Annotated in this window: 49 protein-coding genes and 2 pseudogenes (1 of these 51 running past the window's edge); 31 read left to right on the forward strand and 20 right to left on the reverse strand. The window is 60.3% G+C overall.

Going from position 1 to position 57671, the window contains the following annotated elements; translation table 11 throughout:
- Nucleotides 1-380: pseudogene (locus IU397_RS16885) on the forward strand (transposase); the annotation flags it as partial.
- 521 nt (nucleotides 381-901) lie between these two features.
- Here the strand turns inward: IU397_RS16885 and IU397_RS16890 are convergent.
- Both IU397_RS16890 and hisF read right to left on the reverse strand, forming a co-directional pair.
- Nucleotides 902-1219, reverse strand: a complete 318-nt coding sequence (locus IU397_RS16890; RefSeq protein ID WP_204415997.1) for a phosphoribosyl-ATP diphosphatase — start codon at nucleotides 1217-1219, stop codon at nucleotides 902-904.
- Nucleotides 1216-1974 (reverse strand): imidazole glycerol phosphate synthase subunit HisF, encoded by a 759-nt coding sequence (gene hisF / locus IU397_RS16895; protein ID WP_204415999.1) that lies wholly within the window; start codon nucleotides 1972-1974, stop codon nucleotides 1216-1218. Before hisF ends, IU397_RS16890 begins: the two co-directional genes overlap by 4 nt.
- Before the next feature lie 112 nt (nucleotides 1975-2086).
- Between hisF and IU397_RS16900 the strand changes: the two genes are divergently transcribed.
- Nucleotides 2087-2530, forward strand: coding sequence for a DUF302 domain-containing protein (locus IU397_RS16900; RefSeq protein ID WP_370541715.1), 444 nt, complete (start codon nucleotides 2087-2089; stop codon nucleotides 2528-2530).
- Here IU397_RS16900 and hisA read toward each other — a convergent pair.
- Complete coding sequence (hisA, locus tag IU397_RS16905) at nucleotides 2527-3243, reverse strand: 1-(5-phosphoribosyl)-5-[(5-phosphoribosylamino)methylideneamino]imidazole-4-carboxamide isomerase (RefSeq protein ID WP_204416001.1); 717 nt, start codon at nucleotides 3241-3243, stop codon at nucleotides 2527-2529. The two genes, IU397_RS16900 and hisA, sit on opposite strands and share 4 nt — an antisense overlap.
- 127 nt (nucleotides 3244-3370) lie before the next feature.
- Between hisA and IU397_RS16910 the strand changes: the two genes are divergently transcribed.
- Nucleotides 3371-3760 (forward strand): DUF2147 domain-containing protein, encoded by a 390-nt coding sequence (locus IU397_RS16910; RefSeq protein WP_204416003.1) that lies wholly within the window; start codon nucleotides 3371-3373, stop codon nucleotides 3758-3760.
- On the opposite strand, the gene hisH is transcribed toward IU397_RS16910, so the two are convergent.
- The 4 genes from hisH to IU397_RS16930 form a co-directional block, all read right to left on the reverse strand.
- On the reverse strand, nucleotides 3761-4399 hold the full coding sequence (gene hisH, locus IU397_RS16915) for an imidazole glycerol phosphate synthase subunit HisH (protein WP_204416005.1): 639 nt from the start codon (nucleotides 4397-4399) through the stop codon (nucleotides 3761-3763).
- A 3-nt stretch (nucleotides 4400-4402) separates the two neighbouring features.
- The gene (hisB, locus tag IU397_RS16920) at nucleotides 4403-4990 is read right to left on the reverse strand and encodes an imidazoleglycerol-phosphate dehydratase HisB (protein WP_204416006.1); all 588 of its coding nucleotides are present in this window, start codon (nucleotides 4988-4990) and stop codon (nucleotides 4403-4405) included.
- A 272-nt stretch (nucleotides 4991-5262) separates the two neighbouring features.
- On the reverse strand, nucleotides 5263-5481 hold the full coding sequence (locus IU397_RS16925) for a hypothetical protein (protein WP_204416008.1): 219 nt from the start codon (nucleotides 5479-5481) through the stop codon (nucleotides 5263-5265).
- Nucleotides 5478-6176: a helix-turn-helix transcriptional regulator gene (locus IU397_RS16930; RefSeq protein ID WP_204416010.1), complete on the reverse strand. Its 699-nt coding sequence runs from the start codon at nucleotides 6174-6176 to the stop codon at nucleotides 5478-5480. The genes IU397_RS16925 and IU397_RS16930 overlap by 4 nt, the downstream gene beginning before the upstream one ends.
- Before the next feature lie 70 nt (nucleotides 6177-6246).
- Between IU397_RS16930 and IU397_RS16935 the strand changes: the two genes are divergently transcribed.
- The 3 genes from IU397_RS16935 to IU397_RS16945 all read left to right on the forward strand — a co-directional run bounded on the left by IU397_RS16935 (nucleotide 6247) and on the right by IU397_RS16945 (nucleotide 9325).
- Nucleotides 6247-6585 (forward strand): NIPSNAP family protein, encoded by a 339-nt coding sequence (locus IU397_RS16935; protein WP_204416012.1) that lies wholly within the window; start codon nucleotides 6247-6249, stop codon nucleotides 6583-6585.
- Nucleotides 6586-7689: 1104 nt separating this feature from the next.
- On the forward strand, nucleotides 7690-8616 hold the full coding sequence (locus IU397_RS16940) for a hypothetical protein (protein WP_204416014.1): 927 nt from the start codon (nucleotides 7690-7692) through the stop codon (nucleotides 8614-8616).
- A gap of 76 nt (nucleotides 8617-8692) precedes the next feature.
- Nucleotides 8693-9325 (forward strand): glutathione S-transferase family protein, encoded by a 633-nt coding sequence (locus tag IU397_RS16945; protein WP_204416016.1) that lies wholly within the window; start codon nucleotides 8693-8695, stop codon nucleotides 9323-9325.
- A gap of 9 nt (nucleotides 9326-9334) precedes the next feature.
- On the opposite strand, the gene IU397_RS16950 is transcribed toward IU397_RS16945, so the two are convergent.
- Nucleotides 9335-9922 (reverse strand): YceI family protein, encoded by a 588-nt coding sequence (locus IU397_RS16950; protein WP_204416018.1) that lies wholly within the window; start codon nucleotides 9920-9922, stop codon nucleotides 9335-9337.
- Between the two features lie 119 nt (nucleotides 9923-10041).
- Here IU397_RS16950 and IU397_RS16955 point away from each other — a divergent pair, with 119 nt between their 5' ends.
- The 12 genes and pseudogenes from IU397_RS16955 to IU397_RS17015 all read left to right on the forward strand — a co-directional run bounded on the left by IU397_RS16955 (nucleotide 10042) and on the right by IU397_RS17015 (nucleotide 20782).
- Nucleotides 10042-10800 (forward strand): endonuclease/exonuclease/phosphatase family protein, encoded by a 759-nt coding sequence (locus IU397_RS16955; RefSeq protein WP_204416025.1) that lies wholly within the window; start codon nucleotides 10042-10044, stop codon nucleotides 10798-10800.
- A gap of 199 nt (nucleotides 10801-10999) precedes the next feature.
- Nucleotides 11000-11749, forward strand: a complete 750-nt coding sequence (locus tag IU397_RS16960) for a CDP-alcohol phosphatidyltransferase family protein (RefSeq protein WP_204416028.1) — start codon at nucleotides 11000-11002, stop codon at nucleotides 11747-11749.
- Nucleotides 11746-13359, forward strand: coding sequence for a sulfatase-like hydrolase/transferase (locus IU397_RS16965; RefSeq protein ID WP_370541716.1), 1614 nt, complete (start codon nucleotides 11746-11748; stop codon nucleotides 13357-13359). The genes IU397_RS16960 and IU397_RS16965 overlap by 4 nt, the downstream gene beginning before the upstream one ends.
- On the forward strand, nucleotides 13356-14345 hold the full coding sequence (locus IU397_RS16970) for a lysylphosphatidylglycerol synthase transmembrane domain-containing protein (RefSeq protein WP_204416030.1): 990 nt from the start codon (nucleotides 13356-13358) through the stop codon (nucleotides 14343-14345). Before IU397_RS16965 ends, IU397_RS16970 begins: the two co-directional genes overlap by 4 nt.
- 50 nt (nucleotides 14346-14395) lie before the next feature.
- Nucleotides 14396-15356 (forward strand): annotated as a pseudogene (locus IU397_RS16980) (ABC transporter substrate-binding protein).
- A 27-nt stretch (nucleotides 15357-15383) separates the two neighbouring features.
- Nucleotides 15384-16151 (forward strand): ATP-binding cassette domain-containing protein, encoded by a 768-nt coding sequence (locus IU397_RS16985; protein WP_204416039.1) that lies wholly within the window; start codon nucleotides 15384-15386, stop codon nucleotides 16149-16151.
- A 170-nt stretch (nucleotides 16152-16321) separates the two neighbouring features.
- On the forward strand, nucleotides 16322-16648 hold the full coding sequence (locus tag IU397_RS16990; protein WP_204416041.1) for a hypothetical protein: 327 nt from the start codon (nucleotides 16322-16324) through the stop codon (nucleotides 16646-16648).
- Complete coding sequence (locus IU397_RS16995) at nucleotides 16645-17286, forward strand: ABC transporter permease (protein ID WP_370541717.1); 642 nt, start codon at nucleotides 16645-16647, stop codon at nucleotides 17284-17286. Before IU397_RS16990 ends, IU397_RS16995 begins: the two co-directional genes overlap by 4 nt.
- On the forward strand, nucleotides 17283-18377 hold the full coding sequence (locus IU397_RS17000) for a glycosyltransferase family 4 protein (protein ID WP_204416043.1): 1095 nt from the start codon (nucleotides 17283-17285) through the stop codon (nucleotides 18375-18377). The genes IU397_RS16995 and IU397_RS17000 overlap by 4 nt, the downstream gene beginning before the upstream one ends.
- Nucleotides 18378-18421: 44 nt before the next feature.
- Nucleotides 18422-19231, forward strand: a complete 810-nt coding sequence (locus tag IU397_RS17005) for an ABC transporter substrate-binding protein (protein ID WP_370541719.1) — start codon at nucleotides 18422-18424, stop codon at nucleotides 19229-19231.
- A 1-nt stretch (nucleotide 19232) separates the two neighbouring features.
- Nucleotides 19233-20054, forward strand: coding sequence for an amino acid ABC transporter permease (locus IU397_RS17010; RefSeq protein WP_204416047.1), 822 nt, complete (start codon nucleotides 19233-19235; stop codon nucleotides 20052-20054).
- Nucleotides 20054-20782: an amino acid ABC transporter ATP-binding protein gene (locus IU397_RS17015; protein WP_204416049.1), complete on the forward strand. Its 729-nt coding sequence runs from the start codon at nucleotides 20054-20056 to the stop codon at nucleotides 20780-20782. Before IU397_RS17010 ends, IU397_RS17015 begins: the two co-directional genes overlap by 1 nt.
- Here the strand turns inward: IU397_RS17015 and IU397_RS23990 are convergent.
- The 8 genes from IU397_RS23990 to IU397_RS17055 all read right to left on the reverse strand — a co-directional run bounded on the left by IU397_RS23990 (nucleotide 20777) and on the right by IU397_RS17055 (nucleotide 28178).
- Entirely contained in the window at nucleotides 20777-21526 is a 750-nt protein-coding gene (locus IU397_RS23990) for a hypothetical protein (protein WP_204416051.1), read from the reverse strand. The two genes, IU397_RS17015 and IU397_RS23990, sit on opposite strands and share 6 nt — an antisense overlap.
- Nucleotides 21527-21707: 181 nt before the next feature.
- Nucleotides 21708-22280 carry an SMI1/KNR4 family protein gene (locus IU397_RS17025; protein ID WP_204416053.1) on the reverse strand — a complete coding sequence of 191 codons (573 nt, stop codon included), beginning with the start codon at nucleotides 22278-22280 and terminating at the stop codon, nucleotides 21708-21710.
- A complete protein-coding gene (locus IU397_RS17030; RefSeq protein WP_204416054.1) occupies nucleotides 22270-23127 on the reverse strand; it encodes an HNH endonuclease in 858 nt (285 codons plus the stop codon). Before IU397_RS17030 ends, IU397_RS17025 begins: the two co-directional genes overlap by 11 nt.
- A gap of 73 nt (nucleotides 23128-23200) precedes the next feature.
- Nucleotides 23201-23611, reverse strand: coding sequence for a hypothetical protein (locus tag IU397_RS17035; RefSeq protein ID WP_204416056.1), 411 nt, complete (start codon nucleotides 23609-23611; stop codon nucleotides 23201-23203).
- 11 nt (nucleotides 23612-23622) lie between these two features.
- On the reverse strand, nucleotides 23623-24321 hold the full coding sequence (locus tag IU397_RS17040) for a DUF4123 domain-containing protein (RefSeq protein WP_204416058.1): 699 nt from the start codon (nucleotides 24319-24321) through the stop codon (nucleotides 23623-23625).
- 103 nt (nucleotides 24322-24424) lie between these two features.
- Nucleotides 24425-26743 (reverse strand): type VI secretion system Vgr family protein, encoded by a 2319-nt coding sequence (locus IU397_RS17045; RefSeq protein WP_204416066.1) that lies wholly within the window; start codon nucleotides 26741-26743, stop codon nucleotides 24425-24427.
- 146 nt (nucleotides 26744-26889) lie between these two features.
- The gene (locus IU397_RS17050; RefSeq protein ID WP_204416073.1) at nucleotides 26890-27669 is read right to left on the reverse strand and encodes an anti-sigma factor; all 780 of its coding nucleotides are present in this window, start codon (nucleotides 27667-27669) and stop codon (nucleotides 26890-26892) included.
- Nucleotides 27666-28178 carry an RNA polymerase sigma factor gene (locus tag IU397_RS17055; RefSeq protein ID WP_204416075.1) on the reverse strand — a complete coding sequence of 171 codons (513 nt, stop codon included), beginning with the start codon at nucleotides 28176-28178 and terminating at the stop codon, nucleotides 27666-27668. The genes IU397_RS17050 and IU397_RS17055 overlap by 4 nt, the downstream gene beginning before the upstream one ends.
- Nucleotides 28179-28657: 479 nt before the next feature.
- Here IU397_RS17055 and IU397_RS17060 point away from each other — a divergent pair, with 479 nt between their 5' ends.
- From IU397_RS17060 to IU397_RS17090, 7 genes are all read left to right on the forward strand, one after another.
- A complete protein-coding gene (locus IU397_RS17060; RefSeq protein ID WP_204416077.1) occupies nucleotides 28658-29191 on the forward strand; it encodes a hypothetical protein in 534 nt (177 codons plus the stop codon).
- A gap of 359 nt (nucleotides 29192-29550) precedes the next feature.
- Complete coding sequence (locus IU397_RS17065) at nucleotides 29551-38550, forward strand: putative Ig domain-containing protein (protein ID WP_204416079.1); 9000 nt, start codon at nucleotides 29551-29553, stop codon at nucleotides 38548-38550.
- A gap of 24 nt (nucleotides 38551-38574) precedes the next feature.
- On the forward strand, nucleotides 38575-40107 hold the full coding sequence (locus tag IU397_RS17070; RefSeq protein WP_204416081.1) for a TolC family protein: 1533 nt from the start codon (nucleotides 38575-38577) through the stop codon (nucleotides 40105-40107).
- Between the two features lie 9 nt (nucleotides 40108-40116).
- Nucleotides 40117-40905 carry an efflux RND transporter periplasmic adaptor subunit gene (locus IU397_RS17075; protein ID WP_204416083.1) on the forward strand — a complete coding sequence of 263 codons (789 nt, stop codon included), beginning with the start codon at nucleotides 40117-40119 and terminating at the stop codon, nucleotides 40903-40905.
- Nucleotides 40902-42272 carry an efflux RND transporter periplasmic adaptor subunit gene (locus IU397_RS17080; RefSeq protein WP_204416085.1) on the forward strand — a complete coding sequence of 457 codons (1371 nt, stop codon included), beginning with the start codon at nucleotides 40902-40904 and terminating at the stop codon, nucleotides 42270-42272. Before IU397_RS17075 ends, IU397_RS17080 begins: the two co-directional genes overlap by 4 nt.
- A gap of 195 nt (nucleotides 42273-42467) precedes the next feature.
- On the forward strand, nucleotides 42468-44588 hold the full coding sequence (locus IU397_RS17085) for a hypothetical protein (RefSeq protein WP_204416087.1): 2121 nt from the start codon (nucleotides 42468-42470) through the stop codon (nucleotides 44586-44588).
- 103 nt (nucleotides 44589-44691) lie between these two features.
- The gene (locus IU397_RS17090; RefSeq protein WP_204416088.1) at nucleotides 44692-45201 is read left to right on the forward strand and encodes a GNAT family N-acetyltransferase; all 510 of its coding nucleotides are present in this window, start codon (nucleotides 44692-44694) and stop codon (nucleotides 45199-45201) included.
- Nucleotides 45202-45405: 204 nt separating this feature from the next.
- Here IU397_RS17090 and IU397_RS17095 read toward each other — a convergent pair whose 3' ends face one another.
- The 4 genes from IU397_RS17095 to iolD are packed head-to-tail and all read right to left on the reverse strand — an operon-like array spanning nucleotide 45406 to nucleotide 49937.
- A complete protein-coding gene (locus IU397_RS17095) occupies nucleotides 45406-46233 on the reverse strand; it encodes a class II fructose-bisphosphate aldolase (protein WP_204416090.1) in 828 nt (275 codons plus the stop codon).
- Entirely contained in the window at nucleotides 46230-47072 is an 843-nt protein-coding gene (locus IU397_RS17100) for a 5-deoxy-glucuronate isomerase (RefSeq protein ID WP_204416091.1), read from the reverse strand. Before IU397_RS17100 ends, IU397_RS17095 begins: the two co-directional genes overlap by 4 nt.
- 12 nt (nucleotides 47073-47084) lie before the next feature.
- On the reverse strand, nucleotides 47085-48068 hold the full coding sequence (gene iolC / locus IU397_RS17105) for a 5-dehydro-2-deoxygluconokinase (protein WP_204416092.1): 984 nt from the start codon (nucleotides 48066-48068) through the stop codon (nucleotides 47085-47087).
- 3 nt (nucleotides 48069-48071) lie between these two features.
- The gene (gene iolD, locus IU397_RS17110; protein ID WP_204416093.1) at nucleotides 48072-49937 is read right to left on the reverse strand and encodes a 3D-(3,5/4)-trihydroxycyclohexane-1,2-dione acylhydrolase (decyclizing); all 1866 of its coding nucleotides are present in this window, start codon (nucleotides 49935-49937) and stop codon (nucleotides 48072-48074) included.
- A 111-nt stretch (nucleotides 49938-50048) separates the two neighbouring features.
- Between iolD and IU397_RS17115 the strand changes: the two genes are divergently transcribed.
- From IU397_RS17115 to IU397_RS17145, 6 genes are all read left to right on the forward strand, one after another.
- On the forward strand, nucleotides 50049-51152 hold the full coding sequence (locus IU397_RS17115; protein ID WP_204416094.1) for a Gfo/Idh/MocA family protein: 1104 nt from the start codon (nucleotides 50049-50051) through the stop codon (nucleotides 51150-51152).
- Nucleotides 51153-51191: 39 nt separating this feature from the next.
- A complete protein-coding gene (locus IU397_RS17120) occupies nucleotides 51192-52079 on the forward strand; it encodes a TIM barrel protein (protein WP_204416095.1) in 888 nt (295 codons plus the stop codon).
- 10 nt (nucleotides 52080-52089) lie between these two features.
- A complete protein-coding gene (locus IU397_RS17125) occupies nucleotides 52090-53247 on the forward strand; it encodes a Gfo/Idh/MocA family protein (protein WP_204416097.1) in 1158 nt (385 codons plus the stop codon).
- A 253-nt stretch (nucleotides 53248-53500) separates the two neighbouring features.
- Entirely contained in the window at nucleotides 53501-54136 is a 636-nt protein-coding gene (locus IU397_RS17130; protein ID WP_204416099.1) for an ImuA family protein, read from the forward strand.
- The gene (locus IU397_RS17135) at nucleotides 54039-55757 is read left to right on the forward strand and encodes a DNA polymerase Y family protein (RefSeq protein WP_370541718.1); all 1719 of its coding nucleotides are present in this window, start codon (nucleotides 54039-54041) and stop codon (nucleotides 55755-55757) included. Before IU397_RS17130 ends, IU397_RS17135 begins: the two co-directional genes overlap by 98 nt.
- Before the next feature lie 141 nt (nucleotides 55758-55898).
- On the forward strand, nucleotides 55899-57671 hold the 5' portion of the coding sequence (locus tag IU397_RS17145) for an error-prone DNA polymerase (protein ID WP_204416101.1). Its footprint extends 1530 nt past the window's final position; the window shows 1773 of its 3303 coding nt (coding positions 1-1773); it begins with the start codon at nucleotides 55899-55901; its stop codon lies off the right edge, out of view.

Consider the following 57671-nt stretch of genomic DNA (forward strand, 5'->3'; position numbering starts at 1 on the left):
CAACACTGGAAACCGGACCATGCATCGAGGCTTTGAACGACGCCATGCGCCGCCACGGTAAGCCTGAGATCATGAATACGGACCAGGGCAGCCAGTTCACATCCATCGACTTCATCAAGACCTAGAAGGATGCCGACATCAAAATCAGCATGGACGGAAAGGGTGCGTGGCGGGACAACGTCTTTGTCGAACGGCTCTGGCGGACGATCAAATACGAAGAGGTCTACCTGCGCGCATATGACAGCGTCTCGGCAGCTCGGGAAAGCCTGCGCCTGTATCTGGCATTCTACAACAGCAGGCGACCACACTCATCGCTGGACGGGCAACCCCCCGATCAGGCATATCTCAACCCGTCGAAACCAATCCCGGTGGCGGCATAAACGAGCGGGAAATCCACCTAAGAAACGGCTCCAAACTGTTCAAACGAACCGAACCACCTCTGCTCCGGGACTACGGTGCGCGGATCTAGATCGTGTATGTGGAAGTCCGCCCAGACCAGTTACGACGCCAGAATCGGGATCGGCCAGATGCAGTACCTGATGCGGTGATTGATCATCTTGCACTTAAACTGGAACCACCCGAAATTTGGGAGGCGCATCAAGTCGTTCTTGCCTAATCGTGATGGTGCGAGATCAACTGCATCTCGCATCAGATCGCACCATACATCGCCGGTTTTAGACACAAATTCAGAAGACTTAGACACAAAACTCGCCCTGGAACCTCCCAATGTGATCGTAAGCTGTTGTAAGTAATTGAATAATTTTACCGCCAGTTCTACCGTTACAGCGATTCTAGGGTCGTCCACCATTTATCTGGTGTTTTGATATTGACTTTGTGCTGTAGCGGTAATGGCCGGGATGCGACATCACCTTGCCTGTTTCGTTGAGGTTTCGGATCGTGGTCAGGGGGCGGCGCGCGTGGATTTTTCGATGATCCCGCTGATGCCTTCGCGGCGGGTCAATTCGGCCTCGATATCCGCCAGGGTCACGTCATGGGAGGCACACATGACCAGCAGGTGGTAGATCACATCGGCCGCTTCCGATGTCAGGCGGTCACGGTCGCCTTTGACAGCTTCGATGACGGCTTCTACCGCCTCTTCCCCGAACTTTTCTGCCGTTTTTTCGGGCCCTTGGGACAGTAACTTCGCGGTCCAGGAGGTTTCAGGTGCGGCATCCTTGCGGCCCGCAACCGTGGCGGCCAGACGGTCCAGCGCGCTCATAATCGCACCGGAATGCCAGAGGCGGCCATGTGATCCTTGGCCTGTCCGATGGTGAAATCGCCGAAATGAAAGATCGACGCGGCCAAAACCGCACTGGCATGGCCCAGTTTCACGCCTTCGACCAGATGATCCAGCGTACCCACACCGCCCGAGGCGATGACCGGCACCGATACCGCATCGGAAATCGCGCGCGTCATCAACAGGTTAAACCCGGATCGCGTCCCATCGCGATCCATGGAGGTCAACAGGATCTCGCCTGCGCCTTTCGCCACAACGGTCCGCGCGAATTCTACCGCATCGATGCCGGTCTCGCGCCGTCCGCCATGGGTGAAGATCTCCCACTTGTTGGGGGCTACGGCCTTGGCGTCTATGGCTACGACGATGCACTGGCTGCCGAAGCGGTCCGCCGCTTCGGCCACCACATCGGGGTTGGCCACGGCGGCAGAGTTGAAGCTGACCTTGTCTGCACCCGCCAGCAGAAGGTTGCGGACATCTTCCACCGTGCGAACGCCGCCGCCGATGGTCAGGGGCATGAAACATTCCTCTGCCGTGCGCGTGGCAAGGTCGTACATGGTGCCGCGGTTCTCATGGGTCGCGTTGATGTCTAGAAAACACAGCTCATCCGCGCCTGCGATATTGTAAGCCTTGGCCGCTTCCACCGGGTCGCCGGCATCGATCAGTTGCGTGAAATTCACGCCTTTCACGACGCGGCCTTCCTTGACGTCGAGACAGGGGATGATGCGGGTCTTTAACATGGCTTCGGCATAGGCGACTTTCCGGTCAAACGAAAGAGGCGCAATATTGTGATTTGCTGCTGCGCAGCAAAGCGGTAAACCCACGTTGTGCATGTAACGTACGGAGATTTCTGTGAAAACGCTTATTCTTGCCGGAGCATTTGCCATGGCGGCCTTGACCGCCCAAGCCGAGCTTGTGACCCGGGAGGCGCCGACCAGCGTCATCAATACCATGGACGCCCTGGAAACGGCGGTGACCGATGCCGGTGCCTCGGTCGTGGCCCGGGTGAACCATGGCATGGCCGCCAAAGGGGTCGGGCTTGAGATGAACGATGCCGAGTTGCTGATCTTTGGCAATCCCAAACTGGGCACACAGGCCATGCAGGCCGATCCCCGTGCCGGTCTGTTCTTGCCCATGAAGGTGCTCGTCTATGCCGATGCCGAGGGCAAGACCCACATCGTATACGAAGATCCCACATCCATGCTCAGCAAGACGGATGTGCCCGCAGATGCGGAATTCCTCAAGACCATGACCGGCGCGCTCGATAAGTTCAGCACTGCAGCGGCAGGCGGCTAAGCCAGCGCATCCAGGGCGGCGCGCAGGTTCAGCACGCCGTCATAAAGCGCCCGGCCCGAAATAGCGCCGGCGATTGGGCCCGCCGCCCGCAAAGCCAACAGATCATCCAGTTTCGACACGCCGCCAGAGGCAATCACGGGGATCGACGTCGCTTTTGAAAGGGCGGCGGTTGCCTGCACGTTGGGCCCAGCCATCGCGCCGTCCCGATCAATATCGGTATAGATGATCGCCGCGATCCCGGCATCTTCGAATTGTTTTGCCAAATCAGCGACTTGCATGTCGGTCTCTTCGGCCCAGCCACGGGTGGCAACCATCCCCTGGCGTGCATCCAGACCCACGGCGATCTTGCCGGGGAAGGCGCGCGCTGCCTCCCGCACTAGATCCGGCGCCTCGACCGCGGCGGTGCCAAGGATGACGCGGGCAATGCCCTTGTCCAGCCACATCTGGATCGTGGCCATGTCGCGGATACCGCCGCCCAGTTGGGTAGGCACATCCGTGGCGGCCAGGATGGCCTCGACCGCGGCGGCATTGACCGGGCGCCCTTCAAATGCACCGTTCAGATCCACCAGGTGCAGCCACTGACACCCGGCATCGACAAAGCTGCGCGCCTGTGCGGCCGGGTCATCGCCAAAGACGGTGGCCTTGCCCATATCGCCTTTTAGCAGGCGCACGCATTGGCCGTCCTTCAGGTCAATGGCGGGATATAAGATCATGGGATTACCCTCATTTCGGCGTATCCTATGGCAGGCGCGGCGATCCTTCGCAAGGCAGATCAGACCTAACGTCATGCTTGTCACGCCGCATATCTGGCGGTCATCCTTGCCAAAACGGGAGGATATCATGAAACGATTGGTACTGATCGCGGCAAGCGCTGCATTGGCCGCCGGAACAGCCTGGGCCGACCCGGTGGCAGGCGTCTGGAAAACCCAACCGGGCGACGATGGTGCCTATGGCCACGTCACGATCAAACCCTGCGGCGCCAAGATCTGTGGCACGCTGACCGCCGGATTTGATGCAGGCGGGAACAAGGTCAGCGGGCCCGATATTGGACGCCGGATGATCTGGGACATGGAGGCCAAGGGCGGCGGTAAATATTCAGGTGGCAAGATCTGGGCACCGGACCGTGATAAGACCTACCGCTCCAAAATGGCGTTGAGCGGCGCCACATTACAGGTCTCTGGTTGTGTCGGGCCCATCTGCCGTGGGCAAAAATGGACGCGGATCAAATAGTTACGGATGCCAAGTCAGGAAGTTGGCGATCATGCGCAGGCCGGTTTCCTGGCTTTTTTCCGGGTGAAACTGGGTGCCGATCATCGTGTCACGGCCGACAATGGCCGTGACCGCCTCGCCGTAATCCACATGGGCGAGCCGTGATGCCGAATCTGCCACAACCATATGATAAGAATGAACAAAATAGGCGTGATCTCCGGTTTTGACGCCTGCCATCACCGGGTGATCGCCAGAGACGACCAGATCATTCCATCCCATATGGGGCACCTTGAAAGTCGGATGGGCTGGTTGGATCTTCACGACTTCTCCGCCGATCCAGTCAAAGCCGGGCGTATCGGTATATTCGCGGCCCCAGCTGGCCATCATCTGCATGCCGATGCAGATCCCCATGAACGGTCGGGCCTTGGTCTCAACCTGGGTCAGGAGCGCTTCGTGAAGGCCGGTCTTGTCCTGCAGGGCCTGTTTGCACGCTGGAAATGCCCCATCGCCGGGTAAGACGATCCGGTCGGCGCGCAACACGTCTTCGGGTCTGTCGGTGACGATCACATCCCCGCCATCCACCTCCAGCGCCATGCGTTGAAACGCTTTTTCGGCAGAGTGCAGATTGCCACTGTCATAATCGATCAGAACGGTCAGCATCGGTTACAACGCACCCTTTGTGGAGGGGATCGCATCGCTGCGCCGTGGATCGGGCTCAATGGCAGCCCGCAGGGCGCGGGCCACGGATTTGAATGTGGCCTCGGCAATATGGTGGCTGTTGATCCCGTGCAGCTGATCAATGTGCAGGGTGATCCCGCCATGGGTGCTGAGCGCCTGGAAAAACTCCCGCACCAGTTCGGTATCGAATGTGCCGATTTTCGGTATCGGCAGGTCGACGTTCCAGATCAGAAAGGGCCGGGCCGATAGGTCAAGCGCGCAGCGGATCAACGCATCATCCATCGGCAGCAAGCAGGCACCATATCGGCGGATCCCGCGTTTGTCGCCCAATGCCTGGGTCAGGGCCTGGCCCAATGCGATCCCCGTATCCTCCACCGTGTGGTGGTCGTCGATATGCAGATCGCCCGTGGCGTGGATGGTCAGATCCAGCAGGGCATGGCGTGCCAACTGGTCCAGCATGTGATCGAAGAACCCGATGCCGGTCTGGTTGTCATACTGGCCTGTCCCGTCGAGGGTCAGGTCGACGGTGATCTGTGTTTCAGCCGTGTCGCGGGTGATCTGGGCGCGGCGCATCTTGCGGCTCCTTCGGTGGTGCCGGATGGGTTTAGGCCAGTGTTTGCGGGTTGGAAAGGCTTGGCGCGTGCCCAACTGCCGCGGTTTGGCCCCTTGACCCCTGTCGGAGCCTCCGGCGGGAGTATTTTTGCCAATAAGAAATTAGGGTGTTGGGAAAGGGTGTTTGAACGCGAAGGCCGGGGAGCTGGGGCCGTGATCTTGCAAATGTTCCAGCTGGGCGCAGCCAGCGGGGTGTTGTCCCCGCGGGGACATGCCAAAGCGCCAAATGTGGCCTATCCATCCCCATTATCGATGTGGAAGCGCGGATAGACCTGGTCGCCCCAACTGTCTTGATCCGGGTCATCGGGATACCCCGACCGCGCGACCATGCCCGGTGTGGCGTCGGCAAGCGCGAGCAACCCGTCATTGCGCGCATGAAAGCCACCATTGGCCGGGTCTTCGGGCGGTTTCAGAAACTCATCAAATGTGTAGCGGGCTAGGTGATCGGTCATCGCGGGCCCGGAAAATAGGTGTTGAAGGCGGCCCGCCCGGGGGGCGTGAAGGCGACTACACGCGATCCATATTGGCGGCGTGCCCAGCCACGGTTCAGGATTTGGGTCAAAAGCGCCCGGCCCAGACTGCCCGCCAGATGGGTGCGCCGCGCGCTCCAATCCAGGCAGGGGCGGCACAGCGGAGCACGTCTTGTGCGCAGCTCGGTCAGGTCGATCCCAAAATGTTCGGCAAAACGCGCACCTTGCTGCGTCAGGGCGATTGTGTCCTGATCACAGACGATATGGCCCTGGGCCTTCAGGCTTTCACACATCTGCACGCCCGAATCGCCCGCCAAGTGGTTGTAACAGATGCGCGCCTCGCGCAAGGCGGCATCCCTTGGGCCGGTCCGGGTGCGCAAGTGGCCTGTTCCGGCAGCCAGCCCCATCAGGTTTTCAAGGGTCTTTGCGACGTCATCATTGGCGAGGTTGAAATATTTATGCCGCCCCTGGGGCCTTTGGCGGATCAACCCGCCTTCGGTCAGTTTGGCCAGGTGGGCGCTTGCCGTGGTTTTGGTTACGCCCGCCTCTGCCGCCAATTCTGCCGCGGTCAAGGATTGTCCCGTCATCAACGCGGTCAGCATGTTGGCGCGGGCGGGATCGCCGATCAGGGCAGCAATCCGGGCAATGTCTGGGCCGTCTTTGAATGTGCTTTGCATGGTTCGTTTCTAACCGAACCATTGACGTAGGAAAAGAGCGTAAGCCGGGCGCAGCAAAACGGAGATCATCATGCTGACCTGTATCATTCGCTATGAGATTGACCCCACCCGCCGGGAGGCTTTCGTGGAATATGCCCGCAATTGGGGGCAGGCCATCCCCCGATGCGGTGCGGATTTGGTAGGCTATTACGCCCCCCATGAGGGGAGCAGCACGCTGGCCTATGGAATCTACAACATCCCCAGCCTGGCCGCGTATGAAGCCTACCGCGCCCGGCTGGCTGCTGATCCGTTGGGGCGTCAGAATTATGACTTTGCCCAGCGCGAAAGGTTCATCCGGCGGGAGGATCGGACATGGCTCACCATTGCCTCCGCCCCGCATGGCACTGCGCCTTTAAGTGGGGTTTCATAATACCGTGATCGGGTCTTGCTACCGAGGTTACGACAAAACGTCGTCCAATCATCACGAGGCGTTTGTGTAATCGAACCAAACCAGAGCGCACCGATCTGCAGGTCAATCTGTTCGAGCGATGTGATGCGCTTTTGGTGCAGTGTCATCGATGCCCGCCTTTGGGTCGATTTCACCAAGGCTGACCAATCGTATCAAGCAAGGCGCGATTGATAGCCGTTATGTACCATCCAGCGCCTTATGCCGAGACCACACCACTCACCTTGGGGCCAAGCAATTACAGCGACGGGTTCAAGCGGGATGCGGTGTATCAGCTCACGGTGCGCGGGTGTCCGGATGTGTGGGCGTCAGCACGCATTCACGGTACGGATCGGCGATGTTGTTTGGGCAGCCAGCGTCCAAAGTGACCGGCATTGATCACGAGGCTGAGAACCGACGATTGAAGCGTGAACTGACTCGGATGACCGAGGCGGGTGATGTTTCCAAAAAAACATTCGATGCTGCCACCTGCCTGCGCGCGATATCACCAGCATGGCGATGAACCTGCAACTGCATCATGTTGTCTACGACATCACTGGCGCAACGAGCATGCGGACTATGCGTCGCAAGAGGACGGGTCCTGTCGCAAAAGAAAGAACGATGTGTCGTTCCCACCCTAGCCCGCGGCATGGCGCAGCGGTTTAGGTCAGAATGGGTGACACACCCAATCTTACCGTTTGGCAACATTCGCGGCATGGCGATAACAAATCTGCTGCGATCACAAGTTTCATCACCTATACCCCACATTCTTGCCTTAATTCATTCGCAAGTTGACAGGTAAATTAACCAAATTTTATGGGGTTTTTATGATCATTACCCATGATTTTCTAAAGTATTTGCGTATGTGTCGGCGACAATTCGCTGTAACCGCATGAGCAAGGCTGGTGGGGCCGCCCCGTTCCTAGGGGCCGAGATATTTCAGGTGCGTGTGTCATGAACAGGGCGGGTATCAGGCTGCGGTGTCTCACATCGTTCTGGTCAGGGTTTGCGGCCTTGATCGGGCGGGGTGACCGTTTTTTTCTGGTCGTGTTGGCCTTGACGAGTTTGACTGTATCCGGTCACGTTGCGATGGCTGATATGGCGACTGCGGTCAAACCGATCACACAGTTTCAAAAGACCCGCATGACCAAACTGATCCGCCACCAGCCGGATCTGATGGGGCTGATGGCAGGCACTTGGGCCGGTGCATTCGATGCCGATGTGACCAGCCGTGAGGGGGCCATCACATTCTCCAGTCGCGTTGACCGCAATCTGTGGTCCCGGTTGCGCGGGTCCTGGGGCTCCAGCGGCACGCAAAAGAATGAATACGGGTTTGGCGCCATGGGATGGCACGCCTACGTCCGGCCCAACCTGATCATTGGCGGCATGGTGGAGCTTGATTACCTGTCTCAGGTGCGCGGCGGCACCAACAAAGAGGGTCAGGGGGTCATGGTGGGGCCCTATTTCTTGGCACGCAGGACGCAGCAACCCTTGCGGTTTGAAGGACGGCTGTTGTTTGGCCATGCCTCAAACCGGATGCGCCTTTCGGGTGGTACTGAAGAGACGTTGGACACGCGCCGCAGCCTGGCGCAATTGAAGGTGTCTGGAGAGTTGAAATATGGAGTCACCACGCTGACGCCGAATATCCAGGCCACCTACGCGACGGATTACCAGAAAGCCTATACCGACAGCAGTGGCGCGCGGATGCCGGAACAGGGCATCCGGCTGGGCGAGATCGAGATGGGCCTGTCCTTTCGGCACGAGATGGCAGAGACCCGGCGGGGTGACTTTACCTTGATTGGCGGCGGCTCCATGAGTGGCTCATCGACGGATCGCTTTGGGAATGCGGCGTTGGTGATTCCGAAACGCGATGTCGGGCAGGGCCGGGTCAACCTTGGCGTCAGCTATCAGACAGATACCGGTGCGGCGGTTGTCATAGATAGCTTTGTTGAGGGGATCGGGGCCGAGCGGACGGAAACCTATGGCCTTGAGGTCGGCTTTGACATGAGCTTTTGACGGCTTTCACGGCCATTGTGCCGGTGTCGCCGATCTGATCATCTGACCGCAAATGGGGATGTCAGGGACGGTGGGAATGCTACAGCTTTATACATGGACAACCCCGAACGGGCGCAAGATCTCGATCGCGTTGGAGGAGATGGGATTGCCCTATGCGGCCCACGCAGTTGACATCACCAAAGGCGATCAGCACACACCGAAGTTTCTAAAGATCAATGCAAACCACAAGATTCCATCCCTGGTGGACGAGGGGGGAACAATCATCAACGAATCCGGTGCGATCCTGCTGTACCTCGCGCAACGCAGCAGGCAATTCATGCCGGACTATGGAACCCCAGCCTATTGGCAGATGATGGAATGGCTGATGTGGCAGATGGCTGGCTTTGGCCCGATGCTGGGGCAGGCGCATCATTTTCTGCACTATAATGCGGGCAAGTCCGACTACGCCGAAACGCGGTATCATACCGAAACCCGGAGGCTTTACGGCGTGCTTGAGGGGCATCTGCGTAACAGCCCCTATATGATCGACATGCTGTCCATTGCGGATTTCGCGGTGTGGCCCTGGGTCTCACGGTTTGAGTACCACCGGATCGATCTGACGGAGTTCCCTGCCGTGCGCGCGTGGTATGAGGCATTGGCCGCACGCCCGGCATTTGCGCGCGGATATGCGCAACCGGTCGATGTGGGGCCAATCCCGATGCCGGGTTAGGTTAGGAAATTATTCAATCTGCATCGCTTCGGCTTCGATGATCAGGTCGACCGTGTCACCGACCAGACCATTCTCTACGCCGTAGCCCATGCCAAACTCACTGCGATTGAGGCTACCGCGCGCGGTCAGACCAAGGGTAAAGCGCTTATGGCCAAACGGGTAGGGCTCCGCTTTGTTCAACGTAACCTCCAGCGTGAGGGGGCGGGTTTCACCAAGCAGCGTCAACTCCCCCTCCACCGTGCCGGTTGTATCACTGCTGGGCGTCCCACCTGTCGCGGTGAAGGTCATCGTCGGATGCGCGTCGACCGACAGAAAATCCGTGTTGCGCACATGTCCATCGCGGGCTTCTTTAAAGCTGTTCACGCTGGCGGTCTGGACAGTGACGGTGACAGCGCTCAACTCTTGGGTCTCCATGTCATAGGTGAACCCGCCCTCTATGTCGGTGAACACACCCAACGTGCCCGCATATCCGATATGATCGATCAGAAAGGCGATTGTCGTGTGGGTCGGGTCAAGTTCATAGCGCTGGGGCTCAGCCATGGCAGTGACCGTCAGGGCGGCGAGCACAGCGAGGCTTGTTGTGGCTTGGGTGATCATGGCAACCTTTTGGGGCTTTGGACTATTCGCGCTTACCTTACGGCACCGACAGGCGGAGGCAAGGTGTTGGCCTATAGAGCCTCGCGGCCCCGGTGCCCTTTAAAAGTGAGTGTTCTGCGATGAAGACAGGTCCCGCGCTGAAGCTGGTCACATGGAACATCCACCGCGGGCGTGGCCGCGATGGCATCATTGATCCGGATCGTATCGCACAGATGATCGAAACCGACATCGCGCCCGAGGCGCCAGATATCCTGGCCCTGCAAGAAGCCGATACCGAATGCCCGCCCCATGCCGGATTTCTGGATCTGTCGCGGATCGAGGCCACAACGGGGCTGCGTTATGCCCACAGCGATGAACGGCTGCGTTGGGGGCCAGAGAGCCACGGGTTTTTGGGCGCGATCGTATTTTTGAACCCAGCTTGGCAGGTGGTCGCGGCGGATGTGATCGATCTGCCCGGGCATTGTCACCGCGGGGCGATCGTTCTGGATGCGGCGCGTGATGAGGCGGTGTTCCGGGTCATGGCCACGCATCTATCGCTGACACAGATCCTGCGGATCGCTCAGATGCGCACGGTTGCACAATTCCTCCGCAGGCGGGGACAGCAGCCCACGATCCTGATGGGAGATCTGAACGAATGGCGACCCTGGGGTGGGGCCGCCTTTTCCAAAGCGGTGATGGAACAGCGTTTTGCAGGGCCTGCCCTGGCGACATTTCCGTCTGGGCGGCCCATCCTGCCATTGGACCGCATCCTTGGGGGGCCGGGCATCCACGTTTCGCATCCGCGTGTGCTCAACACCCCTGCCATTCGTGCGGCCTCCGATCATTTGCCCCTGGTCGCAACCGTCACGTTGCCCGGGCGCCTCCCTGGATCCGGCTGATAAGCTTGTGCATTGCGTCCGGGACCATCTGCCTGCAAAAGAGCGTTTCTTGACAGTTTCGTGACAGTGCTAAACTTTTTACGACGCAAATTAGAATAAACGGGCAGCCGGGACGTAGTTCATGGGACCGCGCGGCCACGATCCCAACACCCGTGCGGACGCAAGTGAAACCGACGATAATGCAGTGAGCCCAGTAACCATGGAACGTCTGATTAGTCATCTGCCCGGTCGCCACGGCCACACTGACAGGATCATGCCGCCGGTCATGTTGCTTTGGGCGGCTGTGCCGCTGTCCATTGCCCTGTTTCTGGCGGCCCATCTTATTGATCCATCGGCCGATTGGCTGGCCGAGATTGCCGCCGTCTCGCTGTTTTGGGTGGCGTGTCTCATTACGGTCCGGTCGATGACCGAACGCTATGTGTATGACCGGCTTGGCCCTGCAAATACAGTCACGACCTTGCGCATGGCCATGGCGGCGCTGCTGATCGTTCCGGTGGTGGAACCTGCGGCGTTGAACTTGAACGCGCTGACCCTGTTTGCCGTCGCTTTGACCGCATTGGCGCTGGACGGGGTCGATGGCTGGCTGGCCCGCAGATTCAAGATGGCATCCGAGTTTGGAGCACGCTTCGACATGGAAGTTGACGCGCTGATCGCGGGGTTGCTGGCGCTGTCGGTGTTTCAATCGGGCAAAGTTGGCGCCTTGATCCTTGTCCTTGGCTTCATGAGATACGCATTTGTGGTGACCTGTCAGGTCTGGCCATGGTTGGGGGGCGATTTGCCGGAAAGCCTGCGGCGCAAGGCGGTCTGTGTGATCCAGATCGGCACGTTGGTTCTGCTGCTGCTGCCAGCGGTTGATGGCGAAGTGGCCATTTATTTGACCGCAACGGCGGTGCTGTCGCTGATCTATTCCTTCGCCGTCGACGTGACTTGGTTGGCCAGGCGGCGGTGATACGGACAATTGCCTTCCTTGCCGCCGGGCTGCTGATATTTTACGGTATTCTGGCCCTGCCCAATCATCCAAAGGCGATGAGTTGGGGGGCGCTGCGCCTTTTCCCGCTGGAACTGCCGATCATCCTTGGCGCATTGCTTGCCACGGGGCGTACCCGATGGGTTCAGGCCTGTGTCGTGGTGATCGGCGCGTTCGTCTTGGTGCTGAAGGGCGCTGATTACGCGATGTACGAAGCTTATGGCCGCCCCGTGAACCTGGCGACGGATTGGTTTTTGGCCGGGGCAGGGACCAGGCTGTTGTGGTCGAGCCTGGGACCATTTGTTGCCGTTCTGGCCTTTTTGGGTCTGGGCATCGGGCTGCTGTTGGTGCTTGGCCTTGTGATCTGGGCGGCTTGGTCCTGGGCACGCATCGATCTGCAGGGCTGGAGGCGAGGTTTATCGCTATCGGTCGCCTTTGGCTTTGCGCTTCTGTCCGTGGCCGAAATTGGTCACCTCAAGCGGTATTGGAGTGCTGACACCAATCCCCCCGGCGCCGCCTTCAGCAGCCGCTTGGCCTATGAACACGCCGTGCGATTGGCGGAAACCCGGCGGGAAATTGCCAGTTTTCAGCAGGCTGCCGCCCAAGATCCCTACTTGGACGTGGACACCCTCTTTGATCGGATCGGAAAGCGTGACGTCCTGTTCATTTTCATGGAAAGTTACGGTCGAAGTAGTTTCGACAACCCGCTTTATGCGGCGACCCACCTGCAAACCCTGCGCGATGCCGAACAGCGGTTGCGCGGGAAAGGGTTTGCGATGCGCAGTGGCTGGCTGACATCGCCGATCACGGGAGGGCAAAGCTGGCTGGCCCACGGAACTTTGTTTTCGGGACTGAAAACCGCGGATCAAGGACGATACCTGGCGATGCTTCTTTCGGACCGTCAAAGCCTTTTCCATCTGGCCACGCATGCCGGGTTTCGGACAGGTGCCGTGATGCCAGCCATCACAATGGCCTGGCCCGAAGGCGACCGGATGGGGTTCGAGACCGTTCTGGCGGTGGATGACCTTGGATATCAAGGCGACCCGTTCAACTGGGTGACGATGCCCGACCAGTACACGCTGGCGCGTTTTGCGGATTACCTGCCAGCCGATGATCGCCCCGATTTTTTGCAGGTTACCTTGATCTCTTCCCATGCGCCGTGGGTGCCGGTCCCTGACGTGATCCCGTGGGAGGATGTGGGCGATGGCACTGTTTTCAACACGATGGCCGCGTCCGGCGACACACCTGCCACGGTCTGGCGCGATCGCGACAGGGTGCGCGATCAGTACCGCAAGTCAGTTGACTACGTTCTGCAAACGGCCATGTCCTATGCGGAAAGGCAACAGAATGACGGTCCTTTGATGATCATATTGGGCGACCATCAGCCTGCCGGTTTCGTGGCGCAGATCGACAGTCGTGATGTGCCGATCCATGTGATCGGCCCTGCGGAGGTTGTGGATCACCTGACCGACTGGAACTGGGTCGACGGGTTGATCCCCGACGCCGATACGCCGGTTTGGCCGATGGAGCAGTTCCGCGACCGGTTCATCGATGCGTTCACAACTGCCCCGATCCCGGGGCGATCCTTATGAAGACGCTCTATCGATACGGGTTGCGCGTCGTCGTCTCTTTCGGGCTGATCGCGGTGCTGCTGATCGTCACTGATGGGGCCAATGCGGTGTCCCGGCTGGTCGGATCGGACTGGCGGTGGTTGGCGGCCTGCTTTGGGTTTTTGACGATACAGACCGTCCTGATGGCCATCCGGTGGAAGATCACAGCCGCCCCCCTTGGCCTGTCGATCCGGCTGCCCTGGGCGATCCGGGAATATTACCTGGCGCAGCTGATCAATCAGACCGTGCCCGGCGGCGTCGTTGGTGATGCGGCCCGAGCCGTGCGCGCGCGTCACCGCGCCGATCTGGCCAGTGCAGCAATGTCGGTGATGATTGAACGGCTGGCTGGCCAGACTGCCATATTTACGATCGGGTTGATCGGGTTTTTAATGGCACTGGTTTGGCCTGGCGGGATCTCCTGGCCGGGCTGGGTCTGGCAGATCGTGTTGTTCAGTACCGCTGGTTTGATCGTGACAGGTGGTCTGCTGTGGAAATTGCGGAATATGCGCCCGCTCAGGCCGGTGCGTGCCCTGACCACTGCCATGGAAAAGGCGTTGGAGACGCGCCGCATGCGATACGGCCAGGCTGTGTTGAGCCTGACGATTGCCTCCCTCAACCTCGCGGCATTCTATGCGTGCGCCCAGGCGACTGGCACCACCTTGTCGGTCGAGGCGATTTTCACCCTTATCCCGCTGATCTTGTCGGCCATGCTCATCCCGGCCTCGGTTGGGGGGTGGGGATGGCGCGAAGGGGCCGCGGCGGCGCTTTTCCCCCTGGCCGGTGCGACCGGCAGCGCGGGCATCGCGGCTGGCATGGCCTACGGCATCGTCATGTTGGCGGCCAGCCTGCCTGGGCTCATCTGGATGTTGACAGCGATCCAAGGCGGGCATGGGCCACGCACGGCGCTTGGGCAGGTTTTCAAAAGACGGATGAACCTGCAAACCCAGCCGACGACCAAGTGGAGATAACAACAATGGAGAGAGTTGTGACACAGCCCTCCCGGCGCGGCTTCATTGGTATGGGTGCCTCGGTCGCCGGTTTGGCGGCCCTTGGCGCGCCAATCGTCCAGGCTCCGGGGGGCGCGTAATGTGGACTTCCGGCTATCCTGGCTGCATTCCGTTCAGTTCGGCGGCAGTTACATGGCCGCCTCCAAGGGCTATTGAACCGATCAGGGTCTGACTGTCACGCTGAACCTGGGCGGCCGCAATGCGCCGGTCAAGCCTCCGGTCGTGGCCGGGCAGGCGCTGATCGGGATCTCGGCTGCCGATTACACTGCGGCCGCGGTGGACAAAGGCGCGCCGTTCAAGATCATCGGCGTTGCCATGCAAAAGAACCCGTTCGCCATCGCCTCGCTCCCAGCCAGTGCGGTCAACGCACCCGCAGACCTGGTGGGCAAGCGGATCGGGATGGCGATGGCCAATACCCCGGTCCTGAAGGCGCTTTGCCAGATCAATGGCGTTGATCTCAACGGGATTGAGATCGTGCCGACCCAATATGATGCGGCCCCGCTTGTCACCGGTCAGGTCGAGTGCCTCCTGTGCTGGGCCATTGATCTGCCGGTGGCCATGGCGATGCAGGGCGTCGAGATCGTGACGATGCTGATGGCTGATCATGGCTATGCCGTTCACTCGCAAACCTATATCGCCACCGAGGATAGTCTGGCCAATCGCCGCGATGATCTGATCGCCCTCTTGAAGGGCGAAGTGACCGGTTGGGCCGATTATCGGAAAGATACTGATGCCGCCGCAAAGCTGACAGTGGATATGTTTCCCGATGCCGGTTTGGATCTTGAGACGCAAAAGGAGCAGGCCAAGCGCGAGGTGCCGCTCATGTTCTCTGACCTGACGGCCGAGAACGGATTTGGTTGGTTCACGGATGATACGATCGCTGCCAATATCGAAACGCTTGCCCTGCTGGGGCGCGAGGTGACGACGGATCTGTGGAACCGGTCGCTGTTGGACACAGTGCATGGCAGCTGACACACCGGCACTGGGTCAGGCGATACAGTGCCAGAACCTATCCAAGACCTATGCGGTGGCCGCGCGCCGATTGAGGCTGTGCGCGATATCACTGTCAGGTTCCAGGCGGGCCAGACTGCCGCTTTGGTCGGGCCATCCGGTTGCAGGAAATCTACGGTCTTGCGATTGATCGCGGGGCTGGAAGAGCCATCTGCCGGATCGGTCACCATCGGGTCCGAAACCCCGTCGCAGATACGCGCCCGCGCCGGGTTATCGATTGCATTTCAGGATGCCTCGCTTCTGACGTGGCGCACCGTGTTCGGCAATGTGGCGCTGGGCCAGAAACTGGCGCGCCAGCCGGTTGATGCGGATGCGGTGCACCGGTTGATCCGGCTGGTTGGACTGCAAGGGTTTGATACCGCGCAACCGGCCGGGCTGTCGGGCGGTATGCGTCAGCGCGCCGCCATCGCCCGATGCCTGGTCAGCGCGCCCGAATTGCTGTTGCTCGACGAACCCTTTGGTGCTGTCGACGAGTTGACGCGCCAGCGCCTGAAAGAGGATCTGCCAGCCCTTGGGACGGCGCAAGGCGCAACCGCGCTGCTGGTGACCCATTCGATCAGTGAGGCGGTTCTGCTGTCGGACCGTATTCTGGTGTTTTCCCCCCGTCCGGCGCAGATCGTCGCGGATATTCCCATCCGTCTGGACGGCCCACGGGCCTGCGATCTGACCCAACCGCCGGAATTTCGCGCAGCGGTTGACGGTGTGGCCGCAGCTTTGCGTGCCGGAGAGCATGACACCCTCATCGCTGCCCAATGACCGTGATCGCAGCCCCTGACCGCCCTGCCATACCTGCTGGTGCCTTCCGCCTGTTCTGCCTTTTGGCTGTTCTGCTTCTATGGAAAGGCGGCGCGTGGTTGGCGGTAAACAGCGTTGTTCTGGCCGGGCCATCCGCGATTGCCCAGCACCTTTGAGCTGAGATTGGCCTGATGTCCCGTGCGATTTGGGTGACGGGGCAGGCGGCCGCGTTGGGGTTTGTCTATGGCAATCTGGCGGCGATCGGCCTTGCGACCCTGGCCCTTGTGATCCCGCGATGCGAACGGCTCTTGAGCCTGCTTGCCCTGCTGATCTTTTGCCTTCCTTTGGTGGCGACGGGCCCGATCCTGCGGGTCCTGTTCGGAACGGGGCAGGGGCCACAGATCACATTGGCTGCGTTGGCTGTGTATTACACCACATTTCTTGTCTTGATGGTCGGGCTGCTAAGCCTTGCTCCCGTCGCGCCTCTTGGTGACACTTCTGCTTTGCAAACCCGGTGACATTTCTACTTGGTTGCAACACCCGGGCCGCCGGGCAAGCCATTCTTACCACCGGCGTCATGGTGCTTTTGTGGTGGGGCGTGATGCACGTCTTTGACCGGAACCGTTTCTTTGCCAAGCGTCCCGATGATATCTGGTCCTTCCTGATTGCCGGGCCCGATGCGGCCAGCCACAGGGTGACCCTTTTCGCTGCCCTGCTTTTGGTGCTGGCCCTGGGTCGCGGGGCAGTGGGCACCGTAACGATTGTGGCCATCATGATCTTTTTCCCGACGATGGTGGCGTGCTTGCGAGGGTTGCGACAGACGCCGGGGCAGATTGTTGATGTCTTTGACAGCTATGCGTCAGGCCGCATGCGGCTATTATTTTGGGCGCGTCTGCCGGCGATGTTGCCGGCCTTTTTTGCCTCTGCCCGCATGGCGGTGCCGGCAGCTGTGTTGGCGGCCACGACCGCCGAATGGCTTGCCACGGGCCGGGGGATTGGCAGCCTGATGGCGCTGACCGCCTCCACCTCGGATTACAACATGCTATGGAGCGCGGTGGTCGTGCTATCGGTCTTGGCGACGCTGGCTTATATGGCGGTCGAGCTGGTAGAGTGCCGGTTTCTCCGTCAATATGTCAGCGAACAGGTGAACCGATGACCACAACCGCAGTGCCAGACGGCTATTTTGCCATCCCGGGTGACATGTACCGCAAGACCGGTGGTTTCATTTATGAGCGGACCTTGCTTGAAACGCTGCAGGCCCTTGGCCTTGATATCCGACATCTGCAACTTCCCGCGGGCTTTGCCGACCCGACCCCGGCTGAGATGACCCAAGCTATCGCCGATCTGGTGGCTTTGCCCGCTGACCGCCCGGTCATCGTTGACGGCCTTGTTTACGGTGCCATTGACCCGGCCGGTCTTGATCAAGTGCGCGCGCCGCTGATCGCCATGATCCACCATCCCCTGGGTCTGGAGGCGGGTTTGCCGCCAGAGCGCGCCGCGTTCCTGTTGCGTAACGAGGCGCAGGCCCTGGCTCGGGCCGCCCATGTCGTCGTGCCCAGCCCCCATACGGCGCAAACGCTGATCGATGATTTCGGAGTGCCTGGCGACAAGATCACCATTGCCCTGCCTGGTTTCATCCGGCCCACCGGGACAGCACAGCCCCAGAGCCCGCCCCTGATCCTGTCTGTCGGTTTGCTGGCAGAGCGTAAGGGGCATGACGTTTTGCTGGAGGCCCTGGCGCAGGTTGCGGATCTTGACTGGTGCGCCCAGATCGTGGGGGGCGCCCATGACCCGCAGGTGGCGCAAAGCCTGCTTGTTCAACGCGACGACCTGGGCCTTCAAGACCGCGTCGCCTTTATTGGTACGCTTGACAGTGACGCACTTGAGGCCCGCTACCGTGCGGCCACGCTCTTTGCGTTGGCCACCCGTTATGAAGGGTATGGCATGGTTTTTGGGGAGGCGATGACCCACGGCCTGCCCATCGTCAGTTGCCGCGCGGGGGCGGTGCCCGACACTGTCCCCGCGGGGACAGGGCGGCTGGTTTCGGTGGATGCTGCGCCGGAATTTGCTGCGGCCCTGCGCGAGATCCTGACACAATCCGACACCCGCCAAGCGATGGCAGCGGCCTCTGGCAAAGCCGGTGCCGCCCTGCCCAGTTGGCAGGACACGGCGCGCATTATGGCGGCAGTTCTGGCACAGCATGGCGCAACACCGTTACAGGCTGGACAATCGCGGCCCTTGGGTTGACCCTGCGCCCATCCACTGGGGCAAGGAGATTTCCCATGAACCTGATGATCAAATCCACCGCTGCACTGATTTTCATGACCTCGCTGGCCTTGGCAGATGACCATTGCGCGGCTGGCAAGACATTGAATGACGGCGTGCTGACCTTTGCCACCGGCAACCCGGCCTACTACCCATGGGTCCTCGACGATGCACCCGAAAGCCAGCAGGGGTTCGAGGCTGCGGTCGCCTATGCCGTGGCCGCCGAAATGGGGTTTGACGCAAGTCAGGTGGCTTGGGTCCGGTCCTCGTTCGACCAGGCGATCCAACCTGGCGTCAAGGATTTTGACCTCAATATGCAGCAGTTTTCGATCACGAAAGAACGCGATGCAGTGGTCGATTTCTCGGTGCCCTATTACTCCGCCGCCATGGCCGTTTTGACTCGCAAACCCGTGGTCGATGGCGGCGCCTCGGCGGATTTGACGTCACTCAAAAGGTTGATCTGGGGAGCGGATGCCAACACCACAGCCTTGCCGATGCTGAACCAGTTGATCGAGCCGGATAAGGACGCGCTGCTTTACGGCGACAACACCGATGTGGTGGAGGCAATGAAGGCAAATCAGATCGATGCCGCCTTGTTCGACTTGCCCACGGCCTTGTATCTGGGCGCAGTCGTGCTGGAGGATGGCGTGATCCTGGGCCAGTTCCCGGCGGATCGCAGCGAAAACCCCGATCAGTTCGGGATGCTGATGGAGGAAGGCAGCGCCTTGAAGGCATGCGTCGATGCGGCCCTGACGACGCTGACCGAAAATGGCGCCCTAGCCGCGATCGAGGCGGAATGGCTGCAACGGACCACAGGCGTGCCGGTCATCGAATAGCATGTCCACAGCCCCTACGCGCCGCCAGATTTACGAGGCCACGCAACGCCGCCGGTCGCTGCTGATTGCAGCGGGATCCTCGCTGGCGGTGGTGCTGGCCTTGATCCTGCTGATCCCGCTCACCCCCGGCTGGCCAGCGGTCCAAAAGAGCTTTTTCAACGCGGAGGTCTTTGCCAAGACCTTCCCGGGCTTGCTTAATGCGTTTCTGATGGATGTCGCGATTTTCGCCTGGTGCGCGCCGTTGATCGCGGTCCTGGGCGTCGCGATTGCGCTGTGCCGCGACGTGCGGGCTCCGGCCCTTTATCCGCTGCGCCTGTTCGGGATGCTCTATACGGATATCTTTCGCGGCGTGCCGGTGATCCTTGTGATTTATCTGATCGGCTTTGGCATTCCGGGATTGGGCCTGCCACGGCCCTGGAATTCCCCCTATATCTGGGGGTCGCTGGCGCTGATCCTAACCTATGCGGCTTATGTGGCAGAGGTCGTGCGGTCGGGTATTGAATCGATCCACCAAAGCCAGCGGGCGGCGGCGGCGTCCCTGGGTCTGACGCAAGCCGATACGATGCGCTTTGTAGTCTTGCCCCAGGCGATCCGCCGGGTGGTGCCTGCCAATATGAACCTGTTCATCGCATTACAAAAAGATGTGGCGCTTTTGTCATTCATTGGTCCGGTTGAGATTTTTCGCCAGGCCGGTGTCTACAAATCCCTGATGGCCAATTTCACACCCTATGTCGGGGCGGCGCTGATCTTTCTGGCGATCACCATTCCGGCGACGCGGTTGGCCGATCATTTGATGCAGAAGCAAGCGCGGGCACAAAGCTGATGGCCAAGCTGGAGCTGCGCGGATTGAGCAAGAGTTTTGGTGCCAATCCCGTCTGTCGCGGCATCGACCTGGATGTCGAGGCGGGGCAGATGGTATGCCTGATCGGGGCGTCGGGGTCTGGCAAATCGACGCTACTGCGTTGCCTTAACCTGTTGGAGCCCATCGATGACGGTGTGATCCGGTTGGATGGCCAGGATATTGCAGAGCCTGGCCTTGATCCCTTGCCGGTGCGGCGGCGCATCGGGATCGTGTTCCAAAGCTATAACCTTTTTCCCCACATGACTGCGGTTCGGAATGTGATGCTTGCGCCCCACCGGGTCAAGGGCCTGAGCTTTGATGCGTTGCAATCCCCGGTGACCGCCTTGTTCGACCGGTTTGGGCTGGCCGACCGGATGCTGCATTACCCTGATCAATTGTCGGGGGGACAGCAACAGCGCGTCGCCATCATCCGCGCCCTGGCGATGGAGCCCGAGATCATGCTCTTTGATGAGATCACTTCAGCGCTGGACCCTGAACTGGTGGGCGAGGTGCTGGATGTCCTGCGCGCCCTGCGGCAGGAGGGCATGACCATGATCCTGGCCACGCATGAGATGGGTTTTGCGCGCGAGTTGGCCGATAAAGTGTGTTTCCTCGATATGGGCAAGATCCTTGAAGAAGGGCCACCCGACCAGGTTCTGGGCAATCCCAGCCACGAGCGCACGCGCGCCTTTCTTGCGCGGGTCCTATAGGTCGGATGGCGGCGGCAGCCGGATGCGGAAGGTCTGGTCGAAATCGCCCTCGCGGTCCCATGAGAATAGACATGGATCGGTGCGCTTGTCGAAGGGGTTCAGCTCAATCAATTCAGTTTTGAAATCCCCTGGGGATGTTTCATGGACCGCGAGATCGACCACTACGTCATCGATATGGAGCACGGCCAGCACCTGATCGGCAAAATCTGCGAGCACCTGGGCCAAGGGGGCGTAATTGCGGGCAAGAGCCGGGAAAAGATCGCGGTGGTGGTACTGGCTGACGCCGGAAAAACGGCGGTCCTTGATGAACATTCGAAATTCGGACCAGGGCGCCAGATCGCGCCAGTCGCGAAGGTGCAAAACCACCGGGTCGCCCGAGGTGACCATGACCTCAACCGCGCCCGCGACACGGGGGTCAGGCTGGGTTAACACGGCCAGCATCTGCTTGAGCGTGCGGGTGGGGAAATGGCACAAGGTGGACGCTTTCCAGCTGCAATAGCTCATCCGCGGCATCACACCATTGTCGAAATCGGCCAACGCCGCCTCGATTTGTTCAAGCAGGGCGTCGCCAAAGAATGGCGGTTGGATCGGAGCATGTGCCGCACGGAAGGCGGGGGTGAAGCTGCCTAACACCCAGGCATCCGCCTCTTCCAGCGGCACTTCAACGGTGCGGGGCGCCAGCTCTTTTAGCTGCTCGGGCCACGCTTCGGGGAAGGTGGCGGAGGTCATGATCGGAAAGGACACCGGGGGCGAGCCTGTTCAGTTCAGCCGATGAACCGGCAACCTGTCTGATAGGGGGTGCGCTCTTGTCTGATCCGCCGTCGATCTGCTTTTCACCTGATTGTCCCCGCAACGTTCCCTGGGACAGTTATAGAAAGGCGGGGTCATGTTGTGACGTCTGGAATCCCTGACCAAACGTTTGGTGTCACAGCTTCAGATCGACGGCTTTTTCCAGGTTTATGGGGATCGCCCAGTGGTCATAGCCGATCTTGTCGGCGGTGTCGGTCAGGCTGGTCACGAACGCGGTAAAGCTGCTGGCCTGGGGGAATAGTGCGGTCTCATCATTCCCATCCGTCCCCCACTTGGCATCCGTATGGATCCACAAAAAGACGCGCCCGTGGGTTTGGGGGCGCAGGGACAGCAGCACCTGCACGCCGCCGGGGTTTTCGGCGATCAGCAGATGCCGCGGCGGGGTGGCCGTACCATAGGTTTCTTCGCGTGTGTGGGCTGCGATTTCGGGCCAGCTGTAGAACACATCCAGAAATGTTGTCGGGTCGGTAATGCTGAGCCGCCCTGGCGGGATCGCCATCTGAAAGACATTCGGGTAAGGATAGCCGCCATCATGGGCTAAAAGGAAGGTCCGGTAGTCGTCGGGCAGTTTAAGGTCGTTGGCGGCTTCGAATGCCGCGATTTCCGCCAGATGGGTGTTCGGCGGCGGGAATTGATCATCCAAAGGTGCGATCACGGGTCGGTCATAGGTCGATGGATCAGAAGGCATCGGCATTGCTCCCATCGCCATAAAGCGACGCGCCACCCATATGCGGGGTCGAGGCGCCGCCGCCGGTGGCATGAATATTCTTAGGCACCAGTTGCATGGTCGTCCCATCCTCGCTGTGATGCCAAGTATGGTCGCGGGGGCGGCGCCAGTTTGGATCGCCCATTTGCTCTCGCATCGCTTTGTCGGCGTTGGTGAAGTCGGAGCTGGTATTGCCGCGCATCGGGATTTCGACATTGCCGGCCGAATGGGGGCCGTAATCGGGAAACCCGTTATTATACGAAATCTCCGGCCCCCCATTGGCAGGTCGCCAGACCCCGTCGCCGCGTTCACCGCTGATCCATTCGCCATTATCGCCAGATTTGGGGGTGTTGTTGTATTGCGGGCCTTTCTTTGTTGCGGCGGCTTCGCGGCAGGCGCGGGATCCGTCGCAGGCCGCAATCGCCTCGTCATAGGCGCGGCGATTGCGGATGGCGATGTCGTCCCAGTATTTGGCCGCGGCATCCTTGGTGCTTTGAAACGCGCGGCGCATGCCGGTCGTGGCAGTGTCGAGGGCGCGGCGAAAATCATTGAGCTTGTTGGCGATCCGCCCGGCCTTGATGGCGTCACCGCCCAGGGGCACGATGCCCACCACATCAAAAAGGGCGCCACCCCAATCGCCTTTCCAGATTGACCGCCCCAGGGAGGCGATATCAGCGGCGGTTCCGGCCGGGGGCGGCAGGGCCCCCCCGGCGGCCAGTGCCGCATCGGTCGCCAGTTCACCGTATTTTTGGTTCAACTGACCCAGCTCATCATAGGCGGTGCGGGTCGTGTTCACATCGACACCTTCGTTTCGCAGGTAACCGCTCATGGCTGCCTCCCTTCATCCGTTGTCAATTCGTTCGCAAAATCAAAGACATATATCGTATGGATCATCGACCACCTTAGCCGTCCCGAGGGATCTGATCGGGATACCAGTAGCGGTCATCCGGGTTCATGACCGCATGGATCGCCTGTTCACGGGGCATGTCGTAAAATCCGTTAATCTTGGCCGGGCCATCAAGACGCGGGTCCGTAGCAATCTGATGGAACCCGTCATGGGTAAAGAAATTTGGCCCGATCTTCCACATCAAGGTGACGAAATGCATTTGCGAGGGCGTGTCCGTGATGCCGAATTGCTTGGCATAGCTGCGGCCCTGGATGGTCATCTCGCGCTTGCCCTCATCAGACAGCACGTCGTCGAAGTAATATTCGGGCACGTGGATCTTCATGAATTCCTCCACATACCATTCCGCAAAGGCCGCATCGCTATGAAGCGGCGCCATCATCTGGTTGCGCTTGATGCGTTCACACATTGCCGCGGGCCCTAGGGTTTGAAGGGATCCGCGGCATCGGCTTGGGCGATGATCGCGGCCACGTCGTCGTCTGAGGGTGGTTGGATCACCAGGGGTTCCCCCCGTTTCATCAGATCAATCGCATCCTCGTTATAACGGCCCCTTTTGGTCTGGCTGTGGCGGATCAGGCGGGAAGGATCATCGGTATCTTCGGCAAAGACAGCCTCGATCCCGCGCATGAACCGGCTGAGTTGATCCGCGTCGAAAACCGGCAGATAGGTATTGAGATGTTCGGGGCGGTAATACTTGAAAAAATACAACTCACCCGTTTCATCCTCCACCTTGATAAATTTTTTCAACTGTGTTTTCAACCGATTGAGGGGAAGCCGCGAATGGATCGTGATGCCCCAGTTATTGCCGTAGCCGTCCGCCAGGAACCAGTCGAACGCGTCGCAGTGGCGGGTCAGTTCGACCAGCCAGGGTGCGACATCCTCCAGATCCTCTTTCGCGCGGCCATCGAACAGGCAGATCGCCGGGTCCGAGAACGCTTCGAGGCAAACCGGGATCTCCGCGCTTTGGGACGCATCCAAAAGCGCATAGGCGCGCAGGGGGGCTTCATCCTCGGCCCGTTGGTCGGCATCATCGTCAATCGGATCAAAAAGGACTGACTCAATGCCAAGGTCGCGCGCCTCCTGTTCGAGGGGCGGGCTCAGAAACTCCGGTAGATCCATCAACGCTCCTCTCCCTTGAACCGGTCAACGGGCTGCGCGATGTAACGGACAGAGTGGTGACCGCAACTCGCGGTCATCTGGCGGATTGTCAGGATGCAGACCGTCACTTGCCTTTACAATCCTGGGCAAAAGGCTTGTCGGATTTCAGGGCATCGACCTGATCGGGAGCACCGCTGGTGAAGTCGACCTTGGGCGACTTGACCTTGAAGTGGGTTGCCTTGATCGTCACGCCCGAACTGTCGATGATAATTGTGCCGCCTGGGCCACCAATGATGAACTTTTCCTTGGCCTGCAAGGTGTGTTTGACCGTGCGGGTGAAGATCGAGCCCTTGGCTTCGGTATCGATGCTATCGCCGACGCGGGTGATCATCTTTTGGCCCACGCTGGTGGTGAAGACGCCGCCTACCAGCGTGTTCTTGGCAATGCCCACATGTTCGGTTGAGGCAAGACCGGTTGTATCGGCTCGGAACTTCTCCACCGTCGTGGAGGATGTCCCGGTGGCGGGCATGATCGAGCTGAGCAAGCCGCCAAGGGAGGCCGCCGTGGCCGCCTGATCTGCGCCGGCATCTTCCTTATGGGCACTTGAGCGCGAAAACGTGCCCTTTTTCATGATGGCGGCCAGCTCTTTCGGGGCCTCACCCACGCCTTGGACGATACCGGCAAAGCCAGGAAGGCCGCCGCCACTGGCGCCGACCTTGTTGGCACCCATTTTCAGGAATTTCCCGCCTGCGCCCACAAGGGGTGCCAGCATTTTCAGCAACCCGGCACCGGCCCCGCCCACCATGGTGTTGGAGTTCGCACCCACACGCACCGACTGGTTTGCCCCGACCGTGAGCGAGACGTTGTTGCCCACGCTGTCCAGCCGGTTGGCAAGAACGTTGGCGCTCATGTCATTCAGCACCTTGACGGTATGATCCTTTTGGGCGTGGACAAAGACGTTCTCGCGCCCGGCCTCATCCTCGAACGAGATTTCGTTGTAGCCCGAACTCTGATGGGAATCCGACCGCAGGATCGATTTGGTCTTGTGCTGGGGCAGGGGATAGGGGGCATCGTTATTGCCGTTAAAGACACAGCCTGTGACCAGGGGTTGGTCAGGGTCGCCTTCCAGGAATTCGACCACCACTTCCATCCCGATGCGCGGGATGACCATGCCGCCCCAACCTTTGCCCGCCCAGTTCTGGCTGACCCGGCAACGCATGGAATAAGCCTCTTCCCGGTCCCAGTGGAACTTAACGAGGATACGGCCGTACTCATCACAATCGATCTCCCCCTCGCCGACAACGGCGGCGGTTTGCGGGCCATGAACGATGGGGCGGCACGTCTTGCAAGTGGCGGCAAACGGGGCCGCGGTTGGCGTCATCTCATAGGTGGCCGAATAGACATCGCCGTGATCACCACCGCCAGACGTATAGCCCTGGTTTTGAAACGCATGGGTCGCGCCGAGGCACAGATATTCGACGCCCGCGCCACCTGGCGCATGCTTGCCGTCAAGTACCACGCGGTTGCCCGCCCGCATGCTCATGACATCCCCTTTGGCCGCTTGCCGGAAATCGCCGCTTCGCTCCTGCATGGTGCGGGTTGAGACGACGCCAGACCCCTGGCCCTGGTCGGGATAGATACCTGGGTAATCAAAGCTTTCGATCTTGCCGTGGGTGTAACCGGCATCACCGGCCTGATCGACCTCCATCGCCACGCTGGGGGTTTTGAAATTGTAGTCTGTCAGTCGTACTGCACCGGTGGTCATCCCGCGGGCCGCGGCCCATTCCCAGAAATGCTCCCGTTCGACATTGGTGCGGTGCTGTAGATCAATGAACTCGCGGCTACCGCCATCCACAACTGCAAAGCCTGCCATTTCATCGGTCAGGACCAGTGTGTGAAAGCCCTCACCATGGACGAAATGGTAGGAGATCCCGAACCGTTCCATCATCCGGCACGCGAAATCTAGGTCGCTTTCCCGGTACTGCACGGTGTATTCCAGCGTCGGATAACTGCCGGTCAGTTTATTCTCGTAAGTCTGATCACCGGTATAGGCATATTCACCCAGCAATTCGTCCAGGATCTCTTCCACGGTCTTTTCGTGCCAGATCCGCTGGTTGCGCCGCTTTCCGGCGAGCCAGAACCAAGGGCGCAGCATCAACTCGTAAATCGTGCCAGAGTCGTTGACCCCCACCCACCGGGCCTGTGTCACGATGCCGTCAAAGTTGGCCGGACCGTTGTCCTGCGTGAAAAGCGTTACGGTGGCATGTGTGCCCAGGATCGCGTCGAAGTTGAGGTCCGGTGTCGTGCTCAGTGCTTCGACCCGGTATTCGTAAAGGTCGTTCACATGGTCATGCCCGTCCATGCGGTGAAGCAGCAGGTTGTCTTCGCCCAGGACGGTATCAAGACGCCCGATCCGGCGGTCTTGCGTCGGTTGGATATTCATGGTGGCAAACTCGCTGTGATCAAAATGATTATCACAACATTTAACCACTCACACAAAAACAACAAGTTGTATGGCCCATGAACAACTTAAGCCCCGGCATCGCATTTATGGAGACAATCGGGTGCCGTTTTGGAAATAGATCCCGCTTAGATTGAAAGCGCGGCTGACTGGGCAATACCGTTGAGATCTGGCGCCCCTTCCGGCCCGATCACGACATAGCGACCACCGCCATTGGCCCATGAAACAAAGTCAAATCCGCGTCGTGTGCTTTCATTGAAAGACGGCTTACCGGGCGCTGCGCCTGGTTCATTGGCTTGAAAGCATAGCGCAAAGACCGTTCCATCCGCCTTGCGATACATGAGCTGCGCCACGGGCTTGCCACCGGCAACAAGCAGCCGACCGCCTTCGAATGTCAGACCATATTCCGCAAGATCGGGGATGTTGAACGACGTCCCCACCGTTTTGCCCAGCCATGCTTTCAGGTGATCAGCCTCGCTGGCGGGCACCTCGACCAGGTGCCGGACCTGTTGCGCGTAGACCTCGTGATAATCGGCGATGTCATCCAGCCAACTGGCCTTGGCGACCGTCACGGTGCCGGGACCAAGGTTTTGCGCCCCCCAATATCCGCCAGCACTGCCCAAGGCCAACAGGACCAGACCGGCTGCGATGCGCCCCGACCAGCTTGGCCCGACAGCGACCATTTCATCAACAGGCATGTCGCGCAGTTTTTGGGCCAGACCGATGGGCACCGGCGTCTCCAGCATCTCGTCAAACATGCTGCTGGCGGTGTCATCGGCCTCCATCAACCGTTCCAGTTCGGCCTGGGCCTCAAGGTCGGTTTCCAGCAGGGCAGTGATCTCGTCAGTCTCGTCCGGTCCCAATTCGCCGTCGAGGAAAGCGCTCAGCTTTACGGAAAGATCGGTCATGGCGTTGCCCCCTCGGCAGGGCTCAGCAAAGCGGACAGTTCCTTTCGGGCGCGGTGAATGCGGCTCATTACCGTGCCTATGGGCATTTCCAACAGATCTGCCACCTCCCGGTAGCTATATCCTTCTGAACAGACCAGCATAAGCGGTTCGGACAATTCGGCAGGCAATGTGCTTACATGGGCCACCACCTGTTGCGCCATCAAGGTCGTATCCGAATCCTCCCGCGCGACCAGTTCATGACTTTCATCGGCGGGAATCTGGCCCTGGCCAACGCGGACCTTGCGCTTGCGTGTTTCGCTGATCCACTGGTTGCGCAGGATGCGAAAAACCCAGCGATCCAGCGGTTGGGTCGGGTCATAGTAGGACCACTTCAAAAGGGCGGTGGCACAGGCATCCTGCACCAGATCATCTGCATCCGCGGCGGACCGGGTCAGGGTCATGGCAAACCGCCTTAGCCGCGGCAGCATCGAGATCAGATCGGATTTAAAGCGCTCAGGGGTGCTCACCATACCCTCGTCTTTTTGTTCAGCATCCCCTGCCGGGTGCCACACATCACCCGTTTTCTGATCGCTGACAACCCATGGTGCCATGGAAGTCGCGAAATGCGGCTTTGCTATCGGTCCCGCCAGGGACATGCCATCCACAGTTGCAGCCAAAGTCACACTAATCACCGTCTGAGTTGTCTCTGCCTGTACTACGTCTGCGGGGCGGCGAATATTCCGTCATTTGCGGAAAAGTCCGCTCACGCCGCTGTGATCAAAAAAAATCGGATCCCGATGAAATAAACCACAACCCTGGTCCGTATCCCTGTCACAGCGGCACTGACGGGGGCCGGCCAGTCACCAAGATGGTCCATCCCAACGCGTAACCAGTATGTCGGCCCCGTTCGGTGACGCTGTGGAGAATAGACCAGATGGAGCAGGAAGCGATCTTGTTGAGCAGGCTGGTTGCTCCATGTTTTAAAACGACGTCCTTGAAAGGAAATGTAATGCGTTCTCTTGTTGTGATCCTCGCCTTGATTGCCCCGGTTACCGCCATTGCGGCTGGCAGTTCCAGCGCCACCCCTCCGAAATCGACCAAGACCACGACGGTCTGCCAGACCGGCCTGATCTTTGATGAAAAGGTGCGCAAATGTGTCGCGCCCAAGGAAAGCAGCTTGAGCGATGATGGTCTGTACCAGGCCGCTCGCGAGTTGGCCTATGCTGGTCGCTATGATGACGCGCTGACGGTGCTGGCTGAAATGTCGGATCAGTCTGAAAGCCGCGTTCTGACCTATTATGGCTTCACCCACCGCAAGGCTGGCCGGGTCGAACAGGGCATGACCTATTACCAAGCCGCGTTGACGGCTGATCCCAACAATCTGCTGGCCCGCTCCTACATGGGGCAGGGGATGGTTATGCAGGGTGATATTGACGGCGCCCGCGGCCAGTTGCGCGAAATCCGGGCCCGTGGCGGTCGCGAAACCTGGTCAGAAGTGTCTCTGCGCACGGCGATCCAAAGCGGCCAGGGCTTCTCCTACTAACTTTATCACTGCGGCCTCGCCGCCCCAGAATTGAACGTTCCGCTCAAAGGTGACGCTTTGGGCGGGGCTTTCGTTTTGCGGGCTGGCGGATGCCGCTCGTGTGACGCGACCCGCGGATTGTTCCCCTTAACGCGATGCCCTGGGATGCTTCTGATCGGCACAGGTCTGCCGTGATGTGAAGATGCCATTGTTAATCAAAACTTCAAAAACCACAGTACTTTATGGATTTGTCCACAAAAGGAAGATGCCGTTGGGTCACCAAACGCTGCTGAGTGGTGGACATATACAAATACAGGTTGACTTGCAGCCTCCAAAAATGCGGCAAATAAAAATGTTAACTATCGAATAATGAGCGTGAAATGGGTTTTCTAGGCAGCCGCGACGGTCTGACATCTGTAGACAACTTGGCCTGTACTCGCCTTGAGCGGGAATTGCTGGCCCTTGAGCCGCGCATCGTCTTCGATGCGGCGGCCGGTGTGGCCTTTGACAGCGAAACCGATGAGAATTCGGATCTGAACGACACGGCCCCGGTTGCAGATGATGGCGCGCAATCTGACGCTACCGAAAAGCTGGCAGGTGCATTTGCCGGTCAAAGCGCTTCGGACACCACCGATGTCGTATTCATCGATGCCGATCTGGCGCAGGATGCCGCGTTGCTGGATGCGTTCAGCGATCAGGCGGAAATCCACGTTCTGGATCCATCGACGGATGGTGTTGACCAGATCGCCGACACGTTGACCGGACGCTCCGATATCGACACGATCCACATTGTCAGCCACGGCGATGCGGGTCGGCTCGACCTCGGGGCCACTGCGCTGACCGCAGATAGCATGGTTGGCCAACATGCCGATGCCTTGGCCCAAATTGGCACTGCGCTGTCGGATCAGGGTGACATTCTGGTCTATGGCTGCAACTTCGGCGCGGATAGCGAAGCCGTGACCACGCTGGCAGAGGCAACGGGCGCTGATATCGCCGCATCCTCCGACCTGACCGGAGCCGCCGCGTTGAACGGTGACTGGGTGCTTGAGGTTGGTGCCGGCATGATCGAGTCTCAGACGGTCGCGGCGCAGGCCTTTGGCGGACTGCTCGTCGATACGGACGGCGACGGAATCGATGATCCAGACGATATCGATGATGACGGCGATGGCATCCTTGATGAAAACGAAACGGTTCGCTTCACCCAATCGGCGACCACCCCATTGAATGACGGGGTCTACCCGACCGGGCAAAGCATTCAAGGCAGCTTACCGCTGACCGGTCTGGCGGATGATGGCTCAAACACCATGACGTTCAACTCTACCCTGAACGGCAGCACCACATACGGGTCCCGCGGTATCCGCTTCTCTTCCGGTTTCGGTGTCGACGAGATCTTTGAGGCCCAGCCCACCAATACAGATTTTTCTGGCAACGACTTCGCGACGTATTCGTTTGGTTTTGACAACCCGGTTGTCGATTTCTCCATGATCGTCGGTGGTTTGAACAATTCCGATGCCGTGCAGTTCCAGGCGTTCAACGGCACGACGCCTGTCCCGCTTAGTGCATCGAACTTTTCGGCCATCGACCCGGATCTGGTCTTTTTCTCAGACGCGAACGGCCCGGGATATCAGACGACGAATGGTGCGGGTGGTCTGGATCCAACAGTCAACAATCTGACCCTTACAATTGATGAGCCGATTACCGAGCTGCGGATAAAAAGTGCCAAATTCGATGGGCGGGCGGGCACCGTCACGATCGGGATGTATGCCATCGGGTATTCGACCCTTGTGGATAATGATGGCGACGGGCGACCCGATAGCCTTGACCTCGACAGCGACAATGACGGCATTGCCGACAATATCGAGGCGCAAACCACCGCTGGCTACGACGCGCCGTCGGGCAGCGACACCGACCAGGATGGCCTGGATAACGCCTATGACGACACGCCGAACGGCAATTCGAACGGTGCAGGCAGCAACGGCCTTGATCCGGTAGATACAGATAGTGACGGCGCGGACGATATATTTGACCGCGACTCCGATGGCGACGGTCTGCTGGATCAGGTTGAGGCCGGGTTTGGCGCTGTCTCCAACACGACCGACACTGATCAGGATGGCTTGCTGAATGTCTTTGAGAATGGCAGCACCAATGACGGCTACAACACCAATGATGGTGTTGTTCCGCTGAATGGTACCCTGACCGATAGTGATAAGGATGCGGTGTCGGGTTCGATCACGCCGCTGGTCAGTGATCTTGACTACCGCGACGCCCAGAATGACATGGATAGCGATGGCGACGGCACGCCTGACAGAACCGATCCTGATGATGATAACGACGGGATCCTCGACACGGTCGAGGATCAGGGCACTGATGTCGCCTTTATCGACAATTCAAACGCGCGGATCAGTTCCACCAACTTTAGCGATACCGTAACAGATACGGCGACCATCCAGGACATTCTGCTGGATGGTGTGAATGCCACCCTCACGGTGACCGAGGCACCGGGGAACAATCCCAACCAGCTGCGGCTCACACGGTTGGGGTTCCGCGAAAGTTCCAACAGCTATAATGACCCGCCGGTTTTCTCGGAAAATCAGGCCGGTATCGGGATCTTCACCAACCGGATCGAAACCGGCAGCGTACCGGGCACGGGCCGTGTCGATTACGTGATGACCTTTGAGGCGCCGGTGACCGAACTGACATTGCATTTTGCCAATGCCGACCGTGCCGCCTATCAGTTCACCGGCAATCATGCGGAAAGCCTGCTAACGGGCGGGACCGAAGCGACCTATGACCCGCTGACCCGGCGGCTGGAGGATTCAAATCCGGCGACCACCGGCAACCGGTCGCGGGACGCCTTTGGCTCGATCAGTATCCAGTCAACCGACGGTGAGGGCCTGACAGAGATCCGGTGGAGCCGGGTCATCAACAGCGAACAGGAAACCGGGATCGACCCGAACTCCTTTACCTTCACCGGTCGCGCCTTTGTGGATACCGACGGCGACGGTCTGCGGGACTCGCTGGATATCGACAGTGACAATGACGGCATCACCGACACGGTCGAGGCCCAGGCGACCAACAATTATCAGGCCCCCTCGGGCATCGGTGCCAACATAAACGATAACACCACTGCCGGGTTGGATGATAATTTCGGGTCCGGGTTCACACCTGTGGATACCGATGGGGACTCCATTCCGGATTACGTCGATACCGATAGCGACAATGATGGCGCCACCGATCAACAGGAAAGCGGGCAGGCTGCTGCCACCTCGACAGATGATACTGACGGGGATGGGTTGCTGGATGACTATGAAGGCGCCGACGACGATGACGGCTTTGACGTCAATGATGAAAACCTCGATGCGACCAATACCAATTTCGCCTTTCCACGCGATGGCGCGCTGAATGCAGATGGTTCAAACGCTGTTGCCGGTAGTATCGATCTGAACTTTCGCGACAATGATGCGGATAATGACGGCATCGCCAACGGGTTTGATATCGACGCTGACAATGACGGTATCATCGATATTGAGGAATTCGGGGATCCCGTTACTCTCACGCCAGCCCTGTTCGGTCTCACGGCGAATTCGGCCGATGTTGATGTGCCTCCGACCGATGTGAGCGCTCAATTCGGGCTGCCCGCCGGCAGCGTCATTGTTGAGATTGTCGCGGCCAATGTCGGTAATAACGTCTTCATCTCAGGAAGTACGGCCACCAATAACGGGCCAGAGTTCAAGATCACCGGCACTGTGGCAACCTTTGTCGACATCGAACATGGTCGGTTCATCACCGGTCGGAATTCTGACGGCCTCGTCAGCCTTGACGGCTCGCCATACAAATTCCTGTCGGACCTCAATCCGGGTTATGTCGCCAGCCAGGACGGCAATGAATACAGCGTCACCCGCACATCGAATGTTCCAGGCAATGACGAACGTTTTCGCTGGCAGTCCACAAATCCTGTCAGCAATTTTCAGGTCGTCACGACTTCGCCGAACTTTGACTCCGTGTTCTTTGTCAAACTGCGCCCTGTGCTGGACAGCGACGGCGATGGTTTGGGGGATTACCTAGACCTTGACAGCGATGATGACGGGATCACCGACAACCTGGAGGCGCAGTTGACCGATGGCTACATAGCGCCGTCGGGCAATGATGCCGACCAGGATGGCCTGGATGACGCCTACGATGACGATGACACCGACAAGGGACGCAGTGCGAGCGTTGGCCTGGTCGTGGTTGATACCGATAGCGACGATACGCCGGACTATCTGGATGAGGACAGCGATGGCGATGGCACCAGCGATCAGGCGGAATCCGGTCTCACGGCAGCCACAAGTTCCGCGGATGCGGATGGGGATGGTCTGCTCGACGATTATGAGCGAAACACGCCAAACGATGGCTACAACGTCAATGATGGGGTTTTGCCCCTGGATACGACGCTGCCGGACACTGATAATGACGCCGTAAGCGGCAGCATCATCCCCTTGGTCCAGGACCTTGATTTCCGCGATGCCGACGATGCGACTGATACGGATGGTGACGGGGTCATCGACGTTGTCGATATTGACGATGACAACGACGGCATCATCGATACCGAAGAAAAGGAACCGGTCGAAGTGCTGGGCCTTGAAACGTTTGATTTCCCCGGGGATCAAAGCGTGGTCAGTCGACCCTACACACCGGATGCCGGGGATAACCGCCTTGTCGTCGTTGTCGTCAGTTCCGAATATCTGATCGGTAACGGGACGGGCACGACCCAAAATGCCACGGTGACCTTCGGGGGCGTTCAGTTGGAGCAAACCGCCCTCAACTACGGCGATCCGGGTAACAACCAGCGCAACAACTACCTGGCCACCTATGTCTTGACCGAGGCGCAAGTGGCGGGCCTGTCAGGGTCGCCAACCCTCCAGATCTCAGCCCAAGGCGGCAGCCAGCGCTTCCAGGGCTTTGTCACCACGCTGGAAAATGCCGACCAGCAGACGGTCTTTCCGGCCAGCACATTTGAAACCCCCGGCTCAGGTAACACGAATTTCACCAGCGGTCCGGTGATAACGGAACCCGGCGATAGCCTGCTGGTTCTTGCCAATACCGGTGCCAGTGGGGCCAATTTCACCTTCAATCAAGGGACCGAGATTGCAGATTTCGGCGGCACCGATGCCGCTGTGGGTGGCGCTTTAGTCAATGTCACAGATCCGGGCTCTACCACGGTCACTGGGTCGATCACGAATGCGATCCGCGGCAGCGGCGTTGTGTTGCGGATCGCCAGCGGGATCGACAGTGATGGCGATGGGATCGCCGATCACCGGGATATCGATGCGGATAATGATGGCATCACCGATAATATCGAGGCCCAGACCACCCAAGGCTACATCGTGCCAACCGGCAACGATACCGATAGGGACGGCCTGGATAATGCCTATGACGACACGCCCACCGGCAATCCGAACGGTGCGGGAAGCAACGGGCTCGACCTCGTTGATACGGATAGCGACACGACAGCCGATTATCTGGACGCGGACTCCGATGGTGACGGCACCGACGATGTAGCCGAACGCGGCGATGGCGGCCCGGCCAGCGCATCGGGTGGGGACACGGATAAGGACGGTCTGCTCGATGTCTTTGAAGGTATCAACAATAACGATGGCTTCGACGTCAATGACCAGAATGTCGACACGACCGGTACGACTGTGGATCAGTTCAATCTGGCAGGCGTTCCGGCGCTGAACGCCGATGGGAGCAACGCGGTCCCGCTGACCAGAGACCTTTTGTTCCGTGACGTGAATGACGGGCCGGTGGCGGTGCCGGACAACCTCACCGTGACAGAGGATCAACCCAGTCCCGGCAGCGTCAACCTGGTTGGCAACGATACCGATGCAGATGGCGACACGCTCACCATTGCCTCCGCAACGGTCGATATCGATGGCGATGGCACGCCCGATCCGATCACGCTGAACACCGATATTGCCCTGACCGGGGCGGGGAATGTGGCCATCGGGACGTTGCGGATAAATTCGAACGGGACGGCGACCTTCCTGCCCGCGGCAAACTATGACGGGGCCGTGCCGCAAGTGGCTTACGTGACCCAGGATCCTGGCGGTCTGCAGGCCAGTTCCACCCTGAATATCAGCATCACGCCGGTGAACGATCCTCCGGTGGCAGTTGGTATCGTCCTCAATGAGGTGGAGGTTGACGGGGTCACGATCCAGCCCATCGAAGTTGCCCCCGCCTTTACCGATATCGAGGGGGAGGATATCGATTTCTTCCTGTCCCCTGGCACATCCCTCCCCACCGGCCTGTCGATCGATAACGAGACGGGCCAGATCACCGGCACACCTGCCATCAATGCGTCCCAAGGCGGGCCGAACAACGATGGTGAATATCCCATCACCATCATCGCTCGCGACGATTCCGGCGGGGAGACTCCGCTAACCTTCTTTATCCAGGTCAACAACCCGGTCCCGACCAGCAGCGATCTGGATGACGTGACAGCGCAGGATGGTGGCACGCTTTCAATCGTCACCAACCCATCAGGCAACCCCAACTTTGTCGATCCCGATGGCGACACATTACAATTCAGCGCATCGGGATTGCCACCTTGGGCAGTGATCGACCAGAACACGGGTACGATCACCAGCAACGGTACAATCCCGCTCAGCGCCTCCCAAGACAGCCCGTTCAACATCACGGTTACGGCCACCGATAATCAGGGTGGCACCGTCTCTGAATCCTTCGTGCTCACGGTAACCAACCCGGAACCCACCGCGCCCACCATACCCAATCAGGTCAATCAAGACGGGCAAGCCATCGGTCCGCTGAATATATTCAACGGTTTCAATGATCCCGACGGTGATGCCCTGACCTTCACGGTCACGGGTTTGCCGCCCAGTCTGTCCGTCGATGCGGCAGGTAATGTGACAGGGCCGCTGGATAACAGCGACTCCCAAGGCGGCCCCAACAATGACGGGTTTTACACCGTCACCGTGACCGCCACCGACGCAGATGGCGCCACCGCGACCGAGACATTTACCTGGACGGTCAATAACATCGACCCAGTCGTGGCGACCCCGATCCCCGATCAGACGGCGAATGACGGCGATGCCTTCACCCTCAATGTTGGTCCGAATTTCAATGATCCTGACAATGATGACCTGGCTTTCAGTGCGACGGGCCTGCCACCGGGATTGAGCATCAATGCTAATGGTGTGATATCCGGCACCTTGGCATTGAACGCCTCGGCAAACGAACCCTATTCCGTCACAGTAACCGCCGATGATGGCGAGGGCGGCCAAACGTCTGATACCTTCGTGTTCCGCGTCAACAACCCGGTCCCAACGAATGTCACGCCGATTCCCAATCAAACAAACGATGATGGCACGACCGGGATCAGCTTGAATGTCTCATCCAATTTCATGTCGACGCCACCCGTCAGCTTTGCGGCAACCGGTTTGCCGCCCGGCCTTTCGATTGACATGAACACCGGGATTATCACCGGGGACATCCCGAACAGTGCCTCCCAAGGTGCGCCTTACACTGTGGCCGTCACGGTCACGGATAATAATGGGGATACCTCGACCTCCAGCTTCACCTGGACCGTGAACAATCCAGTCCCCACGACCACGGGTTTGCCGGACGTGAATGCCACCGATGGGGATACCGGCGTCAGCATTCCGACCGCCTCCTCATTTGCGGATCCCGATGGGGATGCGTTGACCTTTACTGCCACGGGCCTGCCCCCCGGCCTTTCGATCAATCCAACAACGGGGGAGATTACGGGTACCGTGCCCATCGATGCCTCCCAGAACCAGCCCTACAACATCACCGTGACCGCCACGGATGCCGATGGTGATGCGATCTCGACCGGCTTTGTGCTGTCTGTCACGAACCCGCTGCCGGATGCTCAGCCGGATCGTCTGACGGTCACCGAAGATGCCGGACCGACGCCACTCAACATCCTGACCAATGACAGCGACACGGATGATCCAATCCAGGTGGTCAGCGTCGATGGTGTCCCGATCACCAATGGCGTGATCACCCTGCCATCGGGTGGCACACTGACACCCGCAGCCAATGGCGCATTCGTCTTCAACCCCGGCACGGCGTATCAAAGCCTGGGTACTGGCGACACACAGGTCGAAACGCTCGACTATGTGATCCGGGATGCCGATGGTGCCACAGCAACCTCCACCATCCGGATCGAGGTAACAGGCGTGAACGATCCGCCCATCGCGCGGCCCGATACCTTCGCTGCCGATCCCGTGACCCCCGTCACCGGTAATGTGCTGGATGACAATGGCGGCAGTGCCGACAGCGATGTCGAAGGCGACCGCCTGCAGGTCACGCAAGTCAACGGGGCCGCATACGGGCCCGGCGTGCCGATCAACCTGCCGTCGGGGGCGCAGTTGACCATGAATCCCGATGGCACATTCAGCTATGATCCCAACGGTGCCTTCACCTTGAATCAGGGGCAACTGGCGAATGACAGCTTCACCTACACGATTGCTGACGGAAATGGCGGCACATCGACCACGACTGTCACGCTGACGATCCCCGGCCTGGCGCCACCATTTGAAAACGATCCGCGGATCCGTGAACTGGGCGACCCGCTGCTCGATAATCATGACCCCGATGTTTTGCCCGAGATCGAGGATATCGGCCTGCCACGCCTGGCTGTCGAATACATCGTCGATCAGACCGCCAACAAGATCAAATCGCTGTCGCCCACGCCCACCCTGTTTGCTGAAATGCCCGTAGAGGTCGCGATAAACGGGGCGATGTCACTTGACGGTATCAGCAACCGCTTGCTTGCCGATACGCCGGACGTGTTCATTGGCCTTGCACCCACCGTGGCCCGGCTGCCGATCACCATGACCTTGGAACTGATCGACCGGTATCCGGGGATCGGCGACGTCGACACATTCGATGAAAGGCTGTTCCTGGAAGCGCTGCGTGAGTTCGACGCGACCGAAGTGGAAAGCACAATCCTTGAAACGGAGAACGTGCTAGAAGGCGGCAACAGTGAACAGGCCGCTGTCGAGATCCGTGCGATAAATACCGGACCAATGGCGTTTTTCGAATTCGAAGGGCAGGGGATCGCGATCTCCCTTGACCAGGCGCAGATCCTGCCAAACGGTGCCACAAGGCTCGGGGCCGCCTCTATCGCGGTCGATGTGGCAGCGCTTGAGGTTCCGGCGCGTCTGTCATTGACGCAACACAACGACGACGGAACAAACACACATCTTGTTGCAACACTCGATATCGTCGACAATCGCGCGACACTAACAGGCATTTCAGCCGCGGCGGTCAATAATGAAACTTTTCCAGAACGGATCGACAGTATCCTGGAACAGTCGGATCGGCAGCGGATGTCTTTGGAAAATGCCCTGTAAAACAAGGGGCAGGGGGATAAAAAGATGACGCATGGCGCACGATTGCTCCTGGCGCTCGGCTCACGCATTCGCTTGATGGGGACCGGGGCATTGGTTGTTGTAGTGGGGGCTTGTGGGACGGTCACACCCGATCCGTTGACCGAGGCTGAATTGCAGAACATCGCCGCAGGTCGCCTGGCCAACTACGTTCAGGCCGATCAGGAGCCTGTTTCAGGCTCCATCAATCTGTATGAAGCTATGGCGCGCGCCATCAAATACAACCTCGACCGTCAGGTGGAATTGAAACAGGAAGCATTGCGCAGCCGCGAATTGCGCCTGTCCGAATTTGACATGCTGCCCAATCTCATCGCCCGGGCGGAATACACCTCACGCGACAACGATCCTGGCGGGCGCAGCATCGCGCTGCCCAATGGCGCAGATCCCGGTGGCCTTGGCAGCCGCTCGACCGAACGGGATGTGACCACGGGGGACCTGACCCTTAGCTGGGATATCCTCGATTTCGGCATCTCCTATATCCGCTCCCAACAGCGCGGCGATGACGTTCTGATCGCCCTCGAACAGCGCCGCGCCGCCACCAACCGCATTATTGAAGACGTCCGCACCTCCTATTGGCGGGCGGTCAGTGCCCAGAGGCTCCTAGCCCGGATCGAACAGATCAAAAGCGAAGGGGAACGCGCCCTCAACCAGTCCAGCGGCCTGATCAACAGTGGGGAAGCCGACCGTACCGAACAGTTGACCTTCCAGCGCGACATCCTCGAAGACCTGCAAGATGTGGAGGCGATCAAGCGCGATCTGCGTGTCGCCAAACGCCAGCTTGCCGCCTTGATGAACCTGCCCATCGGCCAGGATTTCCACGTCGTTCTGCCCAAGCGCGGCCGCCACAATTCGCACCTGCCCATGGATCCCGAAAAGATGATCCGCCAGGCCATGCTCAACCGTCCGGAACTGCGAGAGGTCACCTACCGCCAGCGCAAGAACAAGCGGGAGGACCAGGTGGCCACGCTTGAGGTGCTGCCGAATCTCGAACTGTTCCTCGGCGCCGAATTTTCCACCAATGACCTGCTGGCCAATGATGATTGGGTGACAACCGGGGCCCGCAGCACATGGAACCTTCTCCGGGTCGCCCGCCTGCCGGAACGTCGCCGCACGATTGAGGCGGGGGGCAAACTGCTCGACGCCCGTGCCCTCGCATTGACCCAGGCCGTGGCCACCCAGGTTCTGGTCAGCCGCGAGCGGTTCAAGTCGATCCACCAGGAATATCACACGGCCGAACGTGTCCTGGCCGCCCAACGCCGCCTGACGGCCCAGGTGGACCGGGAATTCAATGCCGGTGCCGTTTCCCAGCAACAGCGGGTCCGTGAACGCTATCGCCTTCTATTGGCCGAATTGCGCGCTGATGTGGCCTTTGCCGATATGCAAAACGCCTTTGCCAACCTTTATGCTTCCATGGGCCTCGACAGCTACGATGCGCAACTGACCGGCGATGAAAGCGTCGATCAGATGTCCCGCGTGTTAAAGAAATGGTGGCGCAAGCGTGGTGACCGGTCTGCGGGATAGGGGTGTCGGATGGCGATAACAATTGCCATCCTTCCCCTTTTTGCCGACACTCTAGCGACCATGATCGGTCGATTGCAGACATATTTTTTGGCGGGTGTTCTTGCCTGTATCGCCGCTGCGCCTGCCGCTGCCCAGGATGGTTTGGCCGCCGATGGCTTGATCGTATCCCGCAACCAGGTGCGCATCGCCAGCCAGATTGCAGGACAGGTCATCCGCCTGCCCAAACGCGATGGCGAGGCATTCAACGCGGGGGATCTTCTGGTCGAGATCGATTGCGCCATCCTTCAGGCCGAAATCATCGCCGCCGAAAAACGCCAGGCCGCCGCCCAGGCCCGGTTTGATATCAATGCGCGCCTCGACCGCGCCGGGGCCGTTGCCAAAGGCGAATTGCGTGTCACCAAGGCAGAGGCCGAAGGGGCCGAGGCGGAGGCGGAGGCATTGCGCCAGCAATTCCGCCAATGCACGGTCACGGCACCATTCGATGGCCGCGTCGTTGACCTGCACACGGCCGAATTTGCCAGCGTTTCCAGCACCGAAGATCTGTTGACCGTCATCGATGATGTCAACCTTGAGGTTGAATTGATCGTCCCGTCGGTCTGGCTGAAATGGCTGGAAACCGGCACGACCTTCCGCTTTCAGATCTTCGAGACCGAACAGGTGCTTGACCTCGCCGTCTCCCAGATCGGTGCCGCCATTGATCCCGTCAGCCGCACGATCAGCCTGCGCGCCGCGATTGCCGAAAAGCCGCCGGGTATCTTGTCGGGAATGACCGGTCGCGCGATCTTTGCCGCGCCATGAATGACCAGATCAAACGCGCCCGGATCACGCCGCAGCCCGAGGGCGACAACAAGCTGAAAAATGCCCTTGGCCTGCTACAGCTAGAGGCTGAGATCCGCCAGATCACCACGGTGGATGAGTTGGAATATCATATGGTGAATGCCAGCCAGGATCAGGTTGGCTATGAACAGGCGTTCCTCGTCTATCGCATCGGGCGCCGCCTGCGGATCCGCGCCGCCTCCGCCATCGTCACGGTCGAAAGGAACGCGCCGGCCATTGTTTGGCTGGAAAAAACGCTGAACACCGCCGTCGCTGAGGCAGGGCCAGACCCGCTCCAATGGGTTCTGCCGAAACACGCTGATCCCGCAATTGATGACACCACCAGCTACCCATTCAAGGGTTTCTTCTGGGTGCCGTTCGCGCCCCATAAAGGCCGCCCTCCGGGCGGGCTTCTCTTTGTTCGAAAAGGCCCGTGGTTCGACCGCCAAAAACCTTTGGCCCGGCACCTGGTCGACACCTACGACCATGCCCTGCGCGCCCTGACCGGCAAGCGTCACCCGGGCAAAACACGGCTGGCGCGCAAGGTAATTCTGGCCACGGCGCTCGTCGCTCTCGCCCTGGCCAGCATCCTGCCCGTCCCGCTCACTGCGCTTGCACCGGCGACGATCACGGGCCGGGATCCCGCTGTGGTTGCCGCCCCGCTCGAAGGGGTCATTGCCGAGATTGCGGTCAGCCCCAACCAGCCCGTCACCACCGGTCAGACCCTCTTCCGGTTCGAAGACACCGAATTGCGCAACGCTCATCAGATCGCCCGGCAGGAGGTTGCAGTGGCCGAAGCCGAACTGGCCAAGCTGCGCAGCGGCTCCTTCCTTGATCCGTCCGTCGCCCGCGACATCGCAACGGCAGAGGCGACGCTCGCCGTCGCTACCGCCCGCGCGGCCCTCGCCGAACAACGCCTCAACCGCGCCACGGTGACTGCCGATGTGGATGGCGTGGCGATCTTTGGTGACACCCGTGATCTGGTCGCCCGCCCCGTCGCCATCGGGGAACAGATCATGGAACTGGTCGATCCCGCCCGGCTTGAGGTCTCTCTTAATATCGCCATCTCCGACCAGGCCGTCATGGCGCAGGACGCCCCCGTGCGGGTCTTCCTCGATGCCAATCCACTCGCGCCCATTGAGGCGCAGATCACCCGCATCAGCTACCGCGGCACCCTGCAGGACGACGGCACCCTGGCCTACGACGTCCGTGCCCAGATCGCCGCCAACGCCCCCGCGCTCACCCTTGGCGCCCGTGGCATGGCCAGCATATCGGGGGACACGGTGCCGCTGTGGTACGCCGTCCTCCGCCGCCCGCTCTCTTGGCTGCGCCAAACAACGGGGTTCTAGCATGTGCGACATACTCCCAGTCCCCCAACGCGCAAAGGAGAGCGGCCAACCTGACGGCCGCTCGCGGCCCCGTGGTGCTGCCGGGCGATACCTGCGAACACCGGCCAATGCCCTCCATGTCGGTCGACGCCCTCATCTCGGTGGATCGTATCGTTTTGCCTCCCAGTCGGGGGATCAACCGGACAGATCCCGCTAATGCGCCTCTCCCTCGCCAATCCAGACGCCCCACTCCCCGCACTGCGCACCGACCTGCGCATCAGCGAAAGCGCCCCGGGCCAGGACGGGGGTGAGCGTTGGGTCATCTATGACCCGCTCCGCCACCGCTATTTCCAGGTGGGCCGCCAGACGCTTCACCTTCTGTCGCTCTGGGGCACCCGCACCACCGCCGCCCTCAAAGCCGCCTATCTTGAGAAATACCGCGCGCCCCTCGACGATACCGTGATCGAAATGGTGCAAAAGTTCCTCACCACCAATCACCTGACCCAGTCGGGCAAACCGGGCGCGCTGGCGGATCAGCGCGCCCGTACCCGCAAGACGCTGTTCCAGTGGCTCACTCGCAACTACCTGTTCTTCCGCGTGCCACTGATCCGCCCGCAACCGTTCCTCACGGCGACCTGGCCGCTGGTCGCCCCGCTTTTCACGCGGGCGGCGACCTATGCAATCATCGCGCTGGGCCTCCTTGGCCTCTGGATGGCCAGCCGCCAACCCCAGGCCTTCTGGTCCTACGCCACGTCCATGGCCAGTTTCGGCTCCCTTCTGGGCCTTGCCCTCACGCTGGCGGTCACCAAATCGCTCCATGAACTGGGCCACGCCTACCAGGCCCATCGGCGGGGCTGCCGCGTGCCCGAAATGGGCATCGCCTTCATGGTGCTTTTCCCGATCCTCTACACCGACGTGTCCGAGGCCTGGCGCCTCAAGGCCCGCCGCGACCGCGTCATGATCGATGCAGGCGGCGTCTGCGTCGAACTGGCCCTGGCCGCTATCGCCACGCTCCTCTGGGTGTTTCTCCCCGATGGCCCGCTGCGTATGGCCGCCTTTATGGTCGCCACCACAGGCTGGATCCTCAGCCTGCTCGTCAACCTCAACCCGTTCATGCGGTTCGACGGCTATTACTTGCTATCCGATCTCTGGGGCATCCAGAACCTGCAACCCCGCAGCTTCGCCCTTGGCCGCTGGAACCTGCGCCGTGCGCTGTTCGGCGTCACGGATCCCGCGCCGGAACCGCTGCCGCGCGGCCTGCGCCGCCGCCTCATCGCCTATGCCTATGCCACCTGGATCTACCGGTTCTTCCTGCTCCTCGGTATCGCGCTCCTGGTCTATCATCTGTTCTTCAAGGCGCTGGGCGTGCTGCTCTTTGTGGTCGAGCTTTACTTCTTCATCGCCCGCCCCATCCTGCGTGAAGCAGGCGAATGGTGGTCCCGCCGCGCCCAGATCGCCCGCGCGCCGCGCTTCTATGCCACCCTGACCGTCCTCACGGGGCTGATCCTGTTTTGTACCTGGCCGCTGCCCAAAACGCTGAAGCTGCCCGCGCTGCATTTCGTCGGAACCCAGTTCGACGTCTACCCGAAACACGATGCCCAATTGACCGCGGTCACCGCGCGGATCGGCCAGGCCGTCACCTCCGGGGATCCGCTTTTCACCTTCACGCTGCCCGATCTGGCCGCTGAAAAGGCCTCCGCCCAGGCCGAGCTGACGCGGATCGCCACGCAGACCCGCCGCCTGACATCGGATGCGCAGGATCGCTCAAACGCCATCATCCTGGCCACCGAGCGTCAGCTCTATCAGGAGCGTCTCACCGCCCTTGAGCAGACCGAGGGGCAGCTGGCCGTCCGGGCCGAGGCGCCGGGCCTTCTGGCTGACATCGCGCCCGACCTGCGCCCCGGCCTCTGGGTCTCCAAAACCACGCTCCTCGCCCGTATCGTCAACCCCGCCCAGTCCAACATCACCGCCTATATCGCCGAAGAAGATCGCGTCTTCCTCGGTGATCAGCGCCAGGGCACGTTCATTCCCGACGATCCTGCCCGGCCCAAGACCGCCGTTACCCTGGCCCAGATCGCCGTCTCACGGTCCGAAACCCTTGAGACCCGTGAACTTCTGATGTCCTCTGGCGGTCCCATCGCGACCATCGCCGACGCCCAGACCGATACCGTGCCCATCGACAATTGGTTCCGCGTCACGGCCACGCCCGATACTGCCGCGCTGCAATCCCCAACCTTGGTGCGCGGCATCATCCGGATCAAGGGAGAGCCCGTCTCCCTCGCCACCCGCGCCTTCCGACAAATCGCCCGCGTCCTCGTCCGCGAAGCCGGCTTATAAGGCGCTCCGACAAGCTTCCCAGGGGCCACAACGCGCGGAATACCCCGAAGCTATGCCAGGGTTTTCGCGTTGACCTGCGCCCACAACCGGGCATCTATCGGCCATGACATTGCGCGCGCCAACAATTTCAGATGCGTCGAGCATCGCCGCGATTTCGATTGAGGTGTGGATCGGCACCTATATCAAGCGTGGCGTAAACGCCTCCTTCGCGGATTATGCGCTAGAGGAATTCACGCCGTCGAAGATTGGCAAACTCATACGTGACCCCAACCAATTTTTCCGTGTCTCAGAAAATGACGAAGGGATTGACGGTTTCATACGGGTGTCTTCCGCAAGCGTAGCGCCGGTGGCCGGTTGCTCAGACATGGAAATCTCAACTTTCTATGTCCAGCCGCGTCATCACGGCAAGGGTATTGGAAAACGCTTATTGAGTGCGGCCCTCGATCATTGCCGCGCAAAAGAAGCCGGGTCTGTCTGGCTCACAACCAACGCAGAAAACGCTCCGGCCATAGCCTTTTACCTCGCCCAAGGATTTGAGCACGTCGGAGAAACTCATTTCCATATCGCCGACCAAGGGTACCTGAACAATGTGTATTCATTGCAACTGACATGATGTTTCGCCGGGCAGGGGGTGGTCCGGTTCCTTTGCCTTCCCGACGCTCGTAGATATTGCGACAAAGCCGTGGCTTGGGAGAGCTGCGTGGCCTTCCGACTGCAGCGCCCGGAGAGCCTAACAAAATCCTGCAGCACCGTCCGAAGCGTATGTATGGGATGTGTATGGTTTGTGCATGGGATCTGTATCGGATGTGACCCGGTCTTAGCCCTTCAGATCGCGCAGCACCTTTCGGGCGGCGGCCACCATCGGATCATGGGTGTCCTTCAGGACTGCCACGCGATCAAACCGCTCTGGATCGCTGTTTACAGCAGCACGCAAAGCGTTGCCAAAGGCCATACGCAGCTCCGTCCCGATGTTGAACTTGCAGATATTTGTGTTCTTGGAGAGATACTTACGCTGCGCAGTTGATACGCCACTTCCGCCATGGATCACCAATGGTACGTCTGTCAGGGCTTGAATGGCAGCAATCCCGGCCTCGTCTAAACCGTCGCCTGTATCCTGTTGTAAATGCACGTTTCCGACCGAAATTGCCATCGCATCCACCCCGGTTTCCCTGGCAAAGACCGCGGCCTCCTCCGGATCCGTCCCGGCCGAATTCTCACCGTCCGCATAGCCCACAAATCCGATCTCACCTTCGCAGGAAGCCTTTGATTTATGGGCCATTTCCACGATGGCCGCTGTCTCTTCGATGTTTTGCTGCAACGGCTTGCGGGAGCCGTCAAACATCACCGAGGTGAAGCCGCAATCCAACGCGTCGCGGCACTCCTCGACCGTATATCCGTGGTCCAGATGTGCGACAACGGGAACTTCAACACACTCCGCTAAATGCCTGAACATGCTTGCTAAAACTGGCAGCGGTGTATGTTCACGGCAGCCTGGACCCGCCTGCAAGATCACCGCACATCCCTCCGCCTCCGCAGCCATGGCATAGGCGCGCATATCCTCCCAGCCCAGACAGACCAGCCCACCCACAGAATATCTTTGTTTCAAAGCGGGTTGCAGGACGTCCTTCAGAGTTGCCAGCGTCATTTGAATTTCGCGATCATGTCCTTGATGCCGGGGATGGTCTCCACCTGATCCGCATGGGAGGGTTGGAAATACTGCACCAGCGACCGCTGCGTTAACCCGCCCAAAATGGTGAAGTAATACATCTCATAACCCGGCAGAACCGCGCAGGGATGATAGCCGTTATCCAAGACAATCGTGGAGCCATCGACGATGTGATACGCATCCCCCGGCTTGCCGTCCTCGCGTTGCAGCATCTGCACGCCCGACCCGTGATTGGGCCGGAACCGAAAGTTGTAGGTCTCGTCATGGCGCGTCTCGTCGGGCAGGCGGTCGGTGTCGTGCTTGTGAGAGGGGAAGCCCGACCAGCCGCCAGCGCCGACCGTGAACAACTCCGACACCAGCAAGCGGCCCACCTTGTCGTGATATTTGGTGCCGAGGATGTGTTTGATTTTACGGTGCGTTTTGGTGTCATCGGACCCATACTGCACCTTGTCCAACTCATCGCTGCGCACGGCAAACGGATCCAAAACCTGGTCATATTTGGCACCCGCGACAAAGACCTCGGCCTTGTCCGTTTTGCAGATCATTCGGGCTTTTGTCCCCGCGGGGACATAAACGCCCTCGGGCTCGCCGTCCCACACATCGACCGTGCGATTGCCGATTGATGCGGCATTGAAGCCTTCGATCTCTACATCAACCGTGCCGGTCGCGGGCACGATGCAGGTCTCGTATCCCGGCACCTGGTAGTCGAAGGCCTGATCCCGTTTCAGATGCACAATGTTGAAATAGTTCAAGGGCACCATGGGGTCATCCACGTCCACAATGGGCGTGTTGGCGTTGTCATAGGGGGCGATATGCATGGGGCAGGTCCTTTAGACAGTGGTGGGGCCGGGATGGTCCGCCAGAAACGCCTCAAGCGTCGGACCGTCAGGCATGGCAGGCGCGCAGCCGGGTTTTGAAACGGTGATGGCAGCGCAGGCCGATCCGCGCAGGATAGCGGTTTTCAGGTCCATCCCGGCGGCTAGGGAGGCCATCAAACCGGCCATGAAACTGTCGCCGGCGCCGGTCGGTTTCAGAGCTTTTGTCGGGTAGATACCCGTGCGAATTTCCTTTCCTTCGCAGAAGGTTATTGCGCCTTTTTCACCCATTTTATAGATCACGATCGCAGCCGTCGTATCGGCCAATTCCCGTGCCTTGGCGCGGCCTTTGTCGACGTCACCTGCCATAAATCCAAATTCCTCGTCGTTGCCGACGATCATGTCGCATTGGGCGGCGGCGCGGCTCAACACCTCCTCGGCCACTTGCGGCGAGGGCCAGGAATAGGGGCGATAGTCCACGTCAAAGATGATGGGAAGACCGGCCTTTTGGGCCAGGTCAAAAGCATGGAAGGTGGCCGTGCGGGACGGTTCTGCGGCAAAGACGGTACCTGCCGTGATGAGGACACCGTAATCTGCATAAGGAACAGCCTCTATATCACTGATATCCATTTGAAAATCAGCAGCGCCATTGCGGTATATGACCGTCTGGTGATCGTCCAGCCGGCTTTCATAGACGGCCAGGGAGTTGCGGTATTCGCCGCCGACAGGGGTCACATATTGGGTATCGACGCCGTAGTGTCGCAACTGGTTCACGCAGTATCGCCCGATACTGTCATCAGACACACGTGTCACCAAGGCAGCCTTGCCGCCGAATTTGCAGATCCCGGCCCCGATATTGGCAGAGCTGCCGCCCAGGCTGGCGGTGAAGGTCTCGCCATCCTCGGTCTTTGTTCCGGGCGGGTCGGGGACGAAATCCATGCCCGCGCGCCCCAAAATGATGAAGTTATTGGCGCGGATGCCGTCCAGAAGGTTCTCCATGGATTACAGGCCCTTGCGCTGACGGGCGCGGGTGCTCTCGATCTCGGCATGGGCCGCGCGCACCGTGGCATGGTCAGAGATATGGGGGGTCCCGACCTCCCACCAGGTATGGCCCTTGTCGGTCCAGCCGTCATAGGCGTCGACCTTCATGGCGATGACGTAGGTTTTGTCGCTGGCCTTGGCGCGGGCGAAGGCATCGGCCAGACCGGCGGGGTTATCCACCGTTTCTGCCGCGGCCCCCATGGATTTGGCGTGGGCGGCGAAGTCGACGGCGAAGGCTTCGGGAATCGTCGGGGCATCGGAAAGCAGATTGTTGAAGCTCTCATTCCCGGTGTTGTTTTGCAGTTTGTTGATGACGGCAAAACCGCCATTATCAAGGACGAGAATGATCAGCTTTTTCTGTGTCAAAACTGAAGAATAGATGTCTGAATTCATCAAAAGATAGGAGCCGTCACCGGTAAAGACGATGGTATCGGCATCGGGCTCAGCCTCGGATTGGGCGATGCGGGCGCCCCAGCCCCCGGCAATCTCGTAACCCATGCAGGAAAAGCCGAACTCCACATCGACGGTGCCGATATCGAGGGTGCGCCAGTTGGCGGTGACCTCGGCCGGCAGCCCCCCTGCGGCGGCCACGATCCGGTCGCGGGGGCCGCAAGCGGCATTCACGGCGCCGATGGCCTGGGCATAGGAGGCGGGACCGTTGCCGATACGGGTATTCTCCGCGACATAGGCTTGCCAGGCTTTGCGCTCGGCCTGGGCGGTTGCGGTCCAATCCGCAGGCGCGGCGTCGCTGCCGAGAGCGGTGGTTAATGCGGTCAGGCCCAGCTTTGCATCGCCGACCACTGTCGTTGACAGGTGTTTGGCGGCATCATGGCGCCCGACATTCAGGCCGATGATCCGGGCATCCCTGGCGAAGGCGGTCCAACTGCCGGTCGTGAAGTCCTGGAGGCGGGTGCCGACGGCGAGGATGACATCGGCAGCCTCCGCAATGGTGTTGGCGGAGTCCGAACCGGTGACGCCGATGGGGCCGATGTTTAGCGGATGATCGTCGCGCATATTCGCCCGGCCCGCGATGGTTTCGACGACGGGGATGCCGGTGGCCTCTGCCAGGGCCGTCAATTCGGCCACGGCACCGGAATATTGCACACCGCCCCCTGCGATGATCATGGGGCGTTTGGCGCTGGACAGCAAACTGGCGGCCTCGGCAACCTCGGCTTCGTCGGGTGGCTGGCGGCGGATGCGATGGACCTGCTCCTTGAAGAAACCCAGAGGATAGTCATAGGTCCAACCTTGCACATCCTGGGGCAGGCCGATGAAGGCCGGGCCGCAATCGGCGGGATCGAGCATTGTGTTCAACGCGGCCGGCAGAGATTGGATGATCTGGGCGGGATGGGTGATCCGATCCCAGTACCGGCTGACGGATTTGAACGCATCGTTGACCCCCACGGTCGGGTTCCCGAAATGCTCTAGCTGCTGCAGCACAGGGTCGGGCAGGCGGGTCAGGAACGTGTCCCCGCAGAGCATCAGCAGAGGCAGTCGGTTGGCATGGGCGAGTGCTGCAGAGGTCAGAAGGTTGGTCGTGCCGGGCCCCGCGCTGGCTGTGCAGAACATGAAGCGGCGGCGCAGGTGGGCCTTGGCATAGGCGGCGGCGGCAAATCCCATGCCCTGTTCATTCTGCCCGCGATACAGCGGCAGGGCGCCCTGGTGATCATACAAAGCCTCCCCCAAACAGGTGACATTGCCGTGGCCAAAGATTCCGAACCCGCCACCGCAGAGCCGCGTCTTGACCCCGTCAATCATGATGTACTGGGCCGCGAGATAGCGGATGATGGCCTGAGCCGTGGTCAGCGTGACGGTCTGGTCGGACATGGCGAGCCTGTGATCTGAAGGGGCGTGCAATTGCGTGTTGACGGGGCGGACAAAATGACAGTACCGGTTTTGCAACCGGTTGCAATCACATTCTGAAGGGAGGGCCGCAGCATGTCGACATTGGGTATCGGGATCGTCGGCGGCGGCTATATGGGCAAGGCCCATGCGGTGGCGATGTCGGCGGTGGGGGCGGTTTTTGACACCGCTTTGCGTCCACGGTTGGAAGTCGTTTGCGCGCAAAGTGCAGCCTCGGCAGAGCGGTATCGCGCGGCCTATGGGTTTGCGCGCGGGACAGCGGAGTGGCGCGATTTGGTGGCGGATCCGGGCGTGGGGGCGGTGGTGATCGCCTCGCCGCAATCGACCCACCGGGACATTGCGGAAGCCGCCTTTGCCGCCGGAAAGCATGTGTTTTGTGAAAAACCCCTTGGCGAGACGCCCGAGGATAGCCGCGCGATGTTGGCGGCGGCGCAGGCCTCGGGCTGCGTGCATATGGTGGGGTTCAATTATATCCGCACGCCAGCCTCGCAATTCGCACGGTCCTTGGTGGCCGAGGGGCGGATCGGTGCGGTCACCTGGTTTCGCGGGGAGCATACCGAGGATTTCCTGGCCGACCCGGCAACGCCCGCCAATTGGCGGACCGAGCATCCCGCCAATGGCACGATGGGGGATCTGGCCCCCCATATGATCAACGCGGCCCATGCCCTGATCGGGCCGATTGCCCGGCTGAATGCAGTGGTGGAAACCGTGCATGCAGAACGCGACGGCGTGGCCGTGACCAATGACGACCAGGCCCAGATGATGGTACGGTTCCAGAATGGCGCCCAGGGCCACATGTTTTTCAGCCGGATCGCGATGGGTCGCAAGATGGGCTATGCCTATGAGATCCACGGGACCAAAGGCGCCATTCGGTTCGATCAGGAGGATCAGAATGCGATCTGGCTTTATACCAGTGATGGACCGGAGGCTGAACTGGGCTTTCGCAAGATCCTGACCGGGCCTGCCCATCCGAATTATGAACCCTTTTGCCAGGGGCCGGGCCACGGCACCGGCTACCAGGACCAGATCATCATCGAGGCGCGGGATTTCCTGCAAGCCATCCATGATGGCAAGCCGGCTTGGCCGACCTTTGAGGAAGGGCTGAACGTGAACCGGGTTGTGGCGGCGGCCCATGCCTCCAACACAAATGGCCGCTGGGTCGATGTGGTTAATTTTTGAAGGATCCGCCCCACGGCGCGCAACATAAAGGCAACTGAAATGATCAAGATCGGCAATGCGCCCTGTTCGTGGGGCGTGGAATTCGCGGATGATCCGCGCAATCCGGGCTGGCGCAAGGTCCTGAAAGAAAACGCCGAGGCGGGCTATACCGGAATCGAATTAGGGCCGGTGGGGTTCATGCCAGAGGATCCGGAGCAGTTGGCTGATGCGCTGGAGGAGTTCGGGCAGGAATTGATTGGCGGTGTGGTGTTTCGCCCGTTCCACGATCCGGACCAGTGGGAGGATGTGCTGGACGGCGCCGTGCGGACCTGTACTGCGTTGAAAGCCCACGGGGCGCAGCATTTGGTATTGATCGATTCGATCTCGCCTCGCCGTGCGCCGACGGCAGGCCGCGCGGCGGAAGCCGATCAGATGGATAACGCGGAATGGGAGGCATTTCGTGGCCGGATCGAGACCATTGCCCGCATGGGGGCCGAGACTTATGGCCTGACCGTTGGCATCCACGCCCATGCGGCGGGGTTCATCGACTTTGAACCGGAACTGGAGCGGCTGCTGGATGAGATCGACGAGAGCGTGCTGAAGATCTGCTTTGACACGGGCCATCATTCCTATGCCGGATTCGACCCCGTGGCCTTCATGCAGCGCCATATCGGACGGATCAGCTACATGCATTTCAAGGATATCGATCCGAAGGTGAAAGCCGATGTCATCGCCAAGCGCACCGGGTTCTATGATGCTTGCGGGCAGGGGATCTTTTGCAACCTGGGCGATGGCGATGTGGATTTTCGCGCGGTGCGGCAGATCCTGCTGGATCATGGGTTCAACGGCTGGTGCACGGTGGAGCAGGATTGCGATCCGGCGGGCGATACCTCTCCGGTCGATGATGCCAAGCTGAACCGCAGCTATCTGCAATCCATAGGGTTTTGAGGAGGCCGCCATGGCACGTTTGAATTGGGGCATGATCGGCGGCGGTGAGGGGTCTCAGATCGGGCCGGCACATCGTCTTGGGGCGGGACTGGACGGGGAATTTGTGCTGGCGGCTGGTGCATTGGACCACAACCCCGAGGCCGGGCGGGCCTATGCACAAAGCCTCGGTGTAGCGGCAGACAGGGCCTATGGCGACTGGCGGGAGATGCTGGCGGGGGAGGCCGCCCGCGACGACCGGGTCGACCTTGTGACGGTGGCCACGCCCAATGCGACCCATTTCGAGATCACCAAAAGCTTCCTTGAGGGCGGCTTCCACGTCCTGTGCGAAAAGCCCATGACCATGACGGTGGAGGAGGGCGAGGAGATCGTGAAGATCACCCGCGCGACGGGCCGCATTTGTGCGGTGAACTACGGCTATACGGGCTATTCCCTGGTGCGCCACATGCGAGCCATGGTAGCCCGCGGCGATCTGGGGGCGGTGCGCGTCGTCGTGGCCGAGTTCAGCCATGGCCACCACGCCGATGCCGCTCAGGCCGATAACCCCCGCATCCGCTGGCGGTATGATCCCGGGCAGATGGGGGCCTCGGCCCAGTTCGCCGATTGCGGGATCCACGCGCTCCATATGGCCAGCTTCGTGACGGGTCAGGAGGTTGAGACGCTATCGGCCGATTTTGTCTCCACCATTCCCAGTCGCGAACTGGAAGACGATGCCATGGTCAATTTCCGCATGACCGGGGGGGCGGTCGGGCGGCTTTGGACCAGTGCCGTCGCCGTTGGCCGGATGCACGGTCTGACGCTTCAGGTTTTCGGCGAAAAGGGTGGGTTGCGCTGGGCGCAGGAGCACCCAAGCCAACTCTACTGGACCGCGACAAACGGTCGTGTCCAGGTGATCGAACGGGGCGAGGCCGATCTGTCACCCGAGGCCGACCGTGCCACCCGCGTCACCATTGGCCATGCGGAAGGCATGCCGCTGGCCTTTGCCAATATCTATTCCGACTTGGCGGAAGCCATTCGTGCGGCCAAGGACGGTCGCGACATGGATCCAGCCGCTAACCTTTATCCCCGGTCGGAAGACGGCCTGCGCTCCATGGCCGCGGTCCACCAGGCCGTCGCTTCCGCCAAATCCGGTGGTGCCTGGGTGAATGCAGTGCCACCGTTTCTGCGATAGGCGCTCTACCCCCATCATGTGTCCAGAAATATCCCCGCCGGAGGCGTAAAATTTTTCTGTCGCACCATTAGATTTCATGCCTCCGGCGGGGATATTTCTGGACACATGATGCGAAAATCAGATTTCAGGCGGATTTGACCGAATCTGTTTGTAGCGCTAGAACATATGCGGAACATTCCATAGGGTTCTCGTGTAGTGTGTAGCGCCGATGTCGACAGTCGAACGATTAATCAGCTGGGCCAAGAAGCCCCAAATGAGGGCGGGCGCGTCCCAGGCGACATTGTCAGAGATCTTTCCAGAAACGGCTACGGATCCCGCGGCAATTGGGTTTGTCATATCGCGCCTGGGGCAAGGCAGTGGTCCTATCCTGTGGGTGCAGGACAGGCTGTCGCTGAAAGAGGCGGGACGTCCCTATATGGCAGGTCTGGGCACGGATCGGCCGGTGATCCGCGTCGATGCCACCCGGCCTGTCGATGTATTGGTCGCCATGGAGGACGGGTTGCGCTGCAAAGGACTGTCCGCTGTCATTGGCGAGGTCTGGGGCGATCCGCCTGCGCTGAGCTTTACCGCTACCAAGCGTTTGGTCTTGCGGGCCGAGGCAGGTGCTGTGCCGTGCTGGCTGGTTCGCCGCGCAGCCAGCCCCGATCTGAGTGCGGCGCGCGACCGCTGGCGGGTGGGGGCACTGCCTTCGGCCCCGCATTTGGACGATGCCCAGGCGCCCGGCGATCCGCGCTGGCGGGTGGAACTGTTCCGGTCGCGTCAAGCGCGCCCGGGTGTATGGGAGGCCACCTATGACCGGGGGGCGGATCGTCTCCGTCTGTCTGCCCCATTTCGCGATGGAACGGTGGCAGAGGGCGATGGAGCGGTCGGGCAATCCGGCCCCCGATGATGTTGCCGCCGTCCTGGCGACCGATGGCCCCCATGGCCCGGTGATCCACGCCACCAATCGCGCCGCCCGCCTGGCTGGTGTGACCGAGGGCGCGCGGGTGGTGGATGTCAAACCGCTTTGCCCCGATTTGCGGGTCGAATACGCCGATATCGCTGGTGATCGTGCGGCTTTGGACCAGTTGGTTCTATGGATGCGGCGCTGGTGCCCCTGGACCGTGGCCGATGGTGCGAATGGCGTGATTTTGGACGTGACTGGCGCGGCACATCTGTTTGGTGGTGAGGCTGCACTTGTGGTGGATATCGAAGCGCAACTGTCGCTTTTGGGCTTGACCGCGCAACTGGCTATAGCTCCTACTTGGGGTGCGGCCTGGGGTCTGGCGCGGTTTGGCTCTGTGCGCGCAATCTGCGGCAAAGGAGAGGTGGCGCAAGCCATGGCCCCTTTGCCTGTATCGGCCCTGCGTCTGGACGATGACACGCTCCTGCTTCTTCGCCGTTTGGGGCTGAAGACCATAGGTTCCCTCGCGAAGATCCCCCGTCTGTCGCTCACGCGGCGGTTTTCACGTGTGGCCTTGCCGTCAAATCCGCTGATGCGGCTGGATCAGGCCATGGGCAAGCTGGCAGAGCCGGTTTCCAGTGTCGCAGCGCTGCCGCCGTTTCGCGCCATCGCCCGCCTGGCCGAGCCGATCCAGGACCCCACCCCCTACCTGCCGGGTCTGTGCGAGGATCTGTGCGAGCAGTTGTCCGCCAAGGGCATGGGCTGCCGCCGCCTGGGTCTGACGGTCTATCGCAGCGATGGGGAGGTCAGCGTGGTCGAGGTCGCGACCTCCAGCCCCAGCCGCGATGCGGGCCACCTGCACCGGCTTTTTGATGACAAGCTGGAACAGATCAATCCGGGCTTTGGCTTTGACCTGATCACATTGCAGGCCGGTGGTGTGGAGCCCGTGGCCGAGCTCCAGGCGGGGCTTGAGGGCGATGCCAACGAAGATTTGCATCTTAGCCAGTTGGTCGACCGGCTTACGGCGCGTTTCGGTGCGCGCTCCGTCACCCAGCCCGTCCTGCGCGACAGCCATATGCCCGAACGTGCCGAGGATTGGGCGCAGGCATTGCACCGGAACAGAGACATGCAACAGGTGACAATGCGGAAGCAGGCCAAGCCTTTGGCAAAGATAGCCTCTGTGGGTGCCCAAAATGAGCAGGCAGCGGTCCTGCACTTTCCCCAGGCGCAAGATGGCTCTCCGCCACAGGTCTCTGGCTTGACTACCGCATCGATGCCGCCGGCAAGGGCGGATGTTTCGACGGTGCCACCTGGCAGCGCAGTTCCGGTGAAGGAACGCCCCATTCGCCTGTTGGACCGGCCCGAGGAGATCCGGGTGCTTTATGCCGTGCCCGAAGGGCCGCCTGTACAGTTCACCTGGCGGCGCCAGACCCATAAGATGACGCGTTACCAGGGGCCGGAACGGATCGCGCCGGAATGGTGGCAGGATGCGCCCGGCACGCGTTTGCGCGATTACTACAAGATCGAGGATCAGGCCGGGCGTCGCCTGTGGCTTTACCGCGAGGGGCTCCATGAGGATGGGCGCGGGGGGGATCCGCGCTGGTTCGTCCATGGGATGTTCGCATGATGGATCGGCTGGTGACGCGGGTTGAGGGTTTGGGAGCCTCTCAGGTCGAAAAAAGGTTTTTCGACCGAGGCGGGAGTATTTTTACCAATAAGAAAGGGCGAGTGCGCCCGAGTGGATGGTACGCGCGCATGGAGGCGGCCCATGCCCGATAGCGGCCCCTCGCATCCGCGCCGGACACTGACCGGGGAGGAGGGGTTTCGGCCCAACCCCAAGGCTCCGTTTGTGGAGCTTGGGGTCACGTCGTGCTTTTCGTTTCTGCGCGGGGCGTCCGATGCGGTGGATCTGTCGGCCATGGCCTGGGCGCAGGGCTATGACGCGTTGGGCATTGCCGATCTGAACACCATGGCCGGGGTCGTGCGGCTCCATACCGAGGGCAAGAAGGCCTGTTTGAGGCCTGTCATCGGCTGCCGATTACAGTTGGTCTCGGGCGAGGCGTTTCTGGCCTATCCGCGCGACCGGGCGGCCTATGGGCGGCTCTGCCGGTTGCTGTCCAAGGGCAAGATGGCCGATGTGAACGGTGACTGGCAGGCCAAGGGGGCATGCGACATCACCCTTGCTGATCTGGCCACCCATGGGGAGGATGTGCAGCTTATCGCCATGCCGGGTGAAGATCTGGGGACCTTTGCGGCCGTTCTGCCGCGGCTGGTGCGGGCCTTGCCGACCTTGCGCCATATTGCGGCAAGTTATCTGTATCGCGGCGATGACCGGGCGCGGATCAACCGCTTGGACCGGCTGGCGCGGGGGCACGGCCTGTCGATCCTGGCCACGAATGACGTGCATTATCACGCGCCTGAGCGGCGACCCTTGCAGGATATCATGACCTGCATTCTGAACAAGACGACGATCGCCCGCGCCGGATTTCTGTTGAATGCCAATGGTGAGCGGCACCTGAAATCACCGCCCGAGATGCAGCGCTTGTTTGCGGACTGGCCCCATGCGATCAGCGCCACGCGGGAGGTGGCCGATGCTTGCCATTTCGACCTGACCGAACTGTCCTATGAATACCCGAAAGAGACAGTGCCGGAGGGCCGCACGCCTCAGGAATATTTGACGGAGCTGACCTGGGAAGGGGCGGCGGAGCGCTATCCGGACGGTGTGCCGCAAGAGACTGCACAGACCCTGGAGAAAGAGCTTGCGATGATCGCCAAGCTGGACATCGCCCAGTATTTTCTGACGATCCGTGATGTCATCGACTTTGCCCGCAACCAGGTGACGCCGCCGATCCTGTGCCAGGGGCGCGGCTCTGCCGCCAATTCCGCGGTCTGTTACATGCTGGGGATCACGGCGGTGGATCCCGCCAAGCATGATCTGCTGTTCGAGCGCTTCATCTCCGAGGAACGCAAGGAGCCCCCCGATATCGATGTCGATTTCGAACATGAGCGGCGCGAAGAGGTCATCCAGCACATCTATGACAAATACGGGCGGGACCGGGCGGGTCTCTGTGCCACCGTGATCCACTATCGCCCGCGCTCGGCCATTCGCGAAGTGGGCAAGGCGATGGGCCTGAGCGAGGATATCACCGGAGCGCTGGCCAAGACCGTCTGGGGCAGTTGGGGCACCGAGATGGGAGAGGCCGAGGCGCACGAGGCCGGCATCGACCTGAGCGATCCGCTGATCAACCGCACCATGAAGCTGGCCCAACAGATGATCGGCATGCCGCGCCACCTGAGCCAGCATGTGGGCGGTTTCATCCTGACCGAAACGCCCTTGATCGAGACTGTGCCCGTGGGCAATGGCGCCATGCCCGACCGCAGTTTCATCGAATGGGACAAGGACGACATTGATGAGCTGCGCATGCTGAAGGTCGATGTGCTGGCTTTGGGGATGCTGACCTGTATCCGCAAGGCCTTTGACCTGATTGCTGCCCATTATGACATGTGGTTCGACCTGGCCTCTGTCCCGAAGGAGGATCCG

The sequence above is a fragment of the Actibacterium sp. 188UL27-1 genome (assembly GCF_016901225.1).
GTDB lineage: Bacteria > Pseudomonadota > Alphaproteobacteria > Rhodobacterales > Rhodobacteraceae > 188UL27-1.

Excerpts from the sequence above, each read along its gene's own strand:
- IU397_RS17000 (WP_204416043.1), top strand. The coding sequence starts at position 17,283 with ATGACCACAACCGCAGTGCCAGACGGCTATTTTGCCATCCCGGGTGAC.
- IU397_RS17095 (WP_204416090.1), bottom strand. The coding sequence starts at position 46,233 with ATGACGCTGGCAACTCTGAAGGACGTCCTGCAACCCGCTTTGAAACAA.
- IU397_RS17050 (WP_204416073.1), bottom strand. The coding sequence starts at position 27,669 with ATGACCGATCTTTCCGTAAAGCTGAGCGCTTTCCTCGACGGCGAATTG.
- IU397_RS17120 (WP_204416095.1), top strand. The coding sequence starts at position 51,192 with ATGATCAAGATCGGCAATGCGCCCTGTTCGTGGGGCGTGGAATTCGCG.
- IU397_RS16910 (WP_204416003.1), top strand. The coding sequence starts at position 3,371 with ATGAAACGATTGGTACTGATCGCGGCAAGCGCTGCATTGGCCGCCGGA.
- IU397_RS16945 (WP_204416016.1), top strand. The coding sequence starts at position 8,693 with ATGCTACAGCTTTATACATGGACAACCCCGAACGGGCGCAAGATCTCG.
- IU397_RS16935 (WP_204416012.1), top strand. The coding sequence starts at position 6,247 with ATGCTGACCTGTATCATTCGCTATGAGATTGACCCCACCCGCCGGGAG.
- IU397_RS17040 (WP_204416058.1), bottom strand. The coding sequence starts at position 24,321 with ATGGATCTACCGGAGTTTCTGAGCCCGCCCCTCGAACAGGAGGCGCGC.
- IU397_RS17070 (WP_204416081.1), top strand. The coding sequence starts at position 38,575 with ATGACGCATGGCGCACGATTGCTCCTGGCGCTCGGCTCACGCATTCGC.
- IU397_RS16940 (WP_204416014.1), top strand. The coding sequence starts at position 7,690 with ATGGCTGATATGGCGACTGCGGTCAAACCGATCACACAGTTTCAAAAG.
- IU397_RS17010 (WP_204416047.1), top strand. The coding sequence starts at position 19,233 with ATGTCCACAGCCCCTACGCGCCGCCAGATTTACGAGGCCACGCAACGC.
- IU397_RS16955 (WP_204416025.1), top strand. The coding sequence starts at position 10,042 with ATGAAGACAGGTCCCGCGCTGAAGCTGGTCACATGGAACATCCACCGC.
- IU397_RS16925 (WP_204416008.1), bottom strand. The coding sequence starts at position 5,481 with ATGACCGATCACCTAGCCCGCTACACATTTGATGAGTTTCTGAAACCG.
- IU397_RS17090 (WP_204416088.1), top strand. The coding sequence starts at position 44,692 with ATGACATTGCGCGCGCCAACAATTTCAGATGCGTCGAGCATCGCCGCG.
- IU397_RS17030 (WP_204416054.1), bottom strand. The coding sequence starts at position 23,127 with ATGAGCGGTTACCTGCGAAACGAAGGTGTCGATGTGAACACGACCCGC.
- IU397_RS16930 (WP_204416010.1), bottom strand. The coding sequence starts at position 6,176 with ATGCAAAGCACATTCAAAGACGGCCCAGACATTGCCCGGATTGCTGCC.
- IU397_RS17080 (WP_204416085.1), top strand. The coding sequence starts at position 40,902 with ATGAATGACCAGATCAAACGCGCCCGGATCACGCCGCAGCCCGAGGGC.
- IU397_RS17060 (WP_204416077.1), top strand. The coding sequence starts at position 28,658 with ATGCGTTCTCTTGTTGTGATCCTCGCCTTGATTGCCCCGGTTACCGCC.
- IU397_RS17035 (WP_204416056.1), bottom strand. The coding sequence starts at position 23,611 with ATGTGTGAACGCATCAAGCGCAACCAGATGATGGCGCCGCTTCATAGC.
- IU397_RS16970 (WP_204416030.1), top strand. The coding sequence starts at position 13,356 with ATGAAGACGCTCTATCGATACGGGTTGCGCGTCGTCGTCTCTTTCGGG.
- IU397_RS17005 (WP_370541719.1), top strand. The coding sequence starts at position 18,422 with ATGATCAAATCCACCGCTGCACTGATTTTCATGACCTCGCTGGCCTTG.
- IU397_RS17085 (WP_204416087.1), top strand. The coding sequence starts at position 42,468 with ATGCGCCTCTCCCTCGCCAATCCAGACGCCCCACTCCCCGCACTGCGC.
- IU397_RS17075 (WP_204416083.1), top strand. The coding sequence starts at position 40,117 with ATGGCGATAACAATTGCCATCCTTCCCCTTTTTGCCGACACTCTAGCG.
- IU397_RS17055 (WP_204416075.1), bottom strand. The coding sequence starts at position 28,178 with ATGGTGAGCACCCCTGAGCGCTTTAAATCCGATCTGATCTCGATGCTG.
- IU397_RS17025 (WP_204416053.1), bottom strand. The coding sequence starts at position 22,280 with ATGCCTTCTGATCCATCGACCTATGACCGACCCGTGATCGCACCTTTG.
- IU397_RS17125 (WP_204416097.1), top strand. The coding sequence starts at position 52,090 with ATGGCACGTTTGAATTGGGGCATGATCGGCGGCGGTGAGGGGTCTCAG.
- IU397_RS16990 (WP_204416041.1), top strand. The coding sequence starts at position 16,322 with ATGTCCCGTGCGATTTGGGTGACGGGGCAGGCGGCCGCGTTGGGGTTT.
- hisF (WP_204415999.1), bottom strand. The coding sequence starts at position 1,974 with ATGTTAAAGACCCGCATCATCCCCTGTCTCGACGTCAAGGAAGGCCGC.
- hisB (WP_204416006.1), bottom strand. The coding sequence starts at position 4,990 with ATGCGCCGCGCCCAGATCACCCGCGACACGGCTGAAACACAGATCACC.
- IU397_RS16960 (WP_204416028.1), top strand. The coding sequence starts at position 11,000 with ATGGAACGTCTGATTAGTCATCTGCCCGGTCGCCACGGCCACACTGAC.
- IU397_RS16950 (WP_204416018.1), bottom strand. The coding sequence starts at position 9,922 with ATGATCACCCAAGCCACAACAAGCCTCGCTGTGCTCGCCGCCCTGACG.
- iolC (WP_204416092.1), bottom strand. The coding sequence starts at position 48,068 with ATGGAGAACCTTCTGGACGGCATCCGCGCCAATAACTTCATCATTTTG.
- IU397_RS17015 (WP_204416049.1), top strand. The coding sequence starts at position 20,054 with ATGGCCAAGCTGGAGCTGCGCGGATTGAGCAAGAGTTTTGGTGCCAAT.
- IU397_RS16890 (WP_204415997.1), bottom strand. The coding sequence starts at position 1,219 with ATGAGCGCGCTGGACCGTCTGGCCGCCACGGTTGCGGGCCGCAAGGAT.
- IU397_RS17065 (WP_204416079.1), top strand. The coding sequence starts at position 29,551 with ATGGGTTTTCTAGGCAGCCGCGACGGTCTGACATCTGTAGACAACTTG.
- IU397_RS17130 (WP_204416099.1), top strand. The coding sequence starts at position 53,501 with ATGAGGGCGGGCGCGTCCCAGGCGACATTGTCAGAGATCTTTCCAGAA.
- IU397_RS17100 (WP_204416091.1), bottom strand. The coding sequence starts at position 47,072 with ATGCATATCGCCCCCTATGACAACGCCAACACGCCCATTGTGGACGTG.
- IU397_RS17045 (WP_204416066.1), bottom strand. The coding sequence starts at position 26,743 with ATGAATATCCAACCGACGCAAGACCGCCGGATCGGGCGTCTTGATACC.
- hisA (WP_204416001.1), bottom strand. The coding sequence starts at position 3,243 with ATGATCTTATATCCCGCCATTGACCTGAAGGACGGCCAATGCGTGCGC.
- IU397_RS17115 (WP_204416094.1), top strand. The coding sequence starts at position 50,049 with ATGTCGACATTGGGTATCGGGATCGTCGGCGGCGGCTATATGGGCAAG.
- hisH (WP_204416005.1), bottom strand. The coding sequence starts at position 4,399 with ATGCTGACCGTTCTGATCGATTATGACAGTGGCAATCTGCACTCTGCC.
- iolD (WP_204416093.1), bottom strand. The coding sequence starts at position 49,937 with ATGTCCGACCAGACCGTCACGCTGACCACGGCTCAGGCCATCATCCGC.
- IU397_RS17135 (WP_370541718.1), top strand. The coding sequence starts at position 54,039 with ATGACCGGGGGGCGGATCGTCTCCGTCTGTCTGCCCCATTTCGCGATG.